We start from the raw sequence: 55,443 nt of genomic DNA, 5'->3' as shown, positions 1-55,443 counted from the left end.
TGATCACGCCAGAGAGTCGGTCCTCGACTCATCGTCGCGGCATGGCGCCTCAGTTCTCGGAATTGCTGCCCAGAACAACCGAATCAGGAGCCTTCAATTCAACATACGGGGATGCAGTGTGGAGCGGGATAGGTGAACAGCGACGAGAAGCCGTTGCGGCCCAGAGCAGCATTTTTGAGGCGGTCGGCCCGTCGGTTGCGGAACACGTGCACCGTGGCCGCGAACGGATGGAGCGCCAGCGTCTGTTCGACCAGGCTGGCCAGGCCGTTGATGGATTGCGCTGGCCTTCCAGCGCCTTGCCTTCTTCAAGCACTTACGCCTCATCCACATGCCACACGTAAGGCTTGTTGATGCTGCTTATCTTGGGTGGGTTGAGGCTGGCATGAGCGGGACCCTATCGTTTACCCCATTCCATTGATCGTTGCTTGACATGCATTTTTGTCGGGAGCATTCTTCTTCGTAAGTAACGATATGGTTCGGTAATTAAATAAAAGCTGAGCAAATCGCTAACGCCTTCGAGGATTCGTCAGTGATACCGAGAGCTTTGGTGTGCGCGCGTTGCTCTTCAATGGCGCGGCTGCTCTAGTCGTGCACGTGTTTGGTGAAAGTGAGCATCATGACTCGCACAGCGATACTGCCGAGCGGTTTCGCGGTCGAGGTCGACGCCGACCTCAAAATTTTCGAGTAGACGAATTGTTAGAACCATTCTTTGGAGAGATGTAATGAGCACTGGTCGTCGGAGCCTTTTGAAGTTCGCGAGCGTGGCCGTGGTGGCCCCGTGTTTGACCATGGGCTGGGGCACCGCCTGGGCCCAGTCGTCCAAGCCCATCACCTTGGTTGTGGGCTATGCACCTGGCGGCCTGTCGGATCTCATGGGCCGCCTGTTCGCTGCTGAGTTCTCCAAGACCGTGGGGCGACAGGTCGTGGTTGAAAATCGCCCCGGTGCCAACGGCAACATTGCCACAACCGCGGTGGCGAACGGGTCCAAGGATGGGGACATCCTTCTGTTCGCTTCCGGCGCACAAATGGTGCTCAATCCCAACGTCTATCCGAGTTTGCAGGTCAAGCCCATGGTGGATCTGACTCCGGTCGGGATGGTGGGCCAGGGTGACTTCATTGTTGCCACTAACACGAGCCTTGGTGTGAAGTCGATGACCGAGTTCATCGAACTCGCCAAGAGCAAGCCTGGGCAAATGAACTACGGCACGCCGGGCTTGGGAAGCTTTGGGCATGTACTTTCCGAACTCATCAAGGAGCGTACCCGCATCAACGTAAAGGCGGTTCACTACCGAGGGGCGGCGCTCATGCTCCCGGAGTTGATGGCCAATCAGGTGCAGTTCGTCGTGGAAGGTCCGACGCTGCTCAAGGAGAATATTGCGGCGGGTAAGCTCCGTGGCCTCATGGTGCTCGGGTCTCAGCGTTCCAAGCTCGTGCCGGATGTGCCCACGAGTTCGGAACTCGGGCTAAAGGGGTTGGAAGGAATCTCCAATTGGTTCGGTGTGATGGCTCCGAAGGGCTTGGCTGCACCAACCCTGGCAAGCTACCGCGCGGCGCTCCAGAAGGTCACGGCTTCACCAGAATTTGCGGCAAAGCTTGAGGCGAACGGCATGTCCTCGGCGGCGACGACCCCGGAGGAGTTCAGCAAGAAGATCGCCAACGAGACGCAACTGTTCAAGCAGGTCGCGAAGACGGCAAATATCGTCGCGGAATGACATTGCGACAGCGATGAGATTGACTGTGTCCAAGTACAAGGAGCAAACATGGGGCGCTTAAAATCGAATCAGAACTTTCTGTCCGGGCTATTGCTTGTCTCGCTGGCGGCGTTGTTCGGATTTCTTGGGCGCAACCTGAAGTTCGGGACGCCGTCCCAGATGGGGCCTGGCTTTGCGCCACTATTGCTTAGCTGCCTGTTGGGCGTCATCGGAGTGATCCTCCTCATCCGTGCGACCAGGGACCATACGACACCAGATGACTGGCCCGCCGGTCGCGTTCTGCTCATTGTGTGTGCCGCACCATTGGTGTTCGGCGCGCTGCTGAGGCCAACCGGACTTATCGTAGCCGTCGTCGTGACTTCATTGGTTGCTCGACTGGCGATGCCGGGAAAGATCGGCTGGGCCGATCTCATCGCGGCTGTTCTCTTGGCTGTCTTCTGCGCAGTGACGTTCGTCGTTCTGTTGGGTCAATCCATGCCGCTGTGGTCCGAATATGTTTGATACGTTAACTCTCTTGGCGCATGGGCTTGCGGTCGCAGCCACGCCGATCAATCTACTTTTCGCGCTGGTTGGATGCTTGTTGGGAACGCTGATTGGCGTCTTGCCGGGCATCGGCCCGCTCGCAACGATCTCGATGCTCCTGTCGATAACGATTCGACTGGAGCCAGTGACGTCGCTAATCATGCTTGCCGGTGTCTACTACGGCGCGCAGTACGGAGGATCGACAACCGCAATCCTTTGCAAGATACCTGGGGAAGCCTCCTCGGTCGTGACAGCAATTGATGGCTACATGATGGCAAAAAAAGGGCGAGGTGGTACTGCATTGGCCGCAGCCGCGTTCAGCTCTCTGCTGGCGGGCATCATCGCGACTTTCTTTATCGCGTTCTTCTCGCCCATGCTGGCCCAGTTCGCCATCAACTTCAATGCGCCCGAGTACTTCTCGCTAATGCTGTTCGGCCTACTCTCTTCGGTGTTCTTCAGCGCGGGAAGCAAGCTCAAGGCCCTCGCAATGGCTATACTCGGATTGCTGTTCGGTTTGGTTGGAACTGATGTAGAGACCGGCGCGCTTCGATTCACGATGGGCATTGGAGAGTTTACGGACGGCTTGGATCTGGTGGCGATCAGCATGGCCTTCTTTGGGCTAAACGAGATCATTACCAACATCAGCGAAAAGCAGAAGGCGAAGACCACGACTTATCCTATCGGTTCGACGAAGATGACCGGCAGTGACGTCCGCCGGGGCGTCCCGGCTGCTCTGAGAGGGACGCTTATCGGGTCGATCCTTGGAGTGCTGCCCGGTGGCGGTGTGCAACTCAGCCCATTTGCTTCCTACATGGTCGAGCAAAAGGTATCGAAGCACAAAGCTGAGTTGGGGGAGGGCGCTGTGGAAGGCGTTGCGGGCCCCGAGGCGGCCAATAACGCAGCTGCGCAGACCTCGTTCATTCCACTTCTGACGTTGGGTGTTCCTGGAAATCCTGTGATCGCACTGATTCTCGGCGCAATGATTATGCAGGGCATCCAGCCTGGGCCTCAGGTACTGACGAAACAGCCTGAACTGGTATGGGGTTTAATCGCAAGCATGCTAGTGGGTAACGTCATGCTGGTCGTCATCAATCTCCCATTGATCGGCCTGTGGGTGAGGTTGCTGAGTGTCCGTCAGGCCATCCTGTTTCCCATCATCATCGTGTTCTCGTGCATCGCAGTCTATACCGTGAGCAGCAGTCTCGTGAACCTGGTCATGATGTCAATCCTGGCTGTCTTGGGCATCGTCCTCACCACTCTGCGATTTCCGCTGATTCCGCTGCTCCTAGGTCTCGTCCTTGGCCCGATGATGGAGGAGAGCTTGCGACGTGCCTTCAGCATTTCGCGAGGGGATCCCACCGTATTTGTGTCGCGTCCCATATCGCTAGCGATCCTAATGCTGACGGCTGCAACTCTGGCGATCGTGTTCTTGCCGGCGATACGTAGGAACGAGGCTATCTTCGTGGCTGACTAGGAAGTGGTGTGGGCTGCAAGGTCGAGAGGGGCGCCGCTACTACGCGCCATTCGAATCCGAAATCCGTGCCGGCACCGCCGACGTGTACCGCCACGAGATGCCGGGCGGCCAGTCACCAATCCGCGCGAACAGGCGCGCGCGCTCGGCATCGCCGGCCCCGCGGCCAGAAAGCTTCCAGCAAGTGGGGGTGTGCAATGACGCATCAAGTCGCCCTTGTCACCGGATCCCGCCGCGGCATTGGACTGGCAATTGCTTGTGCTTTCTTCGGCCGGCTTTGATATTGACCTCGAAATTTAAGCACCGGTCGCAGCTCAGAGGGGTCACTGCGAGAAGGTCCCCGCGAAAGATCCGCTCCGCTCGGGTGAACTGAATGGCTCCCCGTCGGTGGACTGGGATCGGACCATCGCCTACCGCCGTTACCTCGTTGAGCAGGGACTGGGCATTGCCGAAGCCATGGATACCGCCCAGCGAGGGATGGGCCTGCCCTGGCTACGGCGCTGGAGTTGATTAAGCGAACCGTCCAAGAGACGGCGGACAGCCACGGGGCTCGCGTTGCTAGCGGCTGTGGCACGGACCAGTTTCCGAGTGGGGCACTGCGAAGCATCCCCGAGGTAGTGTCCGCGTATCAAGAGCAGCTAGACGGGATTCAGTCCGCCGGTAGTCAGATCATCCTGATGGCCAGTCGCGCACTGGCCCGCGTTGCAAAGTCGCCCGACGATTACATCTGCGTTTACCGGGACGTTCTCGTGCATGCCCAGGCCCCGGTCATTCTCCACGGGCTTGGCGAGAGTTTGATCCTGAACTGAAGGGCTATTGGGGAGGCGATGGCTATGCCAATGCGGCAGAAACTTGCCTGCGCATTATTCATGAAAGCCATCACAAGGTTGACGGCATCAAGATCTCGCTCCTGGATAAGGAGAAGGAGGAGGACTTCCGCCGTCGACTGCCTCCCGGCGTCAAGATGTACACCGGCGATGACTTCAACTATCCGGAACTGATTGCCGGCGATGGGCAGCACTATTCTCACGCGCTTCTGGTGCATTTTCGATGCAATTGCGCCGGCAGCCGCACAGGCGCTGGCGGCCCTGACCCGGGGAGTCCGGGTATGCAGCCTGGATCTCTATGCGATTCAGTTCAGTTCGCACTGGGGCGAAAACGTGGATTTCCGCAGGTAAGGAAGATTCGAAGGGTCTGCACTGAAAGAGCCCGCAGGCTCATTCCGGAATCTTGAGCCAGCTACGGGCGCTGCCTGCGGGAGTAATCACTCTCAAGTCAATCCAGCATGCGGGACTGCGCAAGCGTAGCAAACGCGATTCAAAGGAAGTGCTGCTGATTACTCCGAAGGCCTTCGAGATCCTGCTCATTGGGGTCATCAACAAGCTAAATTTGAAAAGGAGCGTAAAGTCGACTGTTCTCGGCGAGCGGATGTTTCTTGCGCATGTCGAGCCGATCCCCGCCCGTTTGCTGGTTGAACACCAGAAACTGCGTCGGGGCAACGCTGCACTGGCGCGTTCTCCTGTCGATCTGCTTGCCTCAATCGTAGAGCCTCGGTACCGCACCGTTGCCAACGGAAGAATCACGGTCGGGAAGTTGTCCTACGGCAGCCCGTCGAGCGTGCCAGACGGCGAAGAGGGGGCTCAAGCGCTGCTGCAATACGCTCAGTCTCGCCACACGGTTTTGTTGGGAAACAATAAGGGCCATCACGCCAGCGCAACGAAGCCGGAAACTGGTCGGCAGAACCGAGGCAGGGAATGGCTCATGGGCGGCCTCCGCCGATCAGGCCACGCCGCCATTGGCGCGCAGCACCTGGCCATTTACCCAGGCGCCGTCCTTGCCGGCCAGGAAGGCCACGACGGCGGCGATGTCGTCCGGTTGGCCCAGGCGTTCCAGCGGCGGCATCTTGGCAAAGGTCTGGATCTGCTCTTCTGTCTTGCCGTTGAGGAACAGGTCTGTGGCCACGGGACCGGGCGCCACGGCGTTCACAGTGATGCGGCGGCCGCGCAGTTCCCTGGCGAAAACGCGGGTGAAGGCTTCTACCGCAGCCTTGGTGCCGTTGTAGATCGCGTAGCCGGGCAGGTTCAGCGCCAGCGTGGTGCTTGACAGGTTGATGATGCGTCCGCCCTCGTTCAGTCGCGTGGCCGCCTCCCGCAGAGTATTGAACACGCCCTGCGTGTTGATCGCGAAATTCAGCGCGTACAGGTCGTCGCTGGTCTGCGCCAAGGGAGCGGTCTTGAGGATGCCGGCGTTGTTGACCAGGACGTCGATCTTGCCAAGTTTTTCTTCGACGGTAGCGAACATGGCCTGTACCTGTTCAGCCTTTGAAACGTCGGCCTGGATCGCGATGGCCGAAGCGCCAGCCTGAACCAGCTCGGCAACCAGGGCGTCGGCTTCTGCCGCGTTGGAGGCGTAGTTGATGGCGATGGCGAAGCCGTCGCGGGCCAGGCGGCGGGCGATGCTGGCACCGATGCCTCGAGACGCGCCGGTGATCAAGGCAATTTGGGAGATGGCGGTCATGGTCTGAATCCTTCGTTTGAGGGGGCGTGAGATGGATTCTCGACTATTCAACCCAAAAGATAATTATGGGAAGATTGCGATCACAATTCCATTTGCTTTAACTGTTGGGCGACGTGCGCTATGGCTTGCGGCGATCTTCTTGGGTTGCTGGCAGTCGCCGTTGATGTAGGCAGGATCCCGAACAGGCATATACCCAACAGGGACCAGCAGGAGGCGCACGCTGCACCTCTGGTTGTCTGGAATGGAATAGACAGGGTTGTTTGCGTTGTTTCGTTCACATCAACCATGGGCGCCGATGGATCGTTTCCAGGAAATGCAGGTTTTCGTCCGAATCGCGGACCGACGCAGTTTTTCGCTGGCGGCTGAGGATCTCCAGATTCCGCGCGCGACGGTGACAAACCTCATCAAGCGTCTGGAGCAGCGCCTCGGCGCCAGGTTGCTCGAGCGCACCACTCGACAGGTTCGTCTGACGCATGACGGCGAGGCTTACTACCACCGCTGCGTGCGGCTCCTGACCGACCTGGAGGAGGCGGAGAGCTCGTTTCGCGATGCACCGCCCAAAGGCCTGCTGCGGGTGAACCTGCAGGGCACTTTGGCCAGGCACTTCGTCGTGCCGGCTCTGGATGAGTTCCTGGCGCAGTACCCGGACATCACCTTGCATGTCGGGGAGGACGATCGGCTGGTCGATCTCGTTCGGGAAGGCGTGGACTGCGTACTGCGCGCCGGTGTCCTGCAGGACTCGTCCCTGATTGGCCGGCAGGTCGCGTTGTTGGAACAGGTCACTGTGGCGAGCCCTGCGTATCTTGAGCGGTATGGTGTGCCGAAGACGCTGGACGATCTGAAGAACCACTACGCCGTGGACTACGTCTCCAGCGCGACGGGTCGGCCGAGCCGCCTGGAATTCAAGGTTGATAAGGAAACTGTAGAGCGGCAACTCAAGTCGAGGATCTCGGTGACTGGCGCCGAGCTATATACAGGTGCTGCCGTTTCCGGACTCGGCCTTGTTCAAGTACCTGGCTATCGGATCGAGAGAGAGCTGGCAGCGGGTCAGCTACGGATTGTCTTGCCTGGCAACCCGCCGCCGCCGATGCCTGTATCGGTGCTATATCCTCAGAACCGGCAGCTGTCGGCACGTGTACGAGTATTCGCCCAATGGCTGGCAGCCCGTTTCGTGTCTCCCGCTTTGCACAGAGCCGATGGCTTCCGTGGCTGTGCCCACGCCGTTGCCTACAAAAGCTAAGCCAGCCCGTACGCTGCCGGTGCCGGCACTGCCGTATCAGTGCGACATAGTAGCCGTTGCGTGTTAGACCGGTCTCGGGTTCGCGGTTCAATCCATGGATCGCCAGCAACTTCTCAATAATCTGCTCGCGCTTGTGGAGACTGCGCCAGGGATATGTTGGTGAAGCCTTGAAGGCTGCTGGCGATCTTCGGCGGCATCAATGCTGCATCAGCCCCGCAGTCTGCGCTTGCGCCCGTGCATATTCCCCAGCCAGCACATCAACCAGTTCATCCACGGGAAGCACCCCATCCACCCCCGAAACGCTGTGCCCGGCACTCCAGATGTCGACCCAGCGCTTGGGGCCGTGCGCCTCCTGGCCATGCTCGCTGAACAGTTCGCGGGCGCGCTCGGGAGACACCTTGCCTTGCAGGGCCTGCGGGTCCAGCCCCGCCGCCACGATGGAGGGGCGCAGCATGTTGGTATCCAGCCCGGTGAAGGCCTGGGTCAGCAACACGTCGTCGAGCCGGCTGTCTACCAGCATGGCCTTGTAGCGGTTGGCACCCAGGCTTTCGGGCGTGGCGATGAAGCGCGTGCCCATCATGCCCAGATCACAGCCCAGGGTGCGCGCCGCCCACAGCGCGGCGCCGTCGGACATGCCGCCTGACAGCACGATAGGGCCGTCGAACATCCGGCGCACGGCACGCACAAAGGCAAAGGGGTTGGCCCACCCGGTCTGCCCGCCGGCGCCGGCCGTGAGCAGGATCAGGCCATCGGCCCCTGCCGCCAGCGCCTTCTCGGCATGGCGGATCGATGCCACGTCGGCGAACACCAGGCAGCCGATATCGTGCAGTGGCTGGATGACGGCCTCAGGTGAGCCAACGCTGGCGATGACCATCTCCACCCGGTGGCGGATGAGGACCCGCAGGTCCTCATCCAGAGTGGCCCGGCGGCGCATGATGATGTTTGGGCAGACCGGCGCGACCGGGCCAGGCGCTTCGGTGCACCGGGCCTTGATCTGGGTAAGCCAGGCGTCCAGCTCCTCGGCGCCACGGGCGTTGACCGTGGGAAACGCGCCGATGACGCCGCTGCGGCAGGCGGCTGCCACCAGGTCGGGGCCGGACACGCGCAGCATCGGCGCGGCAATTAGCGGCAGTCGCAGGCGCGACGCCAGCGATGAAGGCAAACTCATGCAATCCTCTCCATCAGGTGCTTGGGCATCCGCTCACCATGCGGTGCGCCAGGCCATGTCAGTTCGATCAGTTCGCATAGCCGGTCTTTTCGATCAGGCGGGCAAAGCGCTTGCGCTCCTCCTGCGCATAGAGCCTGGTCTTCTCCGGATCCAGATCGACCGTCTCGGAGCCGGCGCTGGCTTGCTCCACGTAGGCCAGATATTCCCTGGACTTCAGCGCGGCGGAGAATCCCTTGTACAGGCGCTGCACCAACTCGGGCGGCGTGCCGGCCTTGACGCCGTAGCCGATCCACACATAAGCCGTCGAATCGGGGTAGCCCAGTTCGCTGAAGGTCGGCACATCCTGGAAGGCCGCAGGCCTGCGCTCGTGCGTCAAGGCCAGCAGATGGATCTTGCCGGCGCGGAAGAATTCGCGCGAGGCGCCGGCATCGATGATCATCGCGTCGACATTGCCGCCTACCACGTCGTTGAGCGCGGGCGCCGGGGCCTTGTATTGCACGTTGTTGAGCTGGATGCCGAGGTCGCGCTGGATCATCAGCGCCAGCAGCTTGTAGTAATGCCCGCTGTAGGTGGCCAGCGACGCCTTGCCCGGGTTGGCCTTGGCGTAGGCGATGAACTCGGTGAGCGACTTGTACCTGCCTGCCTTCACGACCAGGGCGGCACCGCCGCGCACCGAAGTAATGACGGGCTGCAGCTGGGTTTCCGGATTGAAGCGCAGGCTCTTGTTGACCAGCGGAACGATCACCATGTTGCTGGGCGAGAGCATCAGCACGCGCGTTCCGTCGGACGGGCCGCTCAACACGTATTGCGTGGCGATCATGGTGTCGGCGCCTGGCTTGTTCTCGACGATCACCGTGCGCTGCAGTTCGCGGGACAGCACATCGGCAAGGATACGCGTGCTGGTGTCGGCGCCTGTGCCACCGCCCAGGGGCAAGATGATGCTGATCGGGGTCTTGTCCTGCGCAAGCAGCGGCGAATGCGCTGCCCATGCCGTGGCCGCCGCTGCGGAGCCCAGCAGAAAGCTTCGTCTTTGCATAGTTGTCTCCTCCTTGTTCCTGGCGCTATTCGCCGGACCAGACCGGCGCGCGCTTGGCCGCAAAGGCCTTGAGTCCTTCCACCCGGTCCTTTGAGTTGAGCGCAACCTGGGCAATCGGCATCTGGTTTTCCCAGGCTTCGAGCTCAGGCCATTCGAAGGCCTTGGACATGATGCGCTTGGATGCGGCCAGTGCCGTCGGGCCGTTCACCAGCAGCGAGCGGGCCAGCTCCATGGCGCTGTCCAGGGTCGTGCCCGGCTCGACGATCCGGTTCAAGATGCCGTAGGGCCGCAGGAAGCCGGCGTCGTAGATCTTGCCGGTCAGGGCCATCTCGAACGCGATGTTGTAGGGAATCTTCTTGGGCAGGCGGAACAGCCCGCCGCCCACGGCCACCAGGTTGTGCCTGACCTCGGGCAGGCCGAACTTGGCGTTGGCGGCGGCCACCACCATGTCGGAGGTCAGGCACAGCTCGAAGCCGCCGCCCACGGCGTAGCCCTCGACGGCGGCGATCAGCGGCTTGCGCAGCGGATGCACGAAGCAGCCGAAGCCACCGCGCCGCAGCCTGGTGCGCTTGACGCCGCTGGCCGCTTCCTTCAGGTCGGCGCCGGTCGAGAAATTGCCGCCGGCCCCATGGATGACGGCAACGAAGCAGTGCTTGTCCTCGTCGATTTCGTCCATGATGTCCTGCAGCGCGATCGCCATCGCGTTGTTGCAGCAGTTCTTGACTTCGGGCCGGTTCAGGGTGATGACGGCCACTCCGTCCTTCTTCTCCAGCATTGCGGCTTGCTCGGTGGTCATGGTGCGCTCCTCACAGGTTGAACGAGAACCCGCCGTTGACCGGATAGGTCTGGCCCGTGATCCACGAACTCGATCCTGATGCCAGGAACAACACCATGTTGGCCACGTCCTCGGGCTGCCCCACGCGGCGGATCACGTAGTTCGACAGCATCTTCTTTGTCCTGTCGGGATCAGCCTCCAGGCGCGCGGCGATCGCCGGCGTCGCCGTGGCGGAGATGGCGACGCAATTGGCGGTGATGTTGTAGCGCCCCAGGGCCCTGGCCGCGCCGCGCATGAAGCCGGCGGCCCCGGCCTTGGCGCCGGAGTAGATCTCCAGGTTAGGCTCGCCCACGCGGCCGGCGTCGGAGATGATGGTGATCAGCCGGCCCGCGTTCTTTTCGATCATGCCGGGCACGACTGCCGCGGTGCAGTTGATGACGCCGTAGAAATTGACGCGGATGAAGCTGTCCCAGGCCGCCTCGCCGACCTCCCAGAAATGCTTGCGCGCTTCCGGGTTGGGGTTGACGCCCGAATTGCCGGCGTTGTTGACCAGGATGTCGATGCTGCCGCCGGCCTCGTGCGCGGCCTGCGCAAACGCGGCCTTGACCTGCTCCTGGTCGGTCACGTCGCACACGGCAGCCACGCCCTTCACGCCCAGCGCCTCGATTTCCTGCACCACCGCCTGTGCCCGCTCGGCATAGAAGTCGTTGACGATGACGGCCCGGGCTCCGCTTCTGGCGAAGTGCAGGGCCACCTCGCGGCCCACGCCCTGGCCCGCGCCGGTGACGGCGGCGATTTTTCCGTTGAGGTCGGTCAGGTTCAAGGTCATACGTTGCGCTCCTGGTTGTTCCAATGGGGTTGGCGAAGCTCGCGCTTCAGGATCTTGCCGACGGCATTGCGCGGCAGTTCGGCGACATGGACAAAATCCCGTGGCCGCTTGTACGACGCCAGGTGCGCTTGCCCCAGCGCAGCCAGCTCGTCGCCGGCAATGGGCTGGCCGTCCCTGGATTCGTAGTAGGCCACCACCTTCTCGCCAAATTCTTCGTCGGGCAGGCCGACCACCGCGATGTCGAGCAAGCCGGGGTGCTGGTAGAACGCGGCCTCGATTTCCGCGGGATAGATGTTGACCCCGCCCGAGATGATCATGTCCTTGGCGCGGTCGGTGATGTAGAGATAGCCGTCTTCATCGAGGTGCCCCATGTCGCCCGTGCGGAAGAAGCCGCGCGCATCGAGCGTGTCTTCATCCAGCGGCGGCGCATTGAGATAGCTCCTGATCACGGCGGGGGTGTCGACCCAGATCTCGCCAACGGTGCCGCAAGGGCACGGCTTGCCGTCCTCGTCGCGGATCTCCACTTCCACGCCGTCATAGGGGAGGCCGCTGGAGCCGGGTTTTCTGAAATGGTCTTCCGGCTTCATGCCGGCAACCATGCCGGTCTCGGTGGAGCCGTAGCCCTCATGCAGCACCGGCCCGAACTGCTCGTGCACCCACCGCTTGATCGCCATGGGTACAGGTGCGGCGCCGATGCCCATGCTCTTGAGGCGCGGCACCTGGCGGCCCGAGGTCTCCTGGTAGCTTTTGAGCCGCTTGTACATGGTGGGCACGCCAGTCCAGTGCGTGACGCCGTGCTTCTCGGCCAGGTCGAACCACTGGGCGGCATCGAAGCGGTTCTGCAAGACCAGCATGGAGCCGCTGGCCATTGCCACGCGCACCTGCGAAGGGCCGGAGCCGTGGTGCAGGGGCATGGACACCAGCACTACGTCGGACACCTGGTACCGCTTGTACGCCCCGCCCTGGGCCTCCAGGTAGCGGTTCAGGCGCTCGTTGCCCGGCTCGGGCCGCATATGGCGCTGTACGCCCTTGGGCTTGCCCGTGGTACCGGACGTGTAGATGATCTGCTCGCACAGTTCGTCCATGGTGATGGGCGCTCCGCACGGCTGGGTCAGCGCGCTCCATTGGCTCTCTGCGCCGGTGCGGGTCACCGGAACGATGGCGTCCCGCGGCAGCGCAGAGATTTTTTCCATGAACGCCTGCGGCTGCTCGTCGTCAAGGATCAGCATCCTCGCGCCGGCGTTCTCCAGCACATAGTTGACCTCGTCGGCGACCAGGCGCCAGTTGATGCCCAGCAGCCGGGCCTTGAGCTTGGACAGCGCCAGCATCAGGGCCACCCATCGCGACGTGGTCTGCATGCGCAGCGCCACGATGTCGCCGGCGCCGACACCGCGCCGGGCCAGTTGATTGGCGATGTTGTCGGCCAGCGTGTTGACTTCGCGCCAGGTCAGGGTTTGGTCTGCGGCGAGCACGGCGGGCCGGTCTGGCTGGATCTGCGCCCAGTGCTCAGGCAGGGTCGGTACGGTTGTCATCGGGGTGTCCATCCTTCAGCGAAACAGGTGGCGGGCCAGCACGTGGTACTTGTGCACCTCGGTCGGGCCTTCATAGATGCGGGCAGGGCGCTGCGAGCGATACCAGTGCGCGATGGGGTTATCCAGCGACACGCCGGCCGCGCCGAAGACCTGCACGCCACGGTCGAGCACGCGGCCGACCACCTCTGTGGCCTGCATCTTGATCAGGCTGGCCTCGACACGCGTGTCGTGGCCGGCATCGGCCTTCCTGGCGGCGGCGTACATCATCAGGCGGCACTGGTTGATGTCGATCCATGAGTCCACGACCATGGCCTGGATCGCCTGCTTCTGCGACAGGGCGGAGCCGAAGGTCACGCGCTGCCTGGCATACTCGGTCATCATCTCGAGCGTGCGCATGGCGATGCCCAGGGCACGCGCGCCCACGCCGAAGCGCGCCTGCGACAGGATGATCTGCGCGTTGCGGAAGCCTTCGCCGCTGGCGCCGATCAACGCATCCTCGGGCACTTCACAGTTGTCGAAGATCAGCTCGTTGGTGATCATGCCGTCCAGCGTCTGGATGTCTCGCGACACGTTCAGGCCGGGATTGGACTTGTCCACCGCGAACATGGAGATGCCGCCGTGCTGGCGCTTTTCCTGGTCGGTCACGGCCACGACGAAGATCACCTCGGCGGGGCCGACGCTGGAGATGAAGACCTTGGTGCCGTTGATCACCCACTTGTCGCCCCGCTTGACGGCTTTGGTCTGGATCGCATTGCCGGGGTCGGCGCCGCCCGAAGGCTCGGTCTGTGCAAACGCATACCGCAACCGGTCTTCCAGGCAGGGATCGAGGTAGCGCTCCTTCTGCACGCCCGTGGCGTTGAAGAGGAACGGCGGCACCTGCCCGCCGAAGCGCAGGGGCACCAGGCATTGGTAGTTCTGCTCGATGACCGCCAGCTGCTGCGTCACCGTCAGCCTGGCGCCGCCCAGCGCCTCGGGCAGCGTCAGGCCCCACAGGCCCACCTCCTTGGCGGCCCTGGTGCCGGGCAGCAGGTCCTGCGGGGTGATCTCGCCGCCCTGCAGCTTCCTGGCCTCCAGCGGCATCTGGTGCTTGTGCACCAGCTTGCGGGTGAGGTCCACGATGGCACGCGTGTCCTCGTCGAATTCGACCATCTAGTCGATCATGTGCATGTCTCCTGGATGTGATTCGCGGCTCAGATGCCCAGCACGTGCGCGTAGCAGACGGCGCCCACGCCCACCATGTGCGCCAGCCCCGTGCGCGCCCGGGGCTGCTGCCGCTGCCCGGCCTCGCCGCGCAGTTGCAGCGTGATTTCGGCGATCTGCCCCACGCCGGTGGGACCGATCGGGTGCCCCATGGCAATGAGCCCGCCGGATGGGCTCACGGCCACCTTGCCGCCGATGTGGAACTCGCCCGCCTTCAAGGCCGGTATGGCCTGGCCCGGCTTGCACAGGCCCATGGCCTCGACGTACAGCACTTCCTCGATCGCGAAGGCGTCGTGCAGCTCGACCACGTCAAGCGCCGTGGGTGCCACGCCGGCCTCCTGCAGCGCCTGCAGGCAGGTGGTCTGCGTAAGCAGTTCGTCGAACGCGGTGGCGTCCTTGTACACAGCCTGGCTCCGGGCGGCAGACGACAGCACGCGCACCGCGCGGCCGGGCTCGATGCCGTGCGCCTTGACCGCGTCTTCGGACATCAGCACCACCGCCGCCGCGCCTTCGCCGACCGGCGTGCATTGCAGCACCGTGAGGTCGCCCGACACCTTGCGCCCCCCCAGCACCTCCTCAAGGGTGCGCGGCTTCTGCCGCTGGGCGTTCGGGTTGAGCGCGCCGTTGTTGTGGTTCTTCACCGCGGCCAGCGCGATGTCGCGCATGTCGGCCCCGGAGCGATGCACATACTTGTCCGCCAGCAGCGCAAAATGTGTGAACGGCGCGATGTACTCGCTCGCCAGCTGCTCGATGCCAGCCTGTGTCTCGGCACGGACCACCGGCGCGCGCTTGTCCACGCCCAGCACCAGCGCGGTATCTGCCAGGCCGCTGGCCACTTCGATGCAGGCATTGCGGAACGCCGTCGAACCGGAGGCCGAAGCGTTTTCGACATGGGCGATGGGCAGGCCCGTCGCCCCAAGGTGGCGCAGGATGGGCCGGCCACAGGCCATGCCCAGCAGCGCCCGGGCAACATAGGCCGTGTCCACGCAGGCAATGGGCACGCTCGCGTCTGCCAGCGCCTGGCGCGCGGCAGTCAGGCCCAGGGTCACGTACGACGTATCCGACGGATCCTGGTAGCGGTGCCAGCCAATGCCCACGACGTAGACCGGCCGCAGGTCCTTCAATGTTTGCTTCATGCGGTCACCCCGAATCGGAATTCCAGAACCGCGGGGTCTTGCCCGCGCTGACGCAGCACGCCATGGACGCGCCGGCCATGCCAGTCGCCAGCCTCGTGCCCAACGTCGAGCAGGGCGCGCACCACCGGGCCGGCGTCGAGCCGGACCTCGGCCACCGTGAATGGCACCGCAGGCTCCGGCTGGGCATGGATGTGGACCTGGCTGGTGCCCAGCACCATGCCTTGCGCCGCCAGTTCGATATCGGCCAGTTCGCTGCTGCCGCAGCACTCGCATCCGTAGTGCTGCGGTGGGAACGCCACTTCATCGCATGCTGAGCAGCGGACCCCTTTGAGAAAAGGGGTCTGGTGGGCGTCCCGGCCACAGAGGGTGGGTTTCTCGATGTGGGAAGTTGTGTCGTCTGTCTTCATGTTTTTTCCTCAACTTACTTACCATACGGTTGGTAAGTTTGTATGATTTAGCAAATAGGGTTTTCACGCAGTCCGGCCATCTCTTGCCGGCCCTGCCATTCCAGTCATTCCAACAAGGAGCTCCAGATGGGCCCACTCGCAGGCGTCAAAGTGATCGAAATCAGCGGCATCGGGCCCGGCCCGTTCTGCGGCATGCTGCTGGCCGATCTGGGCGCGACCGTCATCGCCGTCGAGCCGCCCGAGCGCCTGGCCACGCCGGAACGGCCCCACGCCATCACCAGCCGCGGCAAGCAGTCGGTAGTGCTGAATCTAAAGGATCCCGTGGCCGTGGAGGCCGTGCTGCGGCTGTGCGAGGGTGCCGACCTGCTGATCGAAGGCATGCGCCCCGGCGTGATGGAGCGCCTCGGCCTGGGGCCGGAGGTGTGCCTGCAGCGCTGGCCCACGCTGGTGTACGGCCGCATGACGGGCTGGGGCCAGGAGGGCCCATGGGCGCCGCGCGCCGGCCACGACAGCAACTACACCGCCCTCAGCGGCGCCCTGTGGTTTGCCGGCCCGGCCGGTGAGCCGCCGATGGCGCCGTCCACCGTGCTGGGCGACGTGGCCGGCGGCGCGCTGTATCTGGCGGTGGGGCTGCTGGCAGCGCTGCAGCATGCGCGCAGCACGGGGCAAGGGCAGGTCGTCGATGCCGCCATCGTCGATGGCGCTGCCCACATGCTTAACCTGATGCTGGGCGCCATCCAGCGGCGCGGCGGCGGCTTCGAGCGCGGCACGCAGGCTTTTGACGGTTCGCATTGGGCGGCGCAAAGCTACCAGTGCCAGGACGGCGGCTGGATCAACTTTGCGCCGCTGGAACCCAGGTTCTATGCCGAGTTGCTCGCGCGCCTGGAGCTGGACGGCGACGCGCGTTTTGTCCGCGGCCAGAACGACCCCGGCCTGTGGCCCGAGCTCAGGCAAGCCATGGCCGCGCTCATGCGCTCGCGCACCCGCGCCGAATGGGAAGCCCGCCTGGGAGGCAGTGACGCCTGCTGGGCGCCCGTGCTGGCGCCGCACGAGGCCGCCCGCCACCCACACATGGCTGCGCGCCAGAGTTATGTCGAGCGTGGGGGCGTGCTGCAGGCCGCCCCCGCGCCGCGGTTCTCGGCCACGCCGCCGGAGATGCGGGACATCACGCCCGTGGGCACTCACACGCGCGAAATTCTGAGCACTCTGGCTCTAACGCCCGATAATCTGGAGAATTTGCTCCGTTCACAAAACGCCTGAGTTTGCTTAACCATGACTGCCACGACACCCCATACCGTCCGAACCCGACGCACGCAGGAGGAGCGGCGCGCTACGTCGGAGCTGGCCTTGATCAAGGCCGCCACGACGGTCATGCGCGCCAAGGGCGTTGGTGGCATGACGATTGCTGAGGTGGCCGAGACCGCGGGCGTCAGCAAGGGGCTCGTCGTTCACCTGTATGGCAGCAAGCAGGCGCTGCAACTGGCCGTGCTGACCGAGCTGCGCGCCGAGTTCGCCAAGCGCTTCCACCAGGCGGAAGGGCACACGTTTGGCCTCGAACGTCTGCGTAGCTTCATACGCGCGCACTTTGGCAGCCTCAGCAAGCCAGACTCCAACACCCAGGTGTTCTCGGCGCTGCTGTCGGAGGCCATCTTTCAGGATCAGGAGTTCGCCGCGGACGTCGCGAGCATGAACGACGCCACGATCGCTTTCGTGCGCGAGTGCCTGGAGGCGGAACAGTCCCGGGGCACCCGCTTCATCGAGTCCGACCTGGACAGCCTGGCCACTTTCATTGTCGCCAACATGCGCGGCATCGCGCAGGTCTTTTCCATCAATGCCACCGCCAAGAGCAAGACCCTTGACACGAAGAAGCTGATGCACCTGTGCGAGGCGATGGTGGATCGCATGGTGGTTTCCGGTTGATGCTGACCTGGCGGTTCCTTCGTCTGGGCGCAGCAGAAGTCGATACTGCCGTTTGACCCTTGCGGCTTACTGCAGGAAGACTTTTCCCTGAACCACCCGGACCGCCCGGGATGCCAAGGCGCTACCCTGGCACGGGCCATCGATGCAGACGCCGTCGTGAAAACGGAACAGCGCCGAATGGTGGGCGCACATCAAGACCTCGGCCTCATAGGTATGGATCGTGCCGGGGACGAAGTCGAGTGGTATCGAGAAGTGCGGGCAGCGGTTCACGTAAGCCCAGACCTGCGTGCCGCGGCGCACCAGGACCAGGTGCTCGGTGGCGGTCTGGATGGCCAGAGACTGGCCGTCGGCAATGTCTTCGAGATGGCAAAGCATGGCACCCTCAGGCTTCATCGGGATTGCCCAGGCTCCAGTGCCAGGGACGGACCTCGACACGCTCGAACAGGCCGGCGCGCATATACGGGTCGTCGGACAGGAAACGTTCGACGTCCACGATATTTCCGGCTTCGACCACCAGCAGCGTGCCGTTCATGGTTTCGCCTTGCGGGTCCAGCGTCGGCCCGCCCAGGCATACCCGCACCTTGTGGCTGGCGGTCTCGCGCAGGTAGGCGCGATGGGCCGGGCGCACGCGTTCGCGTACGGCCCGCATGCCCGGCTTGTCGGTGGCAAAGATGGCGTAGAAGGCTGGCATGCGGCTTATCGTGGCTCGAGGACGAAGTCATAGCAGGCTTCGCGGAACGGGCCGTCAAAGCCGAAGCGTGTTGCCAGCGGATGGTCGGCCGGACGCGCTTCGTACGCGACCTGCAGCGAAGGCTTGACGCCGAACACGGCATCGGATTCGAGATAGGGATCGCCCTGGTTGAAGAGGTGGGTAACCAGCGTGCGATGGTTCGGGGCATCGATCATGAAATGCAAGTGGGCGGGCCGCCAGGGATGGCGGTTGGTCGCCGACAACATGCGCCCGACCGGGCCATCGGTCGGGATCGGGTAGCTGACCGGAACGATGGTGCGGATGGCGTAGCAGCCATCCTCGTCCGTGCGGTAACGCCCACGCAGGTTGCCTTCGGGCTGCGCGGTGTCCTGGCCGGAGTACATGCCGTTCTCGGCGGTCTGCCAGATATCGAGCACCGCGCCCGCCAGCGGCGTGCCGTCGGTCGAGCAGACCCGGCCGTGCACCAGCGCCGGCGTGCCGGGCGTGGCGGCCATGTTCTCGCCGCAGGCGCGTTCGGGCATGCCGGCGATATAGAACGGCCCGAACACGGTGGTATCGGTGGCGCCGCCGGCATGGCGGTGGTTGATCGCGTCGACCAGCATCGAGACGCCCAGCGTATCGGACAGCAGGATGAATTCCTGCCGCACCTTGCCGTCGCACATCTTGCCGGTATCGGTCAGGAACCGGATGGCGGCAAGCCATTCCGCCTCCGTCGGTTCCACCTCGCGGACATAGGCGTGCAGATGCCGTACCAGCGCCTGCATCAGCGTCCTCAGGCGCGGGTCCGGCGTGGCGGCGAACCGCTCCACCACTTGTTCCGTCAGGGCTGCCTCGGCAGCCGCGTGCGGGGTTTCCATCGCAGTGTTCCTCCAAAGGCCGGTAACGGGAATCGCGCCGCCGCTCAGGCCGGAGCCTGGCCGCGCGAGGCGCGCCCGAGCAGCGCCAGGATGGCTTCGCGCTCAATCGGGCGCGGGTTGTAGTAGGCATTGGTACAGGCCGGCGTGGCGGCCTCATCCAGGCCAGCCTCCGGCATGCCGATCGGGGCAAGTGAGGCAGGGATACCGAGCGCCTGGTTCACGAGCAGCCCGGCGAGACGCTCGCCCAGCGCGCGCTGCTCCGGTGTGGTGAGCACCAGCGCCCGGTGCGCGCCCAGGCGCGCCACCTCTTCGGGCAGATGCTGCAGCGCATCCTCCCCGAAGACCACGCGCGATGGCGCGGACTGGTAGACAAAGCTCTCCATGATTGCCTCAGCGCTTGAAGTGCGGCGGGATTGCCGCGTCCACATTGACCCAGACCGACCGTGCTTCAGTGTAGTCATGCATGGCTTCGAATCCCATCTCGCGGCCATAGCCGGACTGTCCCACGCCGCCGAAGGGGCTGCCGGGATTGACCCGCTTGTAGCAGTTGATCCAGCACATCCCGGCATCGATCGCCTCGGCAAACCTGTGCGCGCGGGACAGGTCGCGCGTCCACAGGCCGCTGCCCAGGCCGTAGTCGGTGGCATTGGCGATGGCCAGCGCTTCGTCGTCGCTGCCAAAGCGCAGCACGGTGACAAACGGACCGAACACTTCTTCCTGTGCCACGCGATCTTGTGGCCTGCCTTCCACGATGGTCGGCTCGACGTAGTAGCCCGCGGACAGCGCGGCATCCGCGGGGGTCTTGCCGCCAGCCAGCACGCGCGCGCCCTGGCCGCGCGCGATATCCACGTAGGACAGCACGCGGTCGCGGTGCTGCGCCGAGGTGAGCGGCCCCATCTCGGTTTCCGGATCGAGCGGATTGCCGAGCCGGATCGAGCCCGCCAGGGCGGTGAAGCGCTCGAGGAACGCATCGGCGATCCGCTCGTGCAGCACCAGCCGCGAGCCCGCGATGCAGGCCTGCCCCTGGTTGTGGAAGATCGCCCACGCCGCGCCGTTGATGGCGGCGTCCAGGTTCGCATCGTCGAAGACGATATTGGCGCCCTTGCCACCCAACTCGAGCTGCACGCGCTTCAGGTTGCCCTGTGATGCCGCCACGATGCCGCGGCCGGTTGCCGTGGAGCCCGTGAAGGCGATCTTGCCCACGCGCGGATGTTCGGCCAGGCGCTGGCCCGCGGTGTGGCCAAAGCCCGGCACCATGTTGACGACGCCATCGGGGAAGCCGACCTCGGCCATCAGTTCGGCAATCCGCAGCGAGGACAGCGGCGTCAGTTCCGAGGGCTTGATGACCACGGTGTTGCCCGCGGCCAGCGCCGGGCCCATCTTCCAGCTGGTGAACATCAATGGGAAATTCCACGGCACGATCTGGCCCACCACGCCAATGGGCTTGCGCTGGACGTAGTTGAGGAACCCTGTCTCCACCGGGATCACGGAGCCCTGCAGCTTGTCGGCCATGCCGCCGAAGTAGCGGAAGCAGGCCGCCGTGCGGGGCACGTCCAATGCGCGCGAGTCGCGGATGGGGTGGCCCGTATCCAGTGACTCCAGTTGTGCGAGTTCCTCGGTGTGCGCCTCGATCCTGTCGGCCAGCTTCAGCAGCAGGCGCCCACGCTCGGCCGCTGGCATGCGTGACCAGGCCGGGAAGGCGCGGGCCGCGGCATCCACCGCAAGATCGACGTCGGCGGCCTGCGCCGCGGCGATGGCCGTGATCACGCTGCCGTCGTGGGGGTTCAGCACGTCGATGGTGCCGCCGTCCCGGGCGTCGACGAAACGGCCGTTGATGAAGAGCTTGTTCTGCATGGTTAGATGATTTCCGTGAGGTCCGAGAAGTCCGTGAGGTGCGTGAGGTCCGTGAGGTACGTGAGGTCGATTGGGCGGTGGTCAGAACTCGACCGGGTACGGCTTCAGTTCCCCGCTCTCATAGCGGCCGGGCAGGTCCGGCGTGGCGTTTTCCCACACCAGCAGCATCGAGCGCTTCGTCGAGTAGCCCTGGTGGCGGATATCGGCCGGCATGGCGCAGATGTCGCCGGCGCGCATGGTCACGCGGGCGCGCGGCGCGCCGGTGTTCTTGTCGCCGATGTCCCAGACGATCTCATCGGACAGCTGCAGGAACCACTCCACGCGGTCGTTGCCGTGGAAGACCGGCAGGATGAACTCCTCGGTGGTGGGGCAGAACAGGCTCTGGCCGCAGACCGAAGTCACCGACGGATTCCAGGTCACGTCCGAGCGGGACAGGTACTTGAACAGGCTGAAGGCATGGAGCTGCCCTTCGAAGCCCGGCCTGGCGTGCACCTCCGGTTCGTCCTGCGGCACGTCCAGGAAGGCCCGGTTCACCGGCAGGTCGTCGCGCAGCGGGGAATCGTCCGGCAGGCCCGGCATGCGGCGCGTGGCGATGCGCGAGCGCTCGATGGCCGCAATGTTGTCGCCATGCTTGCGGCCGAATGCCGTACCGGTTTCTTCGGGCGCCGCGAACGGGTCGAAGCCCGCGTTGGTCCAGTCATGCAGCATCGCCTTGAACGTGGCCATGATCAGCGGGGTCTCGAAGGTCTCGGTGTAGTCCACGCCGGCTTCCTTCATCACGCCGTTGAAGGCACCGGCGTAGACATCGACCTTGCCATAGTGGTTGCGCGTGCCGAACACGTGGTCGAAGTTGACCCAGCCATAGAAGAAGCCCCAGGCCACGTCGCGCATCAGCGCGCGCAGGAAGGCGTCGGCGGCGATGGCGTGCGTGCGTACCTGGTCTTTGACCGGCCAGCTCACCTTGACGAAGTATTCGTCGCGGGCAAACGCAAAGGCGCCGAGGTGGAAGCGCTTGTAGCCGGTGACCGGGTCCGGGGCGGTGGCAACGACTTTGTCGGCCGCGAAGGTGGCGGGCTTGATCGGGGTGTCGGGCATGGCCATGTCTGTTCTCCTGTTAGCACTGGTCTGGTGTGGGGGCGGATACCGCATTACTTGATGCAAATCTCCGACCATTTCTCGATCGACAACGCACCGAGGATGGTCTGCACCAGCAGTACACCGGGCTTCAGCGCCGTGAAGCGATAAGCGCAACCCGCGGGCAGCAGGCATTGGTGGCCCTGGCGTAGCACGATGTGGCCCATCGGCTTGCCCGCTGGCTCGGCGCCGGCCAGGACCGTGCCCTTGCCGGACGCCGGCGCTTCGTTCAGCGAGATCAGGTCGACGCGTACTTCACCATCCATCAGCACGGCGAACTCGTCATGGGCGCACGCATACCAGGGCGAAACGCCTTCCGCGCGCAGGGTCTCGATGACGTATTCCAGGTTCTTGCCCACTACCACTTTGTCGTAAGGCGCCGCGTGCGCCGCGACTTCGAAGATGTTGGAAAAGACGTAGTGCCGGGCGGAGCCCTGCGTGACTTCGATGGAACCCTTGCGATACCGGGCGAGGGAGCCAAACACGGTCTGGTGGGCAGTCTGGGCAGTCTGGGCAGTCTGGTGGGTGGCAGTGCTCATGGTGTCTCCTGTCATGGGTGGCGCGCCGCCGGCGGCCGCGGCGGCACGGAATTCGATCGGGACGGCGGGACTCAGTCCAGGTGCAGGCCGATCCTGTGGACGACGGCGCCCCATTTGGTGGCGTCGCTTTCCATCTGCCGTGCCATGGCGGCAGGCACGTCGGGCGCGGGATCGAGATCGTTAGCCTGCAGCTTTTCGCGTACCTCGGGCAGCTTCAGGATGCGGCCGATCTCCTCGTTCATGCGCCGTACGATGGCGTCCGGCGTGCCCTTGGGTGCAAACAGCACCTCGCGGAAGCTCGCGTCATAGCCGGGCATGCCGGCTTCCTCCATCGTCGGCACCTGCGGCGCCATCGCCGAGCGAGTGGAGCCGGATACCGCCAGGCCTACGAGCTTGCCTGCCTTGACATGGGGCGCGACCACCGGGGACGCGAGGAAGCCGCAGGGCACCTGGCCGGCCAGGACGTCCTGCATCGCCCGCGACGGGCCCTTGTAAGGCACGTGGGTCATCTTCAGGCTCGCTTGCGCCAGGTACAGCTCCATGGCCAGGTGTCCGGGCGTGCCGGGGCCGCCGGAGGCGTAGTTGACGCCGGGCTGCCCTGCCTTCGCCTTGCCGCTCAGGTCGGCGAGCGAGCGGATGCCGGACGAGGGGGCGCACACCAGCATCTGGTTAAAGCGCGCCAGCGTGATCACGGGCGTCAGGTCGGTGGGCTTGAAGTTCAGCTTGCGATAGACCGCCGGGTTGACGGTCACGATGGTGTCGGGCCCTTGCAGGAAGGTGTAGCCGTCGGCCGGCGCCTTCGCCACGACATCCGCGCCGATGTTCCCGCCGGCGCCAGGACGGTTCTCCACCACGACGGGCTGCCTGAGCGCCCGGCCGAGCTTGTCCGCAACCAGCCGCGAGGCGGTGTCGCCGGGAGAGCCCGCGGGGAAGGCCACGACGATCCGGACGGGGCGGCTGGGCCAGTCGCCCTGGGCCGAGGTGTGGGGCGCGGCGGCCAGGCACGCAATGGCCAGCGCCAGTCGGTAGGGTTTCATGTTGTCTCCTGATGTCGTTGTGTTTTTGTGTGATGCGATGTGAAGCAGCGGACGGGAAACGGGTCACCATCTGCCGATATGGATGCCCGCGGCGTCTTCCTTGCGGGTCCATCCCGCCATGGCGGCGTGGCTGACAGTGGGGTGGATGCGGCGGTTGCGCAGCCAGTCGAACAGCCGTGCCTGGAAGCGCTCGCGCACGGCGGCGTAGGCCGGGTCGGTGCCGAGATCGACGAATTCGTCCGGGTCGTTGCGCAGGTCGAACAGCTGTGGCGGCAGCCCTTCAAAGTGCACGAACTTCCAGTCGTGGTCCCGCACCATGGTCATGTGGCAGCCGTGTGCGGGGCGGCCGACCGGCTCGCGCACGAAGTCGCGGAAGGCGAAGTCGTTCTCGGAGAACACCGCATCGCGCCAGTCGGACGGCGCCTCGCCGCGCAGCAGCGGTGACAGCGAGCGGCCTTCGACGATGTGGTCGGGAACCGGCACGCCGTACGCGTCAAGAATGGTCGGCACCAGGTCGATGGCTTCCACCAGCCGCGATTCCACCCGGCCGCGCACGGCGTCCTGGCGCGGGTCATAGATGATCAGCGGCACCTTGGCGACGCTGTCGTGGAACAGCTCCTTCTCGCCCAGGTAGTGGTCGCCGAGGTAGTCGCCATGATCGCTGGAGAAGATGATCATGGTGTCGTCGAAGCGGCCGCTGCGTTCCAGGTAGTCAAAGAGCACGCCGAGCTGGTCGTCGATCTGCCTGATCAGGCCCATGTAGGTCGGAATGACCGTGGCGCGCACCGCTGCCTGCGAAAAATTCCGGCTTACCTCGCAATTGCGGAAGCCTTGCAGCACGGGATGCGCATGTTCGATTTCACGCGCGTCCTGCTTCGCGGGCAGCACATCTTCAGGGCCGTACAGGTCATGGTAGGGCGCGGGCGCGACATAGGGCCAGTGCGGCTTGATGTATGACAGGTGCAGCGTCCACGGACGGTCGGCGTTCTGCTCGATGAAGTCGATGGCGCGGCGCGTCATGTATGGCGTCTCCGAGTCTTCCTCGCGCACGCGCGCCGGCAGGCGGGCATGTCGCAGGTTCCAGCCGGAGAGGATTTCGCCGTTCTCGCCCAGCGCGGAATTGGCGTGGTCGTGCCATGGATTGGCGCCGTCGTAGCCACGCTGGCGCAGGTAGGCGGTGTACTGGTGGGCCTCGTCGGCAAAGCCGGGCGGCCAGATGCCGTCGTCGCGGTCGAACGGCTCGAAACCACCTTCGCCGGCCAACACGCCTTGCGCGCTTTGCGGGTCGATGCCCAGGCGCCCGATGCCGGCGCGGTCGGCCTCCACATGCGTCTTGCCGGCCACCGCGACGCGCACCCCGTGGGGCCGCAGGAAGTCGCCCAGCGTCATCTCGCCAATGGGCATCGGCACGAAATTCCAGACCGCCCCATGGCTCGTCACGTAGCGTCCGGTGTAGTAAGACATGCGCGACGGACCGCACACCGGGCCCTGTACGAAGGCGTTGGTGAAGCGCACGCCGCGGCCCGCAAGGCGGTCGATATTGGGCGTGTGCAGGCGCGGATGCCCGTAGCAGGACAAATAGTCCCAGCGCAACTGGTCGCACATGATCCAAAGCACGTTGCGTACGCACTGCCGTCCCATCTCGGTCTCTCCTGTCGTCACGGATTGCGCGATCGGCGGCTCGCCGATTGCTGCTGCCATGGCCAGAACAGTATTTCCTGCGGCTGGGCTTCTCAAGCTGCTTCTGCTAGAGTTTCACGCAGTGAAACCTGCGGGCAATGGGCGCCGCGGCAAGGAACGGCGATGTGGAATCCCAAGGTCAAGACGGTTACCGCGCTGGATCGCGGTCTGGCGGTACTGGGGGCGGTTCAGGCAAGCGGGGGTGCGAGCCTGCAGGGTCTGCATGAGCTGACCGGCCTGCCCAAGGCGACGCTGCTGCGCATCCTGGTGACGCTGGAGCGCCGGAACCTGATCTGGCGGCGGATTGCCGACGGTCATTACTGCCCCGGCACCCAGCCGCCGGCGCGCAGCCGGCAGGCCGGCGTGAATGACCGGCTGGCGCAATATGCCGCGCCGGAACTCGATCGCCTCCAGGCAGAAATCCTGTGGCCCTCGGATCTCGCCATACGGCGCGGGAATGCCATGGTGCTGTGCGAGACGAACCGGGCCGAGTCCTACTTCATGATCCGGCGCGACAACATCGGCTTCCAGGTCAACATGCTGCGCTCGGCGGTGGGGCAGGCCTACCTGGCCTTCTGCACGGACAAGGAACGCGAATCGATCCTGGCGGCACTGCGCCGCAGCCGAAGGGGCGGGGATGCGATGGCGCACGACGCCGAGCGCGTGGCCGCGTTGATTGCCGGCACGCGGCAGCGCGGCTATGGGGTGCGCGACCAGGGCTTCGGTGGCGACTACGACAAGGGGCGCACCGAGGTCAACGACCGCCTGGAAGCACTGGCCGTGCCGGTCATGTCAGCCAGGGGGCGCGTTTATGGTTGCGTCAACATCGTCTGGATCCAGGGCGTGCGCACGCTGGAGCAGATGGTTGGCCAATGCCTCGCACCGCTGCAGCGTACCGCCGCAAGCATCGCGCACAGGATGTCGGCCGACGGCTGACTGGTGTCGTGTCAGGCGAAGCGGCGCGCCCGGCGCGGCTTGCGACGCCCCGCCATGGCTCACGACAAGCGGGCAATCTCGTCCAGCAGCGCGCCTTCCATCGCATGGATCGGCGTTTCCGTGCAGCCGGTATAGAGTTCGACCTGCGCGCAGGCCTGGTGCAGCATCATGCGCGTGCCGTCGATGGTGCGGCAGCCGAGCGCGGCGGCATCACGGATCAGCTTGCTCCGCACGGGGATGAACGCGGCGTCCATGACCACCAGGTGCGGGGCAAGCTGGCCCGCTACCGGGTTGATATCGGGCGCCCGGAAGCCGGCTGCCGTGGCGTTGGCCAGCAGGTCGAAATCGTCCGCGCGAAAATCCGCCAGCGCGCCGCCAAAGCGCAGTCCGAGCGTATCGGCCAGTTGCTGGCCGCGCGCTTCGGTGCGGTTGAAGACGGTCACCTCGGCCCCGGCCTCGCGCAGGCCATAGGCCATTGCGCGCGCGGCGCCGCCCGCGCCCAGCAGCGCCAGGCGCTTGCCGCGCAGCGCGACCGCGTCTTCGAACGCCCGCACCGCGCCGATGCAGTCGGTGTTGTAGCCGGTGAGCAAGCCATCGACATGGCTGATGGTATTGACGGCGCCGATGGCGCGGGCGGTTTCGTCGAGGCGGTCCAGGTAGGGGATCACGGCCTGCTTGTGCGGCATCGAGACGTTCATGCCGCGCACGCCCAGCGCGCGGATGGCCTGGACGGCGCCCGGCACGTCCTGCACGCCGAAGCAGACGAAGGTGTAGTCGATCCCCAGCGCGCGGTAGGCGGCATTGTGGATGCGCACGTTGAAGGTGAAGGGCTCGCCCATGATCGAGCCGCACAGCGTGGGAATGGAGCGGGGCATGTCTGTGGTCCGGGGGGAAGGGGGACTGCGCTAGTTCGCCGCTGGCACGGCGGTGAGGCGGAAGGGCGTGGCGGGTGGTCGTCCGGCCAGCGCATCCAGCAGGTTGCGCGTGGCCAGCGCGGCCATGGCGCGGCGCGTTTCGTGCGTAGCCGAGCCGATGTGCGGCAGTGCCGTGACCAGGGGGTGGCGGCGCAGCGGCGAGTCCTGCGGCAGCGGCTCGGTGGCGAACACATCCAGCGCGGCGGCACGCAGGTGGCCGCTGTCAAGCGCCGCCAGCAATGCCGCCTCCTGCACGATCTGGCCGCGCGCGCCGTTGACGAAGATCGCGCCCGGCTTCATCAGCGCGAATTCGCGAGCGCCCATCAGCCCGCGCGTGCTGTCGGTCAGCGGCAAGGTGACGGCCACGATGTCGGCTTGCGCCAGGGCCTGGTCCAGCGTGGCAGCGGTGGCGCGGCCGGCCAGTTCGGGCACCTCGACTGGCCCTTCGTTGACGTACAGCACGCGCATGCCGAAGCCCAGCGCCGCACGGCGCGCCACGGCCTGGCCGATGCGCCCGAAGCCGAGGATCGCCAGCGTCTTGCCATGGACATCCCAGCCGAAGAGGTCTTCGCCGATATTGCGGGTCCAGCGGCCCTCGCGCACATGGCTGGCGAGCTCGACCAGGCGGCGGCTGGCCGCCATGATGAGCGCAAACACGGTATCGGCCGTGGTTTCGGTGAGCACGCCGGGCGTGTGGCACAGCGCGATGCCGCGCTGGCGCAGGAAGCCGAGGTCGTAGTTGTCGACCCCGACCGAGATGCTGGAAATCACTTCCAGCCGGCCGGCGTGCGCCAGCTCGGCCGCACCCAGCCTGATACTGGAGCCGATCATGCCTTGGGCACCGGCCAGGGCCTCGCGGAAAGCCGGCGCCTGCGCCGGCTGGCGCGGGTCGGCGACCACGACATCGTGTTCGGCCTCGATGCCGGCGAGCAGGTCGGGCGGTATCGGACGGAACACCAGAACGTTCTTGCGCATTGTCTGTCCTTGCGGTTGGGGTGTCGGCATCGGCATCGGCATCGGCATCTGCCTCAATAGCCGGCCGTTTCCAGCTGCTGCCGCGTCGGCAGGCCTTCGGTGTCGCCCGGCACCTGCACCGCGCGCGCACCGATCCAGGCGCCGCGCCGTACCGCGTCCACGACCTGGCGGCCTTCCAGCAGTGCACTGATCACGCCCACCGCAAAGCCGTCGCCAGCGCCGACGGTATCGACCACGCGCTCGACCTGGCAGGCCGGGATGTGGCCGCGGCCGCCCTCGCCATCGAAATAAGCGCCTTCCGCGCCAAGCTTGACCACCACCAGGCTGGCGCCACGCTCGCGGTAGAAGGCGGCGATCCGCCGTGGGTCGTCGTGCCCGGTCAGGAAGCGGCCTTCCTCGATGCCCGGAAAGACCCAGTCGCAGTGCTGCGCGAGGTCGTTCAGGGTGTCGCGCATCAGCTCGGGCGTCGCCCACAGCGTGGGCCGCAGGTTGGGATCGAAGGAGATCGTGCGCCCGGCGCCCCGCATGCTGGCAATGGCCTTGCGCGTGGCGGCCTGCGTGCCGGCGGCCAGTGCCGGGAACACGCCGGTCACGTGCAGGTGCCGGGCGCGGTACAGCCAGGCTACGTCAAGGTGCTCGGCGCCCATGCGGCTGGCGGCCGAGTCACGGCGGTGGTACTCCACCGGCGGGTCGCTGCCGTCGTCGACCCGGCCCTTGAACTGGAAGCCGGTGCGCTGCCCGGGTTCGCACACCACCTGGCTGCAATCGACGCCCTCGCGTTGCATTTCGGCGAGCAGGTAGCGCGCCATCGAATCGCTGCCCAGGCGGCTGGCCCAGCCCACTTTCAGGCCCAGGCGCGACAGCCCGATCGCGACATTGGTCTCGGCGCCCGCGGTGCGCTTGCGGAAGCTCTCCACATGTTCGAGCGCGCCGGCCTGGTCCGCCACCAGCATTAGCATGGCCTCGCCCAGCGTGACGACGTCAAGATCGTGCGTCATGCGGCCACCTCCGCCGACCGCAGCGTTGCCAGGTGCATGCGCGTGACCTGCACCAGGTCCGCGCCCTGCAGCGGGAATTCGATCGCGCGCGGGGCCTCGGCAGGCAGTCCGCGCAGCACGCTGCGCCACGCCGCTGCCGAGGCCTCGAGCGGCACGGCGATCCACTTGTCCGGCGTGCGCTGCACGCCCTTGCAATGCACATAGCCCACCTGGCCGGCGAGCGCGTGCGCGGCGGCCAGGGGGTCTTCGCCGGTCCAGTGCCAGTTGCCCATGTCGAAGGTCATGGGTACCGCCCGGCCCAGCGCGGCGGTCCTGGCAAAGAAGTCCTGCAGCGGCGGCACCGTGCCGGCACGGCTGGTCTGGTCATTCTCGACCACCAGCTCGATGCCTGGCTGCTGCAGCCACGGCAGCAAGGCGTCCAGCGCCGCGCCGGCGCGATAGCCGCCCAACGACATCTTCACCCGCGCGGCGCCCAGCGCATGGGCCGTGCCGAAGGCGCGGTCGAGCGCGGCGGTGTCCACATCGCCGGCCTCGTCCCAGATCCCTTCGGGGCTCGACCACACCACGGCGAGCCCGTGCGCCTCGGCGACCGCGCGCTGTTCGCGCAGCGCGTCGCTGCCGCCGCGCTGCAGTTCGCCGCGGTACTCCACGCCGTCGGCGCCGGCCGCGGCCGCGATGCGGGCCAGCGCGGCCTGGCCTTCGCGCAGCGCCAGCTCGGCGCCGTAGGCGGTCAGCGAAACCAGGGCTTGCGGCATACCGCCGCGTAGAAGTTGGTTGCGTGGCTGGTTCACTTCAGCGCTCCCGCGGAGAGAAACTGGCGCAGCTCGGGCGTCTGCGGCTGCGCGAACAGGGCCTTGGATGGCCCGGCCTCATGCACCTTGCCCTGGTGCATGAAGATGGTGGTATGCGCCATGCGTCGCGCGAATTCCATTCCATGCGTGACCAGCACCATGGTCATGCCCGAGGCCGCCAGGTTTTCCATCACGCGCAGCACTTCGGCGGTCAGCTCGGGATCCAGCGCCGAAGTGACCTCGTCGAACAGCATGACTTTCGGCTCCATCGCCAGCGAGCGGGCAATGGCCACGCGCTGCTGCTGTCCGCCGGAAAGCTGCTCGGGATAGCAATCCTTCTTTTCCAGCAGGCCGACCTGCTCCAGCACCTGGTCGACGATCGCAGCGATCCTGCCCGCAGCAAGCTTGCGCACGATGCGCGGGGCCAGCGCGATGTTCTCGCCCACGGTCAGGTGCGGGAACAGGTTGTAGCTCTGGAACACCATGCCCACGTCGCGGCGCAGGTCGAGCAGCTGCTTGCGCTCGTGGTCGAGCTTGTGGCCCGCTACCGTGATGTCGCCGGCATTGATCACCTCGAGACCGTTCAGGCAGCGCAGCATGGTGCTCTTGCCGGAGCCGCTGCGGCCGATGATGGCCACCACCTGGCCAGGCTCGATGGCAAACGACACACCCTTCAGGACAGCATTGGGGCCGTAGGATTTGTGCACGTCGCGTGCTTCAACGATAGGCATGGAGCCTCCTTTCCAGGCGCCTGGCCGCCGCAGACAGCGGGAAGCAAAGCGCAAAGTAAATCAGGGCGACCAGCACGAACACCGCAAAGGGCTGGAAGGTCGCGTTATTGATCAGCTGGCCGGCGCGGGTCAGTTCGACCACGCCGATGATCGAGGTGATGGAGGTGTTCTTCACCAGCTGGACCGAGAAGCCGACCGTGGGCGGCAGGGCAAGGCGCACCGCCTGGGGCAGCACCACGTGCCGCAGTTGCTGCCAGCGCGTCATCGCAAGCGCCTCGCTGGCTTCCCACTGGCCCTGCGGCACCGCCTCGATGCAGCCGCGCCATATTTCGCCCAGGTAGGCGCTGGCGTAGATCGACATGGCCAGCATCGCCGCGACCATCGGCGAGAGCTTGAGGCCGAGCACGGACAGGCCGTAGTAGCTCAGGAACAGCACGATCAGCACCGGCGTGCCCTGCACGACCTGGATGTAGGCGAGGCTGGCATGGCGCAGCAGCGCGCTGCGCGAAGTGCGGGCCAGCGCGACCAGGAAGCCCGCCAGCGTGCCGCCCACGAAAGCGAGCAGCGTCACCCACAAGGTCCAGCGCGCCGCCACCAGCAAGATGCCGAGATGGTTCCAGGAGAGTTCGGTGATCATTGCGCGCTCCCGGTGGCAGGCTGGGCCAGGGCGGTCCTGGAGCGCGCCTGTGCGTTGGATGGGGCGCTGGCGCGCGTGCGCTTCTTCGCGGCGGCCACCGCGCGGCGGCGCCGGAACACGGCGTTGCCGAGCAGGGCGAACAGCGCGCGCAGCAGCAGGGCCAGCCCGATGTAGAGGCCCATCACCAGGATGTAGCTCTCGAAGGTGCGGAAGGTCTGCGAATCGACCTGGCTGGCCACCGCGGTCAGCTCCTCGACCGAGATGGTCGACACCACGCTCGACGTGAGCATCATCAGCGTGAACTGGCTGGTCAGCGCCGGGTAGACTTTCTCGAAAGCCGGTACCAGTGCCACGTGGCGGATCCACTGCCAGCGCGTCATGCCCAGCGCCAGCGCGGCTTCGATCTGCGAGCGGTGCACGGCCTGCAGGCCGGCGCGGATGATCTCCGTCGAATAGGCACCCAGGTTGATGGTCATGGCGACCAGCGCGGCGCTGAGCGCATCGACCTGCAAGCCAACCGTGGGCAGGCCGAAGAAGATGATGAAGAGCTGCACCAGGAAGGGGGTATTGCGGATGGCCTCCACATAGGCCGTGACGCAGCGGCGAGCCCACGGTCCGCCGTAGGCGGCGGCGATGGCGCAGGCGGTGCCGGCCAGGGTGCCCAGCGCGATCGCGCCCAGGCTCAGGCCAAGCGTCATCGCGGCGCCTTCGGCGAAACGGTCTGCCTGCGACAGCACCGCGGTCCATTCAAACTGATAGTTCATGCGAGTCTCCTGGCGCGCCGGCGGCTGGCCGGCGCGGCATGGGGGCTGGAGTTTCAGAACACTTGCAGCGCCGGCAGCGGCTTGCCCGTCCACTTCTGGGCGACGGCGTCGAGCTCGCCGTTGAGCTTGATGTAGGCGATGGTGGTGTTGAGCCACTGGCGCAGCTCGTAGGCGTCCTTGCGCACGGCCATGGAATTGGGCTGCACGGAGAAGGCGAACTTCGCGTCGAACTTGCCGGCGCCGCGCGCCTTCAGGATCTCGTTGCCGGTGGTGCTGGGCAGTGCGATGGCTTCGACCTGGTTGCTGATCAGGGCCTGGGCGCAGGTCGCGTCATCCTCGAAGCGGACGATCTGCATGCCGGGCACCGCCAGCCGCGTCAGCGCGGAATCCTGCGTGGTGCCGCGCGTCACGCCCACCTTCTTCTTGCCGAGCTCGGCCAGCCTGGCGTACTTGGCCGTGGCTGGCGCGAAGATGGTCAGCTCGAACGCGCTGTAAGGCGCGCTGAACATGATCGCGCGGGCGCGCTCGGGGGTGGGCGCCAGCGTGGCCACCAGGAAATCCACCTTGCCGGATTCCAGCGCCGGGATGCGGCTGGGCGAAGTCAGCGGCACGATGTCGACCGGCACGCCCAGGTACTTGCCCAGCAGGTTGGCAACGTCCACGTCGTAGCCGGCGGGCTTGCCGGACGCGTCGGTGATGCCGAAGGGCGGCGCGCCGGACACCACGCCAATCGTGACCTTGCCTTTCTTGACGATCTCGGAAACGGTCTGCGCGTGGACGCCGGCGGCGCTCGCGAGCACCATCAGCGGCAGCAGGAACCTGGCCAGCCGGCGCAGGGTTGGCAGAAGGCGGTGGTGGGTCATGGGTTGTCTCCAGGTGGGTGGTTGCGCAGGTCGCGGGGAACGCCTGCAACTGTCTGAAACCGGTTTCAGGATTATAGGAAACCGGTTTCAGTTCTCCACCAGTGGAAACCCCTAAGGCGATAAATCAGGTGTCAAAGTGCCGCGCGCGACGCGCTTTGCAGCGGGGCCGCAGGGGAAGGTGCCGGCGCGCGCACGTCACGCGCGCCTTGCTGGAGCGGGCGGCGTCAGCCGCGCCGGGTCGAACCGCGGACCACCAGCGTGCCGGGCAGCAGCACCTGGCGTGGCGGCAGCTGCGTGCCGTGCAGCCGCTCGATCAGGCAGTTCGTGGCGACGCGGCCGATATCGTCGGTCGGCTGCGAAATCGTGCTCAGGCCCGGGCCGACCAGGGCGGCCCATTCGGGATCGTCAAAGCCGATCAGGCCAAGGTCGGTGCCCAGTTGCCAGCCCAGCCGCGCCGCCGCCGCCGCGACCCGGAGCGAGATCACCGCATTGCCGGCCAGCACCGCGGCGGGCGTCGTGCCCGCGCGCTGGCGCAGCGCGCGCAGGGCCTGGTCCAGGCCTGCTTCGTCGCCGGCCTGCGACTGGAAGACTTCGCCGGCCAACGCCTCGCCATGGGTCGCGATGAAGTCCTGGAACGCCTGGGAGCGTTCGATGCGCGAGCTGATGGCCCGGACCGGTTCGGTGACGAAGAGCACGTGCCCATAGCCGGCCTCGACCAGGTGGTCCGCCGCGGCATCCAGGGCACTGTGGTTGTCCAGCGCGACCAGATCGGCCTGCGCGTCTCCGATCTTGCGGTCGACCAGCACGACGGGTTTGCCCAACCGTGCCGCGTCCGCCAGCGCACCCGCGTCGTGGCCGAGCGTGTGCAGGATGAACCCTTCCACGCGGTAGGCTGACAGGGAGCGGATGGCCTCGCGCTCGAGCTGCTCGTCGTTGCCGAGGTTGAACAGCATCACCATGTAGCCCGCCTCGCGGCAGGCTTTTTCGACGCCGCGCAGCACCGCCACGGAGAACGAATTGGTCACGTCGGCCACCACCAGCCCGATCAGCCGCGACTTGCCACGCTTGAGCGCCTGTGCCATCGGACTCGGGCTATAGCCGAGCTCCCGGACCGCCGCCGCGACGCGCGCCTCGACATCCGCGGACAATTGCTCGCCGCCCCGGTTGAGGTAACGCGAGACGGTTGCCTTGGAAACGCCGGCATAATCGGCGACATCCTGGATCGTGAGCTTGTCTGCCGGCTTTACGGTAATCGCGGCATTCGGCTTGGCGGCGGGAGATGGCATGTACGGGGGCGCAGGGCTGAAACCAGTTTCAGTATGCGATTATGCCGTCCGAAGGCGCCGTCGCGCCAGCCGTCTGCCAATTCTGCGTTGGCAGGGCCGAAGATGCGGACGTTCAAAACGGGCGTTGGCTGACATCACGCGGCGCTGGATGGGATTGGCATGACGCGCGTGGGTGCTCCCACAGCGCTACCACAGCGCTCACGAAGCCGCCAGGGCTCGCCTGCTGGCCCGGCCGTGCCACACCAGCAGGAATCCGGCCGCGGCCAGCAGGCCGCCGGCAACTGGCACGGCGCGATAGCCGAGTCCCATGCTGATGACCCCGCCACCCAGCGCGGCGCCGAGGGCATTGCCGAGATTGAAGGCACCGACGTTGATCGACGAGGCCAGCCCCGGCGCTTCCGCAGCGGCTTCCATCACCCGCATCTGCACCGGCGGCACGACGGCGAAGGTCGCGGCTCCCCAGGCCAACAGTCCAAGTGCCGCGGTGACATGATGGGAGAGGGCGAATGGGAGCACCAGCATGATGACCGCCAGCGCCGAGAGGACGATCTTCGTCGCGCCATCGAGCGACCAGTCCGCGAGCCGTCCGCCCACGTGATTGCCGACAGTGAAGCCAACCCCGATCAGCACGAGCGAGAGCGTGACAAAGGTGCCGGATGCGCCGGTGAGATCGGCCAGCACCGGCGCGATATAGGTGTAGAGCGTGAACATTGCGCCCGCGCCGAGCACCGTTGTCGCCAGCGCCAGCAACACGGTCGGGCGGGTGAGCACGGCCAGTTCCCGGCGTACGTCTGGCGGGGTCCCGCGCTCGCCCTGGGGAAGCGCCAGCCAGAGCGCGACGATGGCGGCCAGCCCGAGCACGGCGGTACCGGCGAACGCGAGGCGCCAGCCGACCTGCTGTCCGATCCAGGTTGCCGCCGGCACGCCACCAATGTTGGCGATGGTCAGTCCCATGAACATCGTGGCCACGGCGCTGGCCTGCTTGTCCTTCGGCACCACGCTCGCGGCGACCACGGCACCGAGGCCGAAGAAGGCGCCGTGGTTCAGGCTGGTGACCAGGCGCGACGCAAGCAGCGTCGCATATCCCGGCGCGAGCGCCGACAGCAGGTTGCCTACGGTGAAGATTGCCATCAGCGCCATCAGTGCGGCACGCTTGCCGAACCGGCTGAACAGCATCGTCATCACCGGCGCGCCGACCATCACGCCAACCGCATACGCGGTGATGAGCATCCCCGCCGTCGGGATGCTGACGTCGACGCCTTCGGCGATCACGGGCAGCAACCCCATCGGCGCGAACTCGGTGGTACCGATTCCGAAGGCGCCGATGGCGAGCGCAAGCAGTGCGGTATTGGATTTCATGGGGGCGGATCCTTCAGGATGACATCGACCAAGAGGGTTTGCGTGCGAGGCCAGCGGCGACCGATACGCCGGTAACGCCGCTGGTGCACGAGACGAACAAGTTCAGGCCGCGGCCCTGCCGTCGTAGGCGGGATAGTCCGTGTAGCCCTCGGCGCCGCCGCCGTAGTGGAGCGAACGGATGGACGTGGCCAGGGGCCAGTCGTTCTCAAGGCGAGCGACCAGGTCGGGGTTGGCAATGAACGGCTCGCCGAATGCCGCGATGTCGATGAGACCGTCGGCGATGAGATCCTCGGCGCGTGCGCGCGTCATGCCTCCGGCCAGGATCAGCACGCCCGTGAATCGACGGCGGAATTTTTCAAGGAAATCACTTGGCGTGGCCGAACTGCCGCGCGTGCTCTGGTCCATCAGGTGGACGTAGGCGATGTTCCGCCTGGAGAGTTCATCGGCGAGATAGAGATACGTGTCTTCGAGCTCAGGGTACGCGGCCATGTCGCCCAGGCCGCCATAGGGCGACAGGCGGATGGCCGTGCGTTGCGCACCGATCCGCGCCGCGACCGCATCGATGGCTGCCAAGGCGAAACGGGTGCGGCTCTCCAGGGTGTCGCCGCGGAATTCATCGGTGCGATCGTTCACCGCCGGGTTCAGGAACTGCTCGATCAGATAGCCATTGGCGCCGTGCAGCTCGACGCCGTCGAAGCCAGCCTGCATCGCATTGGCGGCGGCCTCGGCAAAATCGGCGATCACGCCATAGACCTCGCCTGTCGTCAGTGCGCGAGGCTCGGACACATCGACCGCACCCGGCGTGCCGTCGGCGGTATAACCCCAGGCCTTGGTGTCTTTCGCGGTCTGGCCGGTTGCACTGACGGGCTGAATGCCACCGGGCTGGATCGAAACATGGCTCGCGCGGCCGACATGCCAGAGCTGGGTGAAGATCGTACCGCGCTTCGCGTGGACGGCGTCCGTGACCTTGCGCCAGCCTTCCACCTGTTGCGGGGTGTAGAGGCCGGGGTTGAACAGGAAGCCCTGTGCGCTGGGGGAGATCACCGTACCTTCGGTCACGATCAGGCCGGCGGCGGCGCGTTGGCTGTAGTAGAGCGCGTTGAGATCGTTCGGAACACCATCCGGGTTCCGGGAACGGGTCAGCGGCGCCATGGCGATCCGGTTGGCGAGCTGGCGCTCGCCCAGGGTAAAGGGCTTGAACAGTAGACTCATTTGTGGACCTTGATGAGGAAGGGGGGCGGCCACGGGGTCGCGTGGCCGCGGGCACAGGGAGTTCTTCGATGGATCGCAGTTTGCGCGATTTATATTTGTTGATTAAGCCTTGTATGGGTCAAATATTTTTGATTTCAGATCAAAGATATGGACCTGGCATGCTGAGGCGGCAGAGGAGACGTCCGATGGGCCCCGCTGCCGTTGCGCAGGTAATGCATGTGTGCTCACACGCGACCTGCCTCAATGCCGCAAGCTCATCGATCCGTCCAGGCCGGCGCCCCACGCGCGGCGCTCCCGCTGCCGAGCACTTCGATCAGATACTCGACGAACGACGCGATCCGCGACGAAATGGCCGTGTTCCTGTAGTAGACAGCGTGCACCGGCTGCCGCACGTCCTGCGTGTGGCGCGCAAGGACCTGCACGAGGCGCCCGGACTCGCGATCCTGCGCGGTCATGAAATCCGACAGGCAGACGATGCCTGCCCCTTCTAGCGCAAGTTGCCTGAGTGTCTCTCCGCTCGATGACCACACCGCCGGCGCGATCCGGTACGGCTCGCCATCCGCACCAAGAATCGGCCACACGTTCAGCGACTCGGGCTGATTGAAGCCGAGCAGCGCATGCCCGCCGAGATCCCCGACCTTGCGCGGCTGGCCGTGCGCGTCGAGATATGCCGGACTGGCGAGAATGCGCACACGGCTGTTGCCGATCAGCCGGCTATGCAGCGTCGAATCCTTCAGTCGCCCGATCCGGATCGCGACGTCGGTGCGCCGCTCGAGCAGGTCGATGATGCCTTCGTTGCTGTTCAGCTCCAGTTCCACCTGCGGATAGCGCTCGCGATAGCCGCGCACCAGCGGCACGATCACGTGCAGCATGAACGGCGTCGCGGCGTCGACCCGCAGGCGCCCGGACGGCTTCTCGCGCCGCGCGAGCATCTGCTCTTCGGCGCTTTCGACCGAGTCGATGATCGCCCGCGCATTCTGCAGGAAGGCCCGGCCTTCCTCGGTCAGCTCCAGCCGGCGCGTGGTCCGGCGCAGCAGCGTGGTCTTCAGCTTCTCCTCGAGCCGCGCGAGCGTGCGGCTCGTTGCCGACACGGTCAGGTTCAGCTGCTGCGCGGCGGCGGTGATCGAACCGGTGTCGACCACGGCCGCAAACGCCTGGAGTTCGTCGAGGGTGATGTTCATTGTTGATCTGAAATCAAGACAGTTTGGTTTATAGGCCACTTTTTGCGCAAAAGTAAAGCGGGCACACTGCGGTCCATCGTTTCTTGTTTTGCAGATCAGACCGCCCCCCTTCCAAGGAGCACACCATGCGCAATATCCCCGCTTTCGGCCTCGGCACGTTCCGCCTGCAAGGCCAGGTTGTCATCGACTCGGTCCGCAACGGCCTCGAACTCGGCTACCGCGCGATCGACACCGCCCAGATCTACGGCAACGAAGCGGACGTGGGCGAGGCGATCGCCGCTTCCGGCGTGCGCCGCGACGACCTGTTCCTGACGACGAAGATCTGGGTCGACAACTACGCCAGGGACAAGCTCGTGCCCAGTCTCGAGGGAAGCCTGGCGAAGCTGCGCACGGACTACGTCGACCTGACCCTGATCCACTGGCCGGCGCCGGGCAACGGCGTGCCGCTCGAGGCATACATGACCGCGCTCGCCGAGGCGAAGGAAAAAGGCCTGACGCGGCGGATCGGCATCTCAAACTTCAACATCGAACTGACAAAGCAGGCGATCGCCGCGGTCGGCAAGGACGCGATCGCGACGAACCAGATCGAGCTGAGCCCCTATCTGCAGGGCCGCAAGCTGGTGGACTTCCTGCAGCGCGAGGGTATCCACGTCACGTCGTACATGACGCTGGCGTACGGCAAGGTCCTCGGTGACCCGGTGATCGGCGCGATCGCGCGGCGGCACCAGGCGACGCCGGCCCAGGTCGTGCTGGCCTGGGCGCTGCAGCTCGGCTACTCGGTGATTCCGTCGTCCACCAGGCGCGAGAACCTCGCCAGCAACCTGATCGCGCAGATGCTGCGCCTGAGCGACGCCGACATGGCGCAGATCGCCGCGCTCGAGCGCAACGGCCGTCAAGTCAGCCCCGAAGGCCTCGCGCCGCAATGGGACTGAGCGCGCAGGCATCCTCCCCGATCCGTCTTTCTTCGAATCCTCCGCGGCCTGCGGGCCGCGGATCCGACACGACAAGCACCATGACCCAGGATCCGCTGTTTCAATCGCTTCAACTCGGCGGGCTGACGCTGCCGAACCGCATCGTGATGCCGCCGATGACGCGCTCGCGCGCCAGCCAGCCCGGCGATGAGGCCAACGACCTGATGGCCGGGTACTACGCGCAGCGCGCGGGCGCCGGACTCATCGTCAGCGAAGGCACCTACATCGCGCCGCTCGGCAAGGGCTATGCATGGACGCCCGGCATCCACACGCCCGCGCAGGTGGCCGGATGGCGCAAGGTGACCGGCGCCGTGCATGCCGCCGGCGGCCGCATCTTCGCGCAGCTCTGGCACGTTGGCCGGCTGAGCCACACGAGCCTGCTTGCCGGGCAACAGCCCGTGTCGTCATCGCCGATCCAGGCGCAGGGGGTGAACGTGTTCATCGCCGGCGAGGACGGCAGCACGCCCGGCTTCGTCCAGGCCTCTGCGCCGCGCGCGCTCACCGTCGACGAGATCCGCGAAGTCGTGGACCAGTACCGCGCTGCGGCGCGCAACGCGGTCGATGCCGGCTTCGACGGCGTCGAGCTGCATGGCGCCAACGGCTACCTCGTGAACCAGTTCATCGACTCGAACGCCAACACGCGCACGGACGCCTACGGCGGGTCGCTGGAGAACCGCTTGCGTTTCCTCGGCGAAGTCGCGCAGGCGCTGATCGTTGGCACGGGCGACGCGTCGCGCGTCGGCATCCGCCTCGCGCCGCTGACCACGCTGAACGGCTGTGTCGATGACGATCCGGAGACGACATACCTTACCGCGGCCAGGCTGCTGGGCGAACTCGGCATCGGCTACCTCCACATCGCGGAAGCGGACTGGGACGATGCGCCGCTGATGCCGGCGGCATTCAAGCGCAAGCTGCGCGAAGCATTCCCCGGCGTGCTGATCTATGCGGGCAAGTACACCGCGGAGCGCGCGCGCGAAGCGATCGCCGCGGGCTGGGCCGATCTGGTCGCCTTCGGCCGCCCGTTCGTCGCGAATCCGGACCTTCCCGAGCGCCTGCGCGTTGGCGCGCCGCTCGCGCAGCATGACCGCGACACGCTCTTCGGTGGCGGTGCGCAAGGCCTGACCGATTACCCAACGCTCACCGCAGCCGCAGCCTGAACGGGACCAGACCAGTATCCGCGTGCGGGACCCCCGTTCCGCACGCCGCCCGACTGAATTGTCCGCAGCGCCAGCCTGAGTTACCTGAAGGTCCGTAAAGACCAGCTGCCGGGCCCGGCACGCAGCAGCCGATGGGGCTGAGCGTTGCCGTGAGGTTTCCGATCCCGCGCGAGCTGATCGGAGCCTCAGTGGCCGGCCGCAGCAAGGTGTGTTTCACGCACTGGCCGTCGGCGGAAAGGCGGTGCAACCAGCCGTTCATTGCGATGCCGGGGCTGTCCGGGCGTTCTGACAGCGTAAGATCCGTGCCCTGGTCCGGTTCAGGGCGGAGCAGGTCTCATTCGGAGAATCGCGGCATGGTCAGGGAGAACAAGGGACATTCTACGGTTGGGGCCGGCCGGCATTCGGCGGTCCCAACGCCGCGTCTCATCAGTGGTTATCGCGCAATCCCAGCACGTTGGCGCCGATCTTGGGGTCAATGCCGCGTTCCAGTTGCTGCGGATAGGCCGTCACCGTCACTTCCAGCGAACCCGTGCCGACTTCCATCGACAGGATATGGCCGCCGTAGGTATCGAAGCTGCTGTCTCCTGCCACGCCATGCGCATGGATCGAGGGCTTGCCTTCCTTCCAGGCCAGGCTGCCGACGATGCTGGCCATCTCCACATTGCGGAAGGTGCGCGGGTTGAACTGCTTCTTGCCCGCATCCCAGAAGCCGAACGTGACATTGGCGAAGCCGATCGCGGACAGGCTGGCGCTGGGCACCTTCTCGCAGATTGCAAAGGCTTCGATCTGCTCGAAGACGTTGTCGCCCATGCGCAGCACCAGCAGGTAGCCGGTGGGGGTCTTGATGTAGCGCGGCACGGTGTCGCGCGGATAGTTGGCATTCTGGGCGCGGGCGTCCAGCGCCGCCTTGCATTCGGCGGATGGGGCCGGCTGCGCCGCGGCGGGCGCGGGCACCAGGGCGGCGGCGCCGAAGGCGGTGCTGGTTGCGAGCATGGCGAGCGCCTGGCGGGCGCGCAGGGTTGTGCGAAGGATCATTGGTTGTCTCCTGACTGGTTTGTTTGCGGTTGGGTTTGTGGCTACGACACGCGGATTACGAGGATTACGAGGATTACGAAGCGGGCGGATGTGGCGGCAGCAGGATGTCCTTGCCGACCGCGCGGATGTCGGTGTGGCCGCAGAAGGCCATGGTCAGATCCAGTTCCTTGCGGATGATCTCCAGCGCGCGCGTCACGCCGGCCTGGCCCATGGCGCCCAGGCCATACAGCATCGAGCGGCCGATATAGACGCCCCTGGCGCCGAGCGCGACCGCCTTGAGCACGTCCTGCCCGGAGCGGATGCCGCCGTCCATATGGACTTCGATGCGCTCGCCCACGGCCTCGGCGATGGCGGGCAGCGCGCAGATCGACGCCGGCGCGCCGTCGAGCTGGCGCCCGCCGTGGTTGGACACGATCAGCGCATCCGCTCCAGACTGGCACGCCAGGCGCGCATCCGCGACGTCCTGGATGCCCTTGAGCACCAGCTTGCCGGGCCAGCGGCGGCGGATCCAGGCCACGTCGTCCCAGTTCAGCGTCGGGTCGTACTGGCGGCTGGACCAGTCGGCCAGCGAGCTCATGTCGTCGACGCCCTGCACATGCCCGATGATGTTGCCGAAGGTGCGCCGGCGCGTGCTCAGCATGCCCAGGCACCAGCGCGGCTTGCCCATCATGTTGAGCAGGTTCCACGGCGTCAGCCGCGGCGGTGCCGACAGGCCGTTGCGCAGGTCCTTGTGGCGCTGCGCGCTGACCGGCAGGTCCAGCGTGAGCACCAGCGCCGGGCAGCCGGCGGCGCGGGCGCGGTCCATCAGCCGCTCGACGAAGGCGCGGTCGCGCATCACGTAGAGCTGGAACCAGAACGGATGCCCGCCGGTGGCCTCGGCCACGTCTTCGATCGAGCAGATGCTGACGGTCGACAGCGTGAACGGCACGCCGAAATCACGCGCTGCGCGGGCGGCCAGGATCTCGCCGTCGGCATGCTGCATGCCGGCCAGCCCGGTCGGAGCGATTGCCACCGGCATGGCCACCTCCTGGCCCAGCATCTGCGTGGCAATGCGGCGCTCGTCGATATCCACGGCCACGCGCTGGCGCAGCAGGATGCGGCCGAACTCATGCTGGTTGGCGCGGTAGGTAGATTCGGTCCACGATCCCGAATCGGCGTACTCATAGAACATGCGCGGCACGCGCCGCCGGGCGAGCCGGCGCAGATCCTCGATCTCGTTGATGGACGACATGGTGTGTTGGGCGTAGAGGAGGGGATCAGTGCAGCCACGCGGCCGGCACCAGGATCAGCTGCGGGAACAGCACGAACAGGAACATCAGCGCAGTCAGGCTCAGCAGGAAGGGCCAGACCCCGCCGATCACGCTGTCCAGGCTGCAGCGCGAGGTGCCGGCCACCACGTTGAGCACCGTGCCGACTGGCGGCGTCAACAGGCCGATGGCGTTGTTGAGCACGAACATCACGCCGAAGTACACCGGATCGATGCCGGCCTTGGTGATCACGGGCATCAGGATCGGCGTCATGATCAGCACCGTCGGCATCAGGTCGAGCGCGGTGCCGACCGCGATCACCAGGATCATGATGACGAACATCAGCAGGATCTTGTTGTCGATGAAGGGTTCGAGCAGGTCGGTCACCTGCGCCGGGATATTGGCGATGGTGATCAGCCATGCCGAGACCAGCGCGCACGCCACCAGGAACAGCACGGTGCTGGAGGTCTTGGCCGCGGTGACGATCAGCCCGGGCAGGGCGCGCAGCTTCAGCTCGCCGTAGACAAAGCGGCCGACTACGATGGCGTAGACTACCGCCACCACCGCGGCCTCGGTCGGCGTGAACGCGCCGATCTTCATGCCGCCGATGATCACAACCGGCAGCACCAGCGCCCACACGCCGTCGAGCGCGGCCTTGGCGAGGCGGCGCGCACTGAACGGTTCCACCGGCGCCAGCTTCTCCTTGCGCGCGCAGAAGTGCCAGGTCACGGCAAGCGTCAGCGCCATCATGGCGCCGGGCGCGATGCCGGCCAGGAACAGCTTGGTGATCGACACCTGCGCGACCACGCCGAACACGACGATGGCGATCGACGGCGGGATCACCGGCGCGATGATGCCGCCCGCTGCGATCAGCCCCGCGGCGCGCGGCACGTTGTAGCCGGCGTTGCGCATCATCGGGATCAGCAGTGCGGCAACGGCGGCGGTATCGGCCACGGCCGAGCCGGAGATGCTGGCCACCACCGTGGCCGCGATGATCGCCACGTAGCCCAGCCCGCCGCGCACATGCCCGACCGCCGCGTCGGCCACGCGCACGATGCGTTGCGACAGCCCGCCGGCGTTCATCAGCTCGCCGGCCAGCATGAAGAACGGCACCGCCATCAGCGGATAGTTGTTGACGCCCTCCAGCATATTCTGCGCGAGGATCTGCGTATCGAAATTGCCCAGGTGCAGCATCAGCGCGACACCGGAAGCGAGCAGCGCAAAGGCGATGGGCATGCCGAGCGACATCGCGCCCAGCAGCGAGCCAACAAAGACAAAGATGGTCATGATGGATTCCTTGCGCTTATTCGCCGGTGGCGCCGGACTGCGGCACCAGTTCGTGCTGCGGCATGCGGCCGCTGACCAGCCGCCACAGCCCGTGCAGCAGCATCGCCGCCATGCCGACGCTGCATACCAGCAGGCAGGCATAGACCACGCCCAGCGGCACGCCGGTGACGGGGGCACGGTCGTCCATGCCGATCGTCACCAGTTGCCAGGCGCCGTGCGCGAGCAGCAGGCAGCAGCCCAGTGCGCCGGCATCGGCGAGCAGGCGGCAGGCGCGCTGGCCGTTTTCGCCCAGGCGCGAGACCACGGTGGACATGCCCAGGTGGGCCTTGTCGTGCATCACCAGCAGCGCGCCGGTCAGCGTCAGCCACATGAAGACAAAGCGCGAGGCTTCTTCGGAGAAGGCAATGCCGGAATTGAAGACGTAGCGCAGGACCACGTTGCCGAAGACCAGCACGATCATGGTGGCCATCATGGCAACCATGGCGCCCTGGGCCAGGCGGAGCGTAATGCGGTTCATGATTGGGAACTCCTGGTTGGACGGGCGTCAGCGCAGGCTGGCTGCGGGCGCCTCGATCCGGTAAAAGCGCATGGCGTTGTCGTGCCACACCGCTTGTGCGGCGGCGTCGGGCAGGCCTTCAAGCCCGGCGGCCACGGTATTGACGATCTCATGCAGCGACGCGCGCAGGCTGGAGACGGGCAGGTTGCTGGCGAACATGCAGCGCTGCCAGCCGAAGATCTCCAGCGCGTGGCGGATCACGCCGACATTGCCGGCGCGGTCCCACCCGGTGCCGGGCAAACCGAACTCGGACAGCTTCAGGTGCACGCCGGGCAGGCTGGCCAGCGCCGCAAGTCCGCGGCGCCAGCCTGCCAGGCCCGCTTCCGAGCGGTCCCACGGCAGGCCGGTGTGCTCGACCACCACGGCGAGCCCCGGCACGGCCGCGATCGCCTCCGCGGCTTCCTCAAGGTGCCACCACGGCACGCGCAGGTCCCACGCCAGGCCATGCTCGGCCAGCCGCTGCAGGCCGGCCAGCCAGCGCGGGTCCTGCAGCGTGCCGGGCTGCCCGTGCACGCTGCCATCGGCGGTGCGGCTGGTGCGCGGCTTGCACCTTACGCCCCGCACCAGAGGAAAGGCCTGGTGCGCGCGCAGCTGTGCGGCCAGCGTGTCGCTGTTGAAATCGCCATGCGCCACCACCGCATTGGGAAAGCCATGGCGTGCGTGGACCCGATGCAGCCACGCGGTCTCGGCCACCGACTCGTCGGCGTGCCGTTCGGCTTCGACATGCACGCTGGCGGCCAGGTGCAGGCCGTCCCACTGCCGCAGGTAGTCTCGCGGGTCGAAGTCCTGCCGCAGCGTGGCGTAGTCGCCGAGAAAGAAGGCGGCAGGGTCGTATCCTTCCTGCAGCCAGGGATGGCGCGCCGGGCCGAGCCGCCACAGGTGGTGGTGGGCATCGACGATGGCGGTGGGCATGGCGGGCATGACGTGGTTCTCCTACCGCTGGGCGTCCATGGCGCGCAGCACGGCGTCGCCATTCTTCTGCACGAACAGCTGGCGCGTTTCCTCGCGCACTACCTTGCGGATGCCGGCGTTGTCGGGATGCTCGTTGACCTGCACGCCCTTGGCGCGCAACGTGGCAATCGCGGCGGCTTCGTTGTCGGCATTGAGCTTGCGCTGGTAGGTGGCAGCGGCCGCGGCTTCTTCCACCAGCACCTTCTGGTACTCAGGCTTGAGCGAGTCGAATTTCGCCTTGTTCATCAGCACCACCAGTGCGGTATAGGCGTGGCGCGTCATCGAGACATACTTCTGCACCTCGTACATCTTGGACGACACCATCAGCGTGGGCGGGTTCTCCTGGCCGTCGACCGCGCCGGATTCCAGCGCGCCGAAGACCTCGGCGAACGGCATCGGCTGCGGGCTCGCGCCCAGCAGCTGGAAGGCCTTGATATGCGACGGGTTGGGCGTGGTGCGGATCTTCAGGCCGCGGATATCTTCGGCCTTGTTGATCGGCCGCTTGTTGTTGCCGAGGCTGCGGAAGCCGATCTCCCAGAAGGCCAGGCCCTTGATACGGTGCGTGCCCAGCTCGTCGAGCAGCGAGCGGCCGACCGGGCCGTCCAGTACCTTGTAGGCCGACGGGCCATCCTCGAACTGGTAGGGCAGGTCCAGCACGTTCAGGCGCGGTGCCAGCCCGGTGACAAAGGGATTGCCGGTGGCACCGATGTCGATGGTGCCGCTGCGCACGCCCGTGACCAGCGTGGTGTCGTTGCCGAGCTGGCTGTTGGCGAAAACCTGGATCTCGACGCCGCCCTGGGTGCGCTCCTTGACCTTCTTGCTGAAGGCGAGCGCGGCCTGGTGCTGCGAATCGGATTCCGGAACGGTATGGGCAAAGCGCAGCTTGACGGGGGCCTGCGCGGCGGCCACGCCGGCGACGGACAATAGCGCCGCCAGCACGATATGCGGGATAACGTGTTTCATGGTGTCTCCTGGGTTGTCATGCGGCCCGGTCGGGTGTGCCGGGCTCTGTGCTGCCCCGTACGGGGCAAGTAAGGATCAGGGAGGGGGATGCAGCAGGCCACGCCGGGCCAGGTTGGCCATCAATGCGCCGATGCCGAACGTCCACGGCGGCAGTTCGTTGCTGTTGCCGACCCAGTTGACCAGCCCGCCGAGGTGCGCCGCGGAAATGCTGACGCGGTCGCCCGGATGGTGGGTGAAGCCGGCGCCCGGCGCGTCGCGGTCCTGCACCGGCGCGAACAGCGTGCCGCAGAACAGCATCATGCCGTCGGGGTACTGGTGGTGCGCGCCCATCGCGTGCGCCACCAACTCCTGCGGCGAGCGGCTGATCCGGGTCATGGCGCTGGCGGCGTGCAGCACGAAGCCATCCTCGCCCTCGATGGTCAGGTCGATCTCGGTGCGGGCGATCTCGTCGATGCCGAAATGCGCATCGCACAGGCGGATCCACGGGCCGATGCCGCACGATGCGTTGTTGTCCTTGGCCTTGCCCAGCAGCAGCGCGCTGCGGCCTTCGAAGTCGCGCAGGTTGACATCGTTGCCGAGCGCCGCGCCGACGATCTCGCCGCGCGGGGATACCGCCAGCACGACCTCCGGCTCGGGGTTGTTCCAGGTCGACTGCGGGTGCAGGCCGACGTCGACGGCGGTCCCCACCGACGACAGCGGCGCGGCCTTGGTAAAGATCTCGGCGTCCGGGCCGATGCCGACTTCCAGGTATTGCGACCACAGCCCCTGCACGACCAGTACTTCCTTGATGCGCATGGCTTCGGGGGAACCCGGGCGCACCGACGCAAAGCCCGGGCCGACGATCGCGCTGACGCTCTCGCGCACGGCCGCGGCGCTGGCCGCATCGCCGCGTGCCCGCTCCTCGATCACGCGCTCGACCAGGCTGGCGGCAAAGGTCACGCCGGCGGCCTTGACCACCTGCAGGTCGTTCGGCGCCAGCAGGTGGCGATGCTCCGGGTTCGGCCCATGCGCGCAGGTCGCGTCGAGCCAGTCCTGCAGCGGCCCCAGCGAGGGTCAGGTGGCATTGCGCACGCGTTCGGCGCAGTCTGGCAGCGCGAGCAGTCCGGCAATGGTGGGCGCGGTGGTGCTGATGTCGAACAGCTCCGCGCCGCGCACGACAACCATGGCGGGACCGCCGTTCGGGCCAGGCAGCCAGGCACGCCCGAGCAGCAAGGCGCGCTCCGCGTCGCGGGGCAGGGTTTCCTCAATCGTGATGCGTCGATTCATGTCACACCTTGACGTTGGCGTCCTTGACCACGCGCGCCCACTTGACGCGCTCCGTGGCGATGAACTGCGCAAAGCGCGCCGCCGTGCCGCCGCCGTCCTCGGCGCCGAAGCCGGCCAGCTTGCTGGCGACATCCGGCATCGCCAGCACCCTGTTCATGTCCGCATTCATGCGCTCGACCATCGGCGCCGGCAGGCCGGCAGGGCCGACCAGCCCATACCAGGTGCCGGCATCGAAACCGGGGAAGCCGGACTCGGCCAGCGTCGGCACCTGGGGATAGCTGGCCGCGCGGCGCGGACGCGTCTGCGCGATCGCCACCACCTTGCCGCCCTGGATCTGCGGCGTGGCCGAGGTCATGGTCTCGAAGCTGAAATCGATCTGGCCGCCGATCAGGTCCGTCAGCATCGGCGCCGAGCCGCGATAGGGCACGTGCAGCGCATCCACGCCCGCACGCAGCTTGAACATCTCCAGCGCCAGATGCTGTGCCGCGCCCGCGCCGGACGAGCCGAAGGTGATCTTGCCCGGCTGGCTGCGGCACAGCGCGACCACGTCGGCCACCGAACGCGCACGCCCGCTGGTGTTGCAGATCAGCAGGTTGGGCGTGACCCCGACCAGCATGATCGGCGTGAAGTCCTTCTCCACCGAATAGCCGAGCTTGGGATACAGGCTGGGTGCGATGGCGCGGTTGCTGATATTGGTCATCAGCAGCGCGGTGCCGTCGGGCGCCTGCCGCGCGGTGTACTCCGCCGCGACCACGCCGGCCGCGCCGGGGCGGTTCTCGACGATCACCGACACCTGCCACAGCGTCGACAGATGCTGCGCGATCACGCGGGCCATCACATCGGTGCCGCCGCCGGGCGGGAAGCCCACGATGATCCGGATCGGTCCGGCCGGCAGCGGCGAGGCTGCCCGCGCCAGCGGGGCGGCCAGCGCGGCCGCGCCTGCGCACAGGAAGGTGCGACGTTGCATGCTTGGTCTCCTTTGTAATTTTGCTTTGCTGTTTTGCTCGTGAAGCCGGCTTGGCTTACAGCGAATCCTGCAGCATTGCCAGGTAGTCTTCGGCGCTGGCCTCGCGCGGGTTGGTCTTGTGGCAGTGGTCCGCCAGCGCATAGTCGATCGCGCGCGGGAACAGCGCCGGGTCCACGCCCATCTCGCGCAGCCCCGACGGCAGTCCCAGGCGGCGGCTCAGGTCGCTGATCGCCGGTCCGATGGCGTCGGCATCGGGTAGTCCCATTGCCTGCGCGATGCGGGCCAGCTTGCCGTCTGCCTGCATCGACGGCGCGTCCGCGTTGAATCGGATCACCGCCGGCAGCAGCACCGCGTTCAGGGTGCCATGGTGCAGCGTCGGCATCAGTCCGCCGAGCGCGTGGCTCAGGCTGTGCACGCAGCCCAGACCCTTCTGGAACGCCAGCGCGCCCTGCATCGATGCGCTCATCATCGCCAGCCTTGCGTCACGATCCTGCGGATCGAAGCGGGCGCGCTCGATATGCAGCCACGCGCGGCGCAGGCCATCCAGCGCTATGCCGTCGGCGGGCGGATTGAATGCGGGCGCCATGAAGGTCTCCAGGCAATGCGCGATGGCATCCATGCCGGTGGCCGCGGTCAGCATCGGCGGCAGGCCCAGGGTCAGCTCGGGATCGCAGATTGCCAGGCGCGGCACCAGGTAAGGCGAAAGCACGCCGACCTTGCGGCCGTCGTCGAGGATCAGCACCGCGCCACGGCCGACCTCGCTGCCGGTGCCGGCGGTAGTCGGGATGGCGATGACCGGCGCGGTGGCGGCCGTGATGCGCGCCACGCCGCCTTCGATCGCGGCGAACTGGCGCAGCGGCCCCTCGTGCTTGGCGCACACCGCCACGCCCTTGGCCAGGTCGATCGGCGAGCCGCCCCCCACCGCGATGATGCCGTCGCAACGGTACTCGCCATAGAGGCGTACGGCGTCGCGCATGGCGGCTTCGGTTGGATTGGACGGCGTGCCGTCGTAGATCACGGCTTCGCAGCCGGGGCGCAGCTGTTCCAGCACGCGCTGAACGATGCCCGCGGCCTTGACGCCGGCGTCGGTGACCACCAGCGGGCGCGTGATGCCGATGCGTTCGCATTCCCGCGCCAGCAGCCCGATGGCGCCGAAGTCGATCTGGATCTGGGTGATGTAGTTGATGAGGGCCATCTTGTCTCCATGCTGTGGGGTGCGCGGCCTGCCGGACTGTCCGAGATGCTGACTGGCGGCCCGGCTGGCTGCATTGGTGACGAAGTCTAGGAACAAGCCCCGTCAGTCACAACGTGGATTTACTTGAAGGCAGCCCAAGAAAATCTCACAGCACCGTGCGCCTAGTTTTTCTTGAAGCGCCGCTGAGTTTTTCTCGTTTTGACGCGCGCGGCGCTGGCCCTAGACTTGCGCTGACCAGCCAGATTCCGGACCCAGCCCGCACTTGCCGGGCCACCACCAAACCCACGACAACCATGAGACAACCGATCCTGATCGAGCGCGACGCCCAGGTCGCCACCATCACGCTGAACAACCCGGACAAGCTCAACGCCATGGACCTGTCCATGTGGCAGGGCCTGACCGAGGCCATCCAGAGCCTGTCCGCCGACGACACGCTGCGCTGCGTGATGCTGCGCGGCGCCGGCGACAAGGCCTTTGCCGCGGGCGCCGATATCGCCGAGTTCGACACCATGCGCGCCAACGCCGCGCAGGCGCAGCAATACGGCGAGATCACCAATGCCACCATGCGCGCCATCGCCGAATGCCGACACCCGACCATCGCGCTGATCCAGGGCGCGTGCGTTGGCGGCGGGCTGGAAATCGCCTCGATGTGCGACCTGCGCATCTGCGGCAAGTCGAGCCGCTTCGGCGTGCCGGTCAACCGGCTCGGGCTGGTGATGTCGTATGGCGAGCTGGGCGGGCTGGTGGCGCTGGCGGGGCCGGCGACGGCGCTGGAGATCGTGCTGGAGGGACGGGTGTTCGATGCCGCGGAGGCGCCGCTGGTGGCGCGCTGGCACAAGCAGTTCGTGCGCCGGCTGCTGGACCCCAAGCCGCTGCGTCCGGAAGAGCATGCCGAGTCCTATGCCTGCTTCGACACCGAGGACTTCCGTATCGGCCACCGCGCCTTTATCGACAAGACCAGGCCGCAGTTCGTGGGCCGCTGAAAGCACCCGACTCTGGTTTTTTCCAATACCGCGGCGGCGCCATCCCCTGTGCGGCCGCCCGAACTTCAGGTGGTATCCATGAATTTGCCGTTATCCAAAATCAAGGTCCTGGACGTGAGCCAGATCATGGCGGGTCCGTTCTGCTGCATGCTGCTGGGCGACATGGGCGCCGACGTCATCAAGGTCGAGACGCCCGGTGCTGGCGACCAGACCCGCAAGTCGATGGGCTTCCGGCTCAAGGGCGATGACAGTGGCGGCTTCCTGGCGCTGAACCGAAACAAGCGCAGTGTCGAGATCGACCTGAAGAACCCCGCCGGGCTGGAAGCGTTCTATGAACTGGTGCGTGGCGCTGACGTGCTGGTGGAGAACAACCGGCCCGGCGTGGCCGCGCGCCTGAAGATCGACTACGCGGTGCTGCGCGAGATCAATCCGCGCCTGGTCTATGCCAGCATCTCCGGCTTCGGCCAGACCGGGCCGTGGTCGCGGCGCCCGGGGCTGGACCTGATCGCGCAGGCCATGTCGGGCGTGATGAGCGTGATGGGCCATCCGGACGCGCCGCCGGTCAAGGCAAGCGTGCCGATCGCCGACCTGGGGGCGGGCCTGTTCACCGCCTATGGCGTCCTCAGCGCGCTGATGGGCCGTGAGCACACGGGCCAAGGGCAGTATGTGGATGCCTCGTTGTTCGAGACAGCGCTCGGCCTGTCGGTATGGGAGTCGGCGGAGTACTGGGGCACGGGCGAGGTGCCGGTGCCGATCGGCAGCGCCAACCGGATGAGCGCGCCGTACCAGGCGGTGCAAGCGGCGGACCGGCACTTTGTCATCGGTGCGGCCAATCCCAAGCTGTGGGCTGCGCTGTGCGATGTGATCGAGCGGCCGGACCTGCTCGCCGATCCGCGCTTTACCGACAATGCGGCGCGCATCCGCAACCGCGCCGCGCTGATCCCTGAAATTGAGGCAGAATTCGCGCGCAAGCCGGCGGCGGAATGGGTCGACGCGCTGCTCGCGGCCGGCGTGCCGGCGGCGCCGATCTTCACCTACGACGAAGCGCTGTCCAGCGAACAGGCGGTCGCGCGCGACATGGTGCTGGAGATCGAGCACCCGGTGGAAGGGCGGGTCAAGGCGCTGGGATTCCCCGTCAAGCTAAGCGGCACGCCGCAGCAGGTGCGCTATCCGGCGCCGTTGCTGGGGCAGCATACCGACGAGGTGCTGGGCGAGTTCGGCTTCGATCCGGCCACCGTCGTGCGGCTGCGTGCGCAGGGTGCGTTCGGCGCCCCGGTGCGCTCGCAAGAACTGGAACGCGGCGCCGCCTGAGCGCACCGCTGGATCATCTATACCGATAAGAGACAGGAGACAACCATGCAGATGTCACGTTCGCAATTGCGGCGCTGGGCGATGCCCGCGGCCGTGGTGCTAGGGCTGCTGGGCGGTACGGCCGCAGCGAGTGCGGAAACCTACCCCAGCCGGCGCATCGAACTGATCGTGCCGTGGCAGGCCGGCGGCGGCGCCGATGTGGTGGCGCGCGCGCTGTCCGCGGCGGCGGCCAGGCACCTGCCGCAGCCGATCGTGGTGATCAACAAGCCGGGCGCCACCGGCGCGGTGGGGTTGGGCGAAGTGGTCCACGCCAAGCCGGACGGCTACAAGCTGGTGCTGTCGTCCAGCGAGCTGACCTTCCTGAACTACCTCGGACTGGCCAAGTTCACCTACCAGGACCTGGTGCCGATCGCGCGCCTGAATGCCGATCCTGCCGCCGTGGCAGTACGCGCGGACGCGCCGTGGACAACGATCGAGCAGTTCGTTGCTGATGCGCGCAAGCCGGGAGCCAACATCCGCGTGGGGAATGCGGGGCAGGGCTCGGCGTGGCATATGGCTGCCGCCGCGCTGGCCGACAAGACGGGCGCGAAGTTCAATCATATCCCGTACGCCGGCGGCGCTCCCGCCACGCTTGCGCTGTTGGGCGGACATATCGATGCAGTTACGGTTAGCACGGCAGAGGTCTTCACGCACGTGGCCGCGGGCAAGCTCAAGGTGCTGGCGGTAATGGCCGACAAGCGCGTCAGCGGCTTCGAGAATGTGCCGACGCTGAAGGAGCGCAATATCGACCTGTCGATGGGGATCTGGCGCGGCATCTCGGCGCCAAAGGGCACACCGCCCGAGGTGATCGCAGTACTGAAGGCGGCCATTGCCAAGTCCGTGCAGGAGCCGGTGATGCGCCAGACGCTGGAGAAGCTGCATTTCAGCACCGATACCTATGCCGACGACGTGACGCTTCAGGCCGCCATGGTGAAGGAGTCAGCGCAGTTCAAGCAGCTTGCCACTCGCATCTCCGTCAAGGAGTAGGCCCATGCGCGACGAACAAGCGGCGCCAGTCGAGCCCTTTATCGATGCGCACCAGCATTTCTGGGACCTCGGCCGCAATCCATATCCGTGGCTGCAGGACGAAGCGGTGCCGAACTTCCGCTATGGCGACTACTCGGCGCTGCGCCGGAATTACCTGCCGGAGGATCTCGCCCGCGACACGGCCGGTTGCGCGCCCGTCAAGACGGTGCACGTCGAGGCAGAGTGGGCGCGCGCCAATCCCGTCGATGAGACCGCATGGCTGACGCAGCTCGCCGCGCGGACGGGGAGGCCAACGGTAGTCGTCGGTCATGCCCAGCTTGACCGCGGCGATGTCGAGGAAGTGCTGGCCGGCCATGCCGCCTACGCCACGATGCGCGGCATCCGCAACAAGCCGGTCACCGCCGCCCGGCGGGACGATGCGCGGCGTGGGCTGCCCGGCTCGATGGACGACGAGCGTTGGCGGCGCGGCTACGCCTTGCTGGCGCGCCATGGCATGTCCTTCGATTTGCAGTCGCCGTGGTGGAACCTGGACCAGGCGGCGGCGCTGGCGCGGGATTTTCCCACCCAGCTGATCCTGAACCATACCGGGCTGCCGGCTGATCGCAGCGAGGCGGGGCTGGCCGGCTGGCGCGCCGCGATGGCCGAGCTGGCTGAACAACCCAATGTCGCCTTGAAGATCTCGGGCCTGGGATTGCCGGGCAAGCCGTGGACGCAGGCCGACAACGTGCCCGTGATCCGCGACGCCATCGCCATCTTTGGCGCCGAGCGCTGCATGTTCGCCAGCAACTTTCCGGTGGACAGCCTGGTGGCCAGCTACGACACCATCGTGGCCGGCTTCCGCGCCGCGATCGCTATCTGTTCGCCGGAACAGCAGCGCGCGCTGTGGCACGACAACGCCCAGCGCATCTATCGCCTGTAGCCACACAAACCCATGGATACGCCACCGGCACGCGCACACCGCGCCGCATTGGATGGCTTCGTCCGCAACATCAAAGGAATCCCTGATGAACAACGGATTGCAACCGGGCGCGACCTGCTCGCGCACGCTGACGGTCGACCGCCAGCGCACCATCGATTTTCTGGGCGAAAGCCTGCGCATCTACGCGACGCCTGAACTGGTGCGCGATATCGAGCAGACCTGCCTGGATTTCCTGCAAGGCTATCTCGACGACGGTGAAAGCTCGGTTGGCGCGGAGGTCTCGGTGCAGCACAGCGGGGCCACGCCGCTTGGCGGGGAAGTGCGCATCAGCGCGGAGGTGACCGCCATCGAAGGGCGCAGTGTCACGTTCGGCGTGACTGCCGAAGATGCGGTGGAGACGGTGTGCAGCGGCACGCATCGCCGCTTCGTGGTCGATATCGAGCGGCTGCGTGCACGCGTGCAGAAGAAGACGGCATCGATGCAGGGCGCGGCATAATGTTGCGCGGCATGCCTGCCGATCGGGGCAGGCTGTGCGGTACGCGGGGCGTCGCCCGCGCTGTCCTCAGGCGGGGGCCGGCCGCTGCTGGTCCGCCGCCACTTCCGCGCGGATCCAGTCGGTAAAGCTGCGGATGCGGCGGTCTTCCAGCCGCTCCTTCGGGAACACCACGAAGTAAGAAAACTCCACCGGCAGCCGGATCGATTCGAACAGGCGCACCAGCCGGCCTTCGGCCAGGTCCTGCTCGATCCAGTTCTTCTTCACCAGCGCCACCCCCAGGCCGCCGAGCGCCGCGTTGATGACCAGGTGGCTTGGCCAGAACGACGGGCCGCGGCTGGCATCGACATCGGTGACCCCGGCGTGCTCCAGCCACATCGCCCAGTCCGGGTTGCTGACGTCCGTGTACGTGCTGTCGTCGTGCAGCAGCGTATGGTGCTTCAGGTCCGATGGCGTTTCCAGCGGATTCGGCCCCTGCAGCAGTGCAGGGCTGCAGACCGGGATCACTTCTACCGCCAGGCACAGCTCGCTATGCAGTCCGGGATAGTCGCCGCGGCCGTAGCGGATCGCCATGTCGAAATCATCCCGCTCGAAATCGATGCGGTGGTTCGACGTCGACACCTTCAGGTCGATATCCGGGTGCGTCTTCATGAAGCGGTCCATGCGCGGGATCAGCCATTTGACCGCGAACGTGGGCGGCATGTTGACCTTCAGCGCTGGGCGATCCTTGCTGTGCAGACGGTGCGTGGCATCGGCGAGCTGCTTGAACGCTAACTGGACGCTAGGCAGGTAGGCCGTGCCAGCCGGTGTCAACACCAGCGCCTTGGCCTCGCGGATGAATAGCTGTACGCCCAGGCTTTCTTCCAACGCCTTGATCTGGTGACTGACTGCTGATGGCGTGACGAACAATTCCTCGGCAGCCCGCGTGAAGCTCAGATGCCGGGCGGCCACTTCGAAGGCCCGCAGCGGGTTAAGTGGAGGAATCTGTCTCGACATATTGGGGGTGATCGCAGAGTGGCAATGTTTCACTCGGTTCCTGTGGGTGCCTTGCCGGCATGCTGCATGTTGTCTCATGGCAGGCCGCAGCACAATAGCATCCGTGCAATGGCGTATGAATAGGAGGCTGTCCCGTGCAGGGGAATCCGTGGCAATCCACCCAAGTTACTGTAAGCATCAACAAGCCTTATAAGC

General features: G+C 66.2%; 54 protein-coding genes and 2 pseudogenes. 15 read left to right on the top strand and 41 right to left on the bottom strand.

Annotation, left to right across the window (positions count from 1 at the left end):
• Positions 1-98: 98 nt before the first annotated feature.
• Positions 99-272 (bottom strand): IS66 family insertion sequence element accessory protein TnpB, encoded by a 174-nt coding sequence (gene tnpB / locus K309_RS44050; RefSeq protein ID WP_084402508.1) that lies wholly within the window; start codon positions 270-272, stop codon positions 99-101.
• A 450-nt stretch (positions 273-722) separates the two neighbouring features.
• Between tnpB and K309_RS37170 the strand changes: the two genes are divergently transcribed.
• The 4 genes and pseudogenes from K309_RS37170 to K309_RS40210 all read left to right on the top strand — a co-directional run bounded on the left by K309_RS37170 (position 723) and on the right by K309_RS40210 (position 4,939).
• On the top strand, positions 723-1,712 hold the full coding sequence (locus K309_RS37170) for a Bug family tripartite tricarboxylate transporter substrate binding protein (protein ID WP_051320571.1): 990 nt from the start codon (positions 723-725) through the stop codon (positions 1,710-1,712).
• 48 nt (positions 1,713-1,760) lie between these two features.
• Positions 1,761-2,213 carry a tripartite tricarboxylate transporter TctB family protein gene (locus K309_RS0123395; RefSeq protein ID WP_029048674.1) on the top strand — a complete coding sequence of 151 codons (453 nt, stop codon included), beginning with the start codon at positions 1,761-1,763 and terminating at the stop codon, positions 2,211-2,213.
• Positions 2,206-3,708, top strand: a complete 1,503-nt coding sequence (locus K309_RS0123390) for a tripartite tricarboxylate transporter permease (RefSeq protein ID WP_029048673.1) — start codon at positions 2,206-2,208, stop codon at positions 3,706-3,708. The genes K309_RS0123395 and K309_RS0123390 overlap by 8 nt, the downstream gene beginning before the upstream one ends.
• 384 nt (positions 3,709-4,092) lie before the next feature.
• Positions 4,093-4,939, top strand: a pseudogene (locus K309_RS40210) (DUF993 family protein).
• A 545-nt stretch (positions 4,940-5,484) separates the two neighbouring features.
• Here the strand turns inward: K309_RS40210 and K309_RS0123375 are convergent.
• The gene (locus tag K309_RS0123375) at positions 5,485-6,222 is read right to left on the bottom strand and encodes an SDR family oxidoreductase (RefSeq protein ID WP_029048671.1); all 738 of its coding nucleotides are present in this window, start codon (positions 6,220-6,222) and stop codon (positions 5,485-5,487) included.
• A 295-nt stretch (positions 6,223-6,517) separates the two neighbouring features.
• On the opposite strand from K309_RS0123375, the gene K309_RS37160 reads away from it, so the two are divergent.
• Complete coding sequence (locus K309_RS37160) at positions 6,518-7,462, top strand: LysR family transcriptional regulator (RefSeq protein ID WP_051320570.1); 945 nt, start codon at positions 6,518-6,520, stop codon at positions 7,460-7,462.
• Between the two features lie 196 nt (positions 7,463-7,658).
• Here K309_RS37160 and K309_RS0123365 read toward each other — a convergent pair whose 3' ends face one another.
• The 8 genes from K309_RS0123365 to K309_RS0123330 form a co-directional block, all read right to left on the bottom strand.
• Positions 7,659-8,630: an NAD(P)H-dependent flavin oxidoreductase gene (locus K309_RS0123365; protein WP_029048670.1), complete on the bottom strand. Its 972-nt coding sequence runs from the start codon at positions 8,628-8,630 to the stop codon at positions 7,659-7,661.
• 67 nt (positions 8,631-8,697) lie between these two features.
• Positions 8,698-9,666, bottom strand: a complete 969-nt coding sequence (locus K309_RS0123360; RefSeq protein ID WP_029048669.1) for a tripartite tricarboxylate transporter substrate binding protein — start codon at positions 9,664-9,666, stop codon at positions 8,698-8,700.
• A gap of 25 nt (positions 9,667-9,691) precedes the next feature.
• Positions 9,692-10,462 carry a crotonase/enoyl-CoA hydratase family protein gene (locus K309_RS0123355; protein WP_029048668.1) on the bottom strand — a complete coding sequence of 257 codons (771 nt, stop codon included), beginning with the start codon at positions 10,460-10,462 and terminating at the stop codon, positions 9,692-9,694.
• A gap of 10 nt (positions 10,463-10,472) precedes the next feature.
• The gene (locus K309_RS0123350; RefSeq protein ID WP_035878218.1) at positions 10,473-11,270 is read right to left on the bottom strand and encodes an SDR family NAD(P)-dependent oxidoreductase; all 798 of its coding nucleotides are present in this window, start codon (positions 11,268-11,270) and stop codon (positions 10,473-10,475) included.
• Positions 11,267-12,802, bottom strand: a complete 1,536-nt coding sequence (locus K309_RS37155) for a class I adenylate-forming enzyme family protein (protein ID WP_035878215.1) — start codon at positions 12,800-12,802, stop codon at positions 11,267-11,269. The genes K309_RS0123350 and K309_RS37155 overlap by 4 nt, the downstream gene beginning before the upstream one ends.
• A gap of 15 nt (positions 12,803-12,817) precedes the next feature.
• Positions 12,818-13,951, bottom strand: a complete 1,134-nt coding sequence (locus K309_RS37150) for an acyl-CoA dehydrogenase family protein (RefSeq protein ID WP_051320569.1) — start codon at positions 13,949-13,951, stop codon at positions 12,818-12,820.
• 41 nt (positions 13,952-13,992) lie between these two features.
• Positions 13,993-15,138: a thiolase family protein gene (locus K309_RS0123335; RefSeq protein WP_029048666.1), complete on the bottom strand. Its 1,146-nt coding sequence runs from the start codon at positions 15,136-15,138 to the stop codon at positions 13,993-13,995.
• Entirely contained in the window at positions 15,135-15,545 is a 411-nt protein-coding gene (locus tag K309_RS0123330; protein WP_156914433.1) for a Zn-ribbon domain-containing OB-fold protein, read from the bottom strand. The genes K309_RS0123335 and K309_RS0123330 overlap by 4 nt, the downstream gene beginning before the upstream one ends.
• Positions 15,546-15,671: 126 nt before the next feature.
• Here K309_RS0123330 and K309_RS0123325 point away from each other — a divergent pair, with 126 nt between their 5' ends.
• Entirely contained in the window at positions 15,672-16,805 is a 1,134-nt protein-coding gene (locus tag K309_RS0123325) for a CaiB/BaiF CoA transferase family protein (protein ID WP_029048664.1), read from the top strand.
• An 87-nt stretch (positions 16,806-16,892) separates the two neighbouring features.
• Positions 16,893-17,465: a TetR/AcrR family transcriptional regulator gene (locus K309_RS0123320; protein WP_029048663.1), complete on the top strand. Its 573-nt coding sequence runs from the start codon at positions 16,893-16,895 to the stop codon at positions 17,463-17,465.
• A gap of 66 nt (positions 17,466-17,531) precedes the next feature.
• Here K309_RS0123320 and K309_RS0123315 read toward each other — a convergent pair whose 3' ends face one another.
• The 9 genes from K309_RS0123315 to K309_RS0123275 all read right to left on the bottom strand — a co-directional run bounded on the left by K309_RS0123315 (position 17,532) and on the right by K309_RS0123275 (position 25,239).
• Positions 17,532-17,840, bottom strand: a complete 309-nt coding sequence (locus tag K309_RS0123315) for a Rieske (2Fe-2S) protein (RefSeq protein WP_232232462.1) — start codon at positions 17,838-17,840, stop codon at positions 17,532-17,534.
• 7 nt (positions 17,841-17,847) lie between these two features.
• Complete coding sequence (locus K309_RS0123310) at positions 17,848-18,156, bottom strand: YciI family protein (RefSeq protein ID WP_029048662.1); 309 nt, start codon at positions 18,154-18,156, stop codon at positions 17,848-17,850.
• Between the two features lie 5 nt (positions 18,157-18,161).
• A complete protein-coding gene (locus tag K309_RS0123305) occupies positions 18,162-19,034 on the bottom strand; it encodes an intradiol ring-cleavage dioxygenase (RefSeq protein WP_029048661.1) in 873 nt (290 codons plus the stop codon).
• 44 nt (positions 19,035-19,078) lie between these two features.
• Complete coding sequence (locus tag K309_RS43065) at positions 19,079-19,417, bottom strand: dehydroquinate synthase/iron-containing alcohol dehydrogenase family protein (protein ID WP_029048660.1); 339 nt, start codon at positions 19,415-19,417, stop codon at positions 19,079-19,081.
• Positions 19,418-19,424: 7 nt separating this feature from the next.
• Positions 19,425-20,888, bottom strand: coding sequence for an aldehyde dehydrogenase family protein (locus tag K309_RS0123295; protein ID WP_029048659.1), 1,464 nt, complete (start codon positions 20,886-20,888; stop codon positions 19,425-19,427).
• A gap of 81 nt (positions 20,889-20,969) precedes the next feature.
• Complete coding sequence (locus K309_RS0123290) at positions 20,970-21,989, bottom strand: hydroxyquinol 1,2-dioxygenase (protein ID WP_029048658.1); 1,020 nt, start codon at positions 21,987-21,989, stop codon at positions 20,970-20,972.
• A gap of 47 nt (positions 21,990-22,036) precedes the next feature.
• On the bottom strand, positions 22,037-22,561 hold the full coding sequence (locus K309_RS0123285; protein ID WP_051320568.1) for a cupin domain-containing protein: 525 nt from the start codon (positions 22,559-22,561) through the stop codon (positions 22,037-22,039).
• 71 nt (positions 22,562-22,632) lie between these two features.
• Complete coding sequence (locus K309_RS0123280) at positions 22,633-23,598, bottom strand: Bug family tripartite tricarboxylate transporter substrate binding protein (RefSeq protein ID WP_029048656.1); 966 nt, start codon at positions 23,596-23,598, stop codon at positions 22,633-22,635.
• A 63-nt stretch (positions 23,599-23,661) separates the two neighbouring features.
• Complete coding sequence (locus K309_RS0123275) at positions 23,662-25,239, bottom strand: alkaline phosphatase family protein (protein ID WP_029048655.1); 1,578 nt, start codon at positions 25,237-25,239, stop codon at positions 23,662-23,664.
• 162 nt (positions 25,240-25,401) lie between these two features.
• Here K309_RS0123275 and K309_RS41865 point away from each other — a divergent pair, with 162 nt between their 5' ends.
• Entirely contained in the window at positions 25,402-26,214 is an 813-nt protein-coding gene (locus tag K309_RS41865) for an IclR family transcriptional regulator domain-containing protein (protein WP_029048654.1), read from the top strand.
• A 59-nt stretch (positions 26,215-26,273) separates the two neighbouring features.
• Here K309_RS41865 and K309_RS0123265 read toward each other — a convergent pair whose 3' ends face one another.
• The 12 genes from K309_RS0123265 to K309_RS0123210 all read right to left on the bottom strand — a co-directional run bounded on the left by K309_RS0123265 (position 26,274) and on the right by K309_RS0123210 (position 37,925).
• Positions 26,274-27,089 (bottom strand): shikimate dehydrogenase family protein, encoded by an 816-nt coding sequence (locus K309_RS0123265; RefSeq protein ID WP_029048653.1) that lies wholly within the window; start codon positions 27,087-27,089, stop codon positions 26,274-26,276.
• Positions 27,090-27,119: 30 nt separating this feature from the next.
• Positions 27,120-28,103, bottom strand: a complete 984-nt coding sequence (locus K309_RS0123260; RefSeq protein ID WP_029048652.1) for a 2-hydroxyacid dehydrogenase — start codon at positions 28,101-28,103, stop codon at positions 27,120-27,122.
• A 53-nt stretch (positions 28,104-28,156) separates the two neighbouring features.
• The gene (locus K309_RS0123255) at positions 28,157-29,101 is read right to left on the bottom strand and encodes a sugar kinase (RefSeq protein WP_029048651.1); all 945 of its coding nucleotides are present in this window, start codon (positions 29,099-29,101) and stop codon (positions 28,157-28,159) included.
• Positions 29,098-29,856 carry a sugar phosphate isomerase/epimerase family protein gene (locus tag K309_RS0123250; RefSeq protein WP_029048650.1) on the bottom strand — a complete coding sequence of 253 codons (759 nt, stop codon included), beginning with the start codon at positions 29,854-29,856 and terminating at the stop codon, positions 29,098-29,100. The genes K309_RS0123255 and K309_RS0123250 overlap by 4 nt, the downstream gene beginning before the upstream one ends.
• A 32-nt stretch (positions 29,857-29,888) precedes the next feature.
• Positions 29,889-30,623 carry an amino acid ABC transporter ATP-binding protein gene (locus K309_RS0123245; RefSeq protein ID WP_029048649.1) on the bottom strand — a complete coding sequence of 245 codons (735 nt, stop codon included), beginning with the start codon at positions 30,621-30,623 and terminating at the stop codon, positions 29,889-29,891.
• Positions 30,610-31,260, bottom strand: coding sequence for an amino acid ABC transporter permease (locus tag K309_RS0123240; RefSeq protein WP_029048648.1), 651 nt, complete (start codon positions 31,258-31,260; stop codon positions 30,610-30,612). Before K309_RS0123240 ends, K309_RS0123245 begins: the two co-directional genes overlap by 14 nt.
• On the bottom strand, positions 31,257-32,024 hold the full coding sequence (locus tag K309_RS0123235) for an amino acid ABC transporter permease (protein ID WP_029048647.1): 768 nt from the start codon (positions 32,022-32,024) through the stop codon (positions 31,257-31,259). Before K309_RS0123235 ends, K309_RS0123240 begins: the two co-directional genes overlap by 4 nt.
• Before the next feature lie 53 nt (positions 32,025-32,077).
• A complete protein-coding gene (locus K309_RS0123230; RefSeq protein WP_029048646.1) occupies positions 32,078-32,887 on the bottom strand; it encodes a transporter substrate-binding domain-containing protein in 810 nt (269 codons plus the stop codon).
• A gap of 224 nt (positions 32,888-33,111) precedes the next feature.
• Positions 33,112-34,173 carry a LacI family DNA-binding transcriptional regulator gene (locus tag K309_RS0123225; protein WP_029048645.1) on the bottom strand — a complete coding sequence of 354 codons (1,062 nt, stop codon included), beginning with the start codon at positions 34,171-34,173 and terminating at the stop codon, positions 33,112-33,114.
• A 198-nt stretch (positions 34,174-34,371) separates the two neighbouring features.
• A complete protein-coding gene (locus K309_RS0123220; RefSeq protein ID WP_029048644.1) occupies positions 34,372-35,532 on the bottom strand; it encodes an MFS transporter in 1,161 nt (386 codons plus the stop codon).
• A gap of 102 nt (positions 35,533-35,634) precedes the next feature.
• The gene (locus K309_RS0123215; protein ID WP_029048643.1) at positions 35,635-36,744 is read right to left on the bottom strand and encodes an alkene reductase; all 1,110 of its coding nucleotides are present in this window, start codon (positions 36,742-36,744) and stop codon (positions 35,635-35,637) included.
• Between the two features lie 254 nt (positions 36,745-36,998).
• Complete coding sequence (locus tag K309_RS0123210) at positions 36,999-37,925, bottom strand: LysR family transcriptional regulator (protein ID WP_029048642.1); 927 nt, start codon at positions 37,923-37,925, stop codon at positions 36,999-37,001.
• Between the two features lie 125 nt (positions 37,926-38,050).
• Here K309_RS0123210 and dkgB point away from each other — a divergent pair, with 125 nt between their 5' ends.
• Both dkgB and K309_RS0123200 read left to right on the top strand, forming a co-directional pair.
• Entirely contained in the window at positions 38,051-38,857 is an 807-nt protein-coding gene (gene dkgB, locus K309_RS0123205) for a 2,5-didehydrogluconate reductase DkgB (protein ID WP_029048641.1), read from the top strand.
• Positions 38,858-38,937: 80 nt separating this feature from the next.
• Complete coding sequence (locus K309_RS0123200; protein ID WP_029048640.1) at positions 38,938-40,053, top strand: alkene reductase; 1,116 nt, start codon at positions 38,938-38,940, stop codon at positions 40,051-40,053.
• Positions 40,054-40,479: 426 nt separating this feature from the next.
• Here K309_RS0123200 and K309_RS0123195 read toward each other — a convergent pair whose 3' ends face one another.
• The 9 genes and pseudogenes from K309_RS0123195 to gbd all read right to left on the bottom strand — a co-directional run bounded on the left by K309_RS0123195 (position 40,480) and on the right by gbd (position 49,520).
• Positions 40,480-41,088: a PPC domain-containing DNA-binding protein gene (locus tag K309_RS0123195; protein ID WP_029048639.1), complete on the bottom strand. Its 609-nt coding sequence runs from the start codon at positions 41,086-41,088 to the stop codon at positions 40,480-40,482.
• 73 nt (positions 41,089-41,161) lie between these two features.
• A complete protein-coding gene (locus K309_RS0123190) occupies positions 41,162-42,319 on the bottom strand; it encodes an alpha-hydroxy acid oxidase (RefSeq protein ID WP_029048638.1) in 1,158 nt (385 codons plus the stop codon).
• 25 nt (positions 42,320-42,344) lie between these two features.
• A complete protein-coding gene (locus tag K309_RS0123185; RefSeq protein WP_029048637.1) occupies positions 42,345-43,622 on the bottom strand; it encodes a TRAP transporter large permease in 1,278 nt (425 codons plus the stop codon).
• A 16-nt stretch (positions 43,623-43,638) separates the two neighbouring features.
• A complete protein-coding gene (locus K309_RS0123180; protein WP_022535274.1) occupies positions 43,639-44,139 on the bottom strand; it encodes a TRAP transporter small permease in 501 nt (166 codons plus the stop codon).
• Between the two features lie 27 nt (positions 44,140-44,166).
• Entirely contained in the window at positions 44,167-45,099 is a 933-nt protein-coding gene (locus tag K309_RS0123175; RefSeq protein WP_029048636.1) for an amidohydrolase family protein, read from the bottom strand.
• Positions 45,100-45,111: 12 nt separating this feature from the next.
• Positions 45,112-46,092: a DctP family TRAP transporter solute-binding subunit gene (locus tag K309_RS0123170; protein ID WP_029048635.1), complete on the bottom strand. Its 981-nt coding sequence runs from the start codon at positions 46,090-46,092 to the stop codon at positions 45,112-45,114.
• 75 nt (positions 46,093-46,167) lie between these two features.
• Positions 46,168-47,358, bottom strand: a pseudogene (locus tag K309_RS37145) (fumarylacetoacetate hydrolase family protein).
• A 1-nt stretch (position 47,359) separates the two neighbouring features.
• A complete protein-coding gene (locus tag K309_RS0123160) occupies positions 47,360-48,325 on the bottom strand; it encodes a Bug family tripartite tricarboxylate transporter substrate binding protein (protein WP_029048634.1) in 966 nt (321 codons plus the stop codon).
• 55 nt (positions 48,326-48,380) lie between these two features.
• On the bottom strand, positions 48,381-49,520 hold the full coding sequence (gbd, locus tag K309_RS0123155) for a 4-hydroxybutyrate dehydrogenase (RefSeq protein WP_029048633.1): 1,140 nt from the start codon (positions 49,518-49,520) through the stop codon (positions 48,381-48,383).
• 293 nt (positions 49,521-49,813) lie between these two features.
• On the opposite strand from gbd, the gene K309_RS0123150 reads away from it, so the two are divergent.
• The 5 genes from K309_RS0123150 to K309_RS0123130 all read left to right on the top strand — a co-directional run bounded on the left by K309_RS0123150 (position 49,814) and on the right by K309_RS0123130 (position 54,255).
• Positions 49,814-50,503: an enoyl-CoA hydratase-related protein gene (locus K309_RS0123150; RefSeq protein ID WP_029048632.1), complete on the top strand. Its 690-nt coding sequence runs from the start codon at positions 49,814-49,816 to the stop codon at positions 50,501-50,503.
• 78 nt (positions 50,504-50,581) lie between these two features.
• On the top strand, positions 50,582-51,814 hold the full coding sequence (locus tag K309_RS0123145; RefSeq protein ID WP_029048631.1) for a CaiB/BaiF CoA transferase family protein: 1,233 nt from the start codon (positions 50,582-50,584) through the stop codon (positions 51,812-51,814).
• 45 nt (positions 51,815-51,859) lie between these two features.
• The gene (locus K309_RS0123140; RefSeq protein ID WP_156914431.1) at positions 51,860-52,840 is read left to right on the top strand and encodes a Bug family tripartite tricarboxylate transporter substrate binding protein; all 981 of its coding nucleotides are present in this window, start codon (positions 51,860-51,862) and stop codon (positions 52,838-52,840) included.
• 4 nt (positions 52,841-52,844) lie between these two features.
• Positions 52,845-53,759, top strand: a complete 915-nt coding sequence (locus K309_RS0123135; protein ID WP_029048629.1) for an amidohydrolase family protein — start codon at positions 52,845-52,847, stop codon at positions 53,757-53,759.
• An 85-nt stretch (positions 53,760-53,844) separates the two neighbouring features.
• Positions 53,845-54,255 carry a thioesterase family protein gene (locus tag K309_RS0123130; RefSeq protein ID WP_035878202.1) on the top strand — a complete coding sequence of 137 codons (411 nt, stop codon included), beginning with the start codon at positions 53,845-53,847 and terminating at the stop codon, positions 54,253-54,255.
• 66 nt (positions 54,256-54,321) lie between these two features.
• Here the strand turns inward: K309_RS0123130 and K309_RS0123125 are convergent, their stop codons facing one another.
• Positions 54,322-55,248, bottom strand: coding sequence for a transcriptional regulator GcvA (locus tag K309_RS0123125; RefSeq protein ID WP_029048627.1), 927 nt, complete (start codon positions 55,246-55,248; stop codon positions 54,322-54,324).
• Between the last annotated feature and the right edge of the window lie 195 nt (positions 55,249-55,443).

It is taken from the genome of Cupriavidus phytohabitans, from assembly GCF_000426345.1.
Taxonomy (GTDB): domain Bacteria; phylum Pseudomonadota; class Gammaproteobacteria; order Burkholderiales; family Burkholderiaceae; genus Cupriavidus.
This window is presented reverse-complemented; position numbering and strand designations above follow the sequence as displayed.

What these genes read in the sequence shown, in the direction of transcription:
- K309_RS37170 (WP_051320571.1), top strand. Translation starts at nt 723, where the DNA reads ATGAGCACTGGTCGTCGGAGCCTTTTGAAGTTCGCGAGCGTGGCCGTG.
- K309_RS0123395 (WP_029048674.1), top strand. Translation starts at nt 1,761, where the DNA reads ATGGGGCGCTTAAAATCGAATCAGAACTTTCTGTCCGGGCTATTGCTT.
- K309_RS0123390 (WP_029048673.1), top strand. Translation starts at nt 2,206, where the DNA reads ATGTTTGATACGTTAACTCTCTTGGCGCATGGGCTTGCGGTCGCAGCC.
- K309_RS0123375 (WP_029048671.1), bottom strand. Translation starts at nt 6,222, where the DNA reads ATGACCGCCATCTCCCAAATTGCCTTGATCACCGGCGCGTCTCGAGGC.
- K309_RS37160 (WP_051320570.1), top strand. Translation starts at nt 6,518, where the DNA reads ATGGATCGTTTCCAGGAAATGCAGGTTTTCGTCCGAATCGCGGACCGA.
- K309_RS0123365 (WP_029048670.1), bottom strand. Translation starts at nt 8,630, where the DNA reads ATGAGTTTGCCTTCATCGCTGGCGTCGCGCCTGCGACTGCCGCTAATT.
- K309_RS0123360 (WP_029048669.1), bottom strand. Translation starts at nt 9,666, where the DNA reads ATGCAAAGACGAAGCTTTCTGCTGGGCTCCGCAGCGGCGGCCACGGCA.
- K309_RS0123355 (WP_029048668.1), bottom strand. Translation starts at nt 10,462, where the DNA reads ATGACCACCGAGCAAGCCGCAATGCTGGAGAAGAAGGACGGAGTGGCC.
- K309_RS0123350 (WP_035878218.1), bottom strand. Translation starts at nt 11,270, where the DNA reads ATGACCTTGAACCTGACCGACCTCAACGGAAAAATCGCCGCCGTCACC.
- K309_RS37155 (WP_035878215.1), bottom strand. Translation starts at nt 12,802, where the DNA reads ATGACAACCGTACCGACCCTGCCTGAGCACTGGGCGCAGATCCAGCCA.
- K309_RS37150 (WP_051320569.1), bottom strand. Translation starts at nt 13,951, where the DNA reads ATGGTCGAATTCGACGAGGACACGCGTGCCATCGTGGACCTCACCCGC.
- K309_RS0123335 (WP_029048666.1), bottom strand. Translation starts at nt 15,138, where the DNA reads ATGAAGCAAACATTGAAGGACCTGCGGCCGGTCTACGTCGTGGGCATT.
- K309_RS0123330 (WP_156914433.1), bottom strand. Translation starts at nt 15,545, where the DNA reads ATGAAGACAGACGACACAACTTCCCACATCGAGAAACCCACCCTCTGT.
- K309_RS0123325 (WP_029048664.1), top strand. Translation starts at nt 15,672, where the DNA reads ATGGGCCCACTCGCAGGCGTCAAAGTGATCGAAATCAGCGGCATCGGG.
- K309_RS0123315 (WP_232232462.1), bottom strand. Translation starts at nt 17,840, where the DNA reads ATGCTTTGCCATCTCGAAGACATTGCCGACGGCCAGTCTCTGGCCATC.
- K309_RS0123310 (WP_029048662.1), bottom strand. Translation starts at nt 18,156, where the DNA reads ATGCCAGCCTTCTACGCCATCTTTGCCACCGACAAGCCGGGCATGCGG.
- K309_RS0123305 (WP_029048661.1), bottom strand. Translation starts at nt 19,034, where the DNA reads ATGGAAACCCCGCACGCGGCTGCCGAGGCAGCCCTGACGGAACAAGTG.
- K309_RS43065 (WP_029048660.1), bottom strand. Translation starts at nt 19,417, where the DNA reads ATGGAGAGCTTTGTCTACCAGTCCGCGCCATCGCGCGTGGTCTTCGGG.
- K309_RS0123295 (WP_029048659.1), bottom strand. Translation starts at nt 20,888, where the DNA reads ATGCAGAACAAGCTCTTCATCAACGGCCGTTTCGTCGACGCCCGGGAC.
- K309_RS0123290 (WP_029048658.1), bottom strand. Translation starts at nt 21,989, where the DNA reads ATGGCCATGCCCGACACCCCGATCAAGCCCGCCACCTTCGCGGCCGAC.
- K309_RS0123285 (WP_051320568.1), bottom strand. Translation starts at nt 22,561, where the DNA reads ATGAGCACTGCCACCCACCAGACTGCCCAGACTGCCCAGACTGCCCAC.
- K309_RS0123280 (WP_029048656.1), bottom strand. Translation starts at nt 23,598, where the DNA reads ATGAAACCCTACCGACTGGCGCTGGCCATTGCGTGCCTGGCCGCCGCG.
- K309_RS0123275 (WP_029048655.1), bottom strand. Translation starts at nt 25,239, where the DNA reads ATGGGACGGCAGTGCGTACGCAACGTGCTTTGGATCATGTGCGACCAG.
- K309_RS41865 (WP_029048654.1), top strand. Translation starts at nt 25,402, where the DNA reads ATGTGGAATCCCAAGGTCAAGACGGTTACCGCGCTGGATCGCGGTCTG.
- K309_RS0123265 (WP_029048653.1), bottom strand. Translation starts at nt 27,089, where the DNA reads ATGCCCCGCTCCATTCCCACGCTGTGCGGCTCGATCATGGGCGAGCCC.
- K309_RS0123260 (WP_029048652.1), bottom strand. Translation starts at nt 28,103, where the DNA reads ATGCGCAAGAACGTTCTGGTGTTCCGTCCGATACCGCCCGACCTGCTC.
- K309_RS0123255 (WP_029048651.1), bottom strand. Translation starts at nt 29,101, where the DNA reads ATGACGCACGATCTTGACGTCGTCACGCTGGGCGAGGCCATGCTAATG.
- K309_RS0123250 (WP_029048650.1), bottom strand. Translation starts at nt 29,856, where the DNA reads ATGCCGCAAGCCCTGGTTTCGCTGACCGCCTACGGCGCCGAGCTGGCG.
- K309_RS0123245 (WP_029048649.1), bottom strand. Translation starts at nt 30,623, where the DNA reads ATGCCTATCGTTGAAGCACGCGACGTGCACAAATCCTACGGCCCCAAT.
- K309_RS0123240 (WP_029048648.1), bottom strand. Translation starts at nt 31,260, where the DNA reads ATGATCACCGAACTCTCCTGGAACCATCTCGGCATCTTGCTGGTGGCG.
- K309_RS0123235 (WP_029048647.1), bottom strand. Translation starts at nt 32,024, where the DNA reads ATGAACTATCAGTTTGAATGGACCGCGGTGCTGTCGCAGGCAGACCGT.
- K309_RS0123230 (WP_029048646.1), bottom strand. Translation starts at nt 32,887, where the DNA reads ATGACCCACCACCGCCTTCTGCCAACCCTGCGCCGGCTGGCCAGGTTC.
- K309_RS0123225 (WP_029048645.1), bottom strand. Translation starts at nt 34,173, where the DNA reads ATGCCATCTCCCGCCGCCAAGCCGAATGCCGCGATTACCGTAAAGCCG.
- K309_RS0123220 (WP_029048644.1), bottom strand. Translation starts at nt 35,532, where the DNA reads ATGAAATCCAATACCGCACTGCTTGCGCTCGCCATCGGCGCCTTCGGA.
- K309_RS0123215 (WP_029048643.1), bottom strand. Translation starts at nt 36,744, where the DNA reads ATGAGTCTACTGTTCAAGCCCTTTACCCTGGGCGAGCGCCAGCTCGCC.
- K309_RS0123210 (WP_029048642.1), bottom strand. Translation starts at nt 37,925, where the DNA reads ATGAACATCACCCTCGACGAACTCCAGGCGTTTGCGGCCGTGGTCGAC.
- dkgB (WP_029048641.1), top strand. Translation starts at nt 38,051, where the DNA reads ATGCGCAATATCCCCGCTTTCGGCCTCGGCACGTTCCGCCTGCAAGGC.
- K309_RS0123200 (WP_029048640.1), top strand. Translation starts at nt 38,938, where the DNA reads ATGACCCAGGATCCGCTGTTTCAATCGCTTCAACTCGGCGGGCTGACG.
- K309_RS0123195 (WP_029048639.1), bottom strand. Translation starts at nt 41,088, where the DNA reads ATGATCCTTCGCACAACCCTGCGCGCCCGCCAGGCGCTCGCCATGCTC.
- K309_RS0123190 (WP_029048638.1), bottom strand. Translation starts at nt 42,319, where the DNA reads ATGTCGTCCATCAACGAGATCGAGGATCTGCGCCGGCTCGCCCGGCGG.
- K309_RS0123185 (WP_029048637.1), bottom strand. Translation starts at nt 43,622, where the DNA reads ATGACCATCTTTGTCTTTGTTGGCTCGCTGCTGGGCGCGATGTCGCTC.
- K309_RS0123180 (WP_022535274.1), bottom strand. Translation starts at nt 44,139, where the DNA reads ATGAACCGCATTACGCTCCGCCTGGCCCAGGGCGCCATGGTTGCCATG.
- K309_RS0123175 (WP_029048636.1), bottom strand. Translation starts at nt 45,099, where the DNA reads ATGCCCGCCATGCCCACCGCCATCGTCGATGCCCACCACCACCTGTGG.
- K309_RS0123170 (WP_029048635.1), bottom strand. Translation starts at nt 46,092, where the DNA reads ATGAAACACGTTATCCCGCATATCGTGCTGGCGGCGCTATTGTCCGTC.
- K309_RS0123160 (WP_029048634.1), bottom strand. Translation starts at nt 48,325, where the DNA reads ATGCAACGTCGCACCTTCCTGTGCGCAGGCGCGGCCGCGCTGGCCGCC.
- gbd (WP_029048633.1), bottom strand. Translation starts at nt 49,520, where the DNA reads ATGGCCCTCATCAACTACATCACCCAGATCCAGATCGACTTCGGCGCC.
- K309_RS0123150 (WP_029048632.1), top strand. Translation starts at nt 49,814, where the DNA reads ATGAGACAACCGATCCTGATCGAGCGCGACGCCCAGGTCGCCACCATC.
- K309_RS0123145 (WP_029048631.1), top strand. Translation starts at nt 50,582, where the DNA reads ATGAATTTGCCGTTATCCAAAATCAAGGTCCTGGACGTGAGCCAGATC.
- K309_RS0123140 (WP_156914431.1), top strand. Translation starts at nt 51,860, where the DNA reads ATGCAGATGTCACGTTCGCAATTGCGGCGCTGGGCGATGCCCGCGGCC.
- K309_RS0123135 (WP_029048629.1), top strand. Translation starts at nt 52,845, where the DNA reads ATGCGCGACGAACAAGCGGCGCCAGTCGAGCCCTTTATCGATGCGCAC.
- K309_RS0123130 (WP_035878202.1), top strand. Translation starts at nt 53,845, where the DNA reads ATGAACAACGGATTGCAACCGGGCGCGACCTGCTCGCGCACGCTGACG.
- K309_RS0123125 (WP_029048627.1), bottom strand. Translation starts at nt 55,248, where the DNA reads ATGTCGAGACAGATTCCTCCACTTAACCCGCTGCGGGCCTTCGAAGTG.